At 69.2% G+C, this 56,858-nt stretch carries 54 protein-coding genes (1 of these 54 cut by a window edge); 23 read left to right on the top strand and 31 right to left on the bottom strand.

All coding sequences use genetic code 11. The features are described from left to right. From gltB to FB390_RS05630, 3 genes are all read left to right on the top strand, one after another. Positions 1-3,819, top strand: partial view of a glutamate synthase large subunit gene (gltB, locus tag FB390_RS05640; protein WP_141807997.1) — the 3' portion only. It extends 828 nt beyond the left edge of the window; 3,819 of the gene's 4,647 nt are visible here — the last part of the coding sequence; its start codon lies off the left edge, out of view; the stop codon is at positions 3,817-3,819. Then, positions 3,812-5,281, top strand: a complete 1,470-nt coding sequence (locus FB390_RS05635; RefSeq protein WP_141807996.1) for a glutamate synthase subunit beta — start codon at positions 3,812-3,814, stop codon at positions 5,279-5,281. Before gltB ends, FB390_RS05635 begins: the two co-directional genes overlap by 8 nt. 316 nt (positions 5,282-5,597) lie before the next feature. After that, complete coding sequence (locus FB390_RS05630; RefSeq protein ID WP_141807995.1) at positions 5,598-6,497, top strand: cutinase family protein; 900 nt, start codon at positions 5,598-5,600, stop codon at positions 6,495-6,497. Between the two features lie 65 nt (positions 6,498-6,562). Here FB390_RS05630 and FB390_RS05625 read toward each other — a convergent pair whose 3' ends face one another. The 3 genes from FB390_RS05625 to FB390_RS05615 all read right to left on the bottom strand — a co-directional run bounded on the left by FB390_RS05625 (position 6,563) and on the right by FB390_RS05615 (position 8,306). Beyond that, positions 6,563-6,901, bottom strand: a complete 339-nt coding sequence (locus tag FB390_RS05625; RefSeq protein ID WP_141807994.1) for a hypothetical protein — start codon at positions 6,899-6,901, stop codon at positions 6,563-6,565. Between the two features lie 329 nt (positions 6,902-7,230). Next, positions 7,231-7,569, bottom strand: coding sequence for a hypothetical protein (locus FB390_RS05620; protein WP_141807993.1), 339 nt, complete (start codon positions 7,567-7,569; stop codon positions 7,231-7,233). Between the two features lie 125 nt (positions 7,570-7,694). Next, positions 7,695-8,306 carry a histidine phosphatase family protein gene (locus tag FB390_RS05615; RefSeq protein ID WP_141807992.1) on the bottom strand — a complete coding sequence of 204 codons (612 nt, stop codon included), beginning with the start codon at positions 8,304-8,306 and terminating at the stop codon, positions 7,695-7,697. A gap of 172 nt (positions 8,307-8,478) precedes the next feature. Here FB390_RS05615 and FB390_RS05610 point away from each other — a divergent pair, with 172 nt between their 5' ends. Continuing rightward, a complete protein-coding gene (locus tag FB390_RS05610) occupies positions 8,479-9,057 on the top strand; it encodes a Uma2 family endonuclease (protein ID WP_141807991.1) in 579 nt (192 codons plus the stop codon). Positions 9,058-9,166: 109 nt separating this feature from the next. Here the strand turns inward: FB390_RS05610 and FB390_RS05605 are convergent, their stop codons facing one another. Together FB390_RS05605 and lysX are read right to left on the bottom strand one after the other, a co-directional pair. Beyond that, positions 9,167-9,454 (bottom strand): hypothetical protein, encoded by a 288-nt coding sequence (locus tag FB390_RS05605; RefSeq protein WP_141807990.1) that lies wholly within the window; start codon positions 9,452-9,454, stop codon positions 9,167-9,169. 161 nt (positions 9,455-9,615) lie between these two features. Beyond that, positions 9,616-12,942, bottom strand: coding sequence for a bifunctional lysylphosphatidylglycerol synthetase/lysine--tRNA ligase LysX (gene lysX, locus FB390_RS05600; protein ID WP_425465845.1), 3,327 nt, complete (start codon positions 12,940-12,942; stop codon positions 9,616-9,618). A gap of 113 nt (positions 12,943-13,055) precedes the next feature. On the opposite strand from lysX, the gene FB390_RS05595 reads away from it, so the two are divergent. Continuing rightward, positions 13,056-13,277 (top strand): RNA-binding S4 domain-containing protein, encoded by a 222-nt coding sequence (locus FB390_RS05595; RefSeq protein WP_141807988.1) that lies wholly within the window; start codon positions 13,056-13,058, stop codon positions 13,275-13,277. Positions 13,278-13,285: 8 nt separating this feature from the next. On the opposite strand, the gene rraA is transcribed toward FB390_RS05595, so the two are convergent. From rraA to FB390_RS05550, 9 genes are all read right to left on the bottom strand, one after another. Continuing rightward, positions 13,286-13,771 (bottom strand): ribonuclease E activity regulator RraA, encoded by a 486-nt coding sequence (rraA, locus tag FB390_RS05590; protein ID WP_067786464.1) that lies wholly within the window; start codon positions 13,769-13,771, stop codon positions 13,286-13,288. Positions 13,772-13,861: 90 nt separating this feature from the next. Beyond that, positions 13,862-14,239, bottom strand: a complete 378-nt coding sequence (locus FB390_RS05585) for a DUF5313 family protein (RefSeq protein ID WP_141807987.1) — start codon at positions 14,237-14,239, stop codon at positions 13,862-13,864. An 82-nt stretch (positions 14,240-14,321) separates the two neighbouring features. Continuing rightward, a complete protein-coding gene (locus FB390_RS05580) occupies positions 14,322-14,702 on the bottom strand; it encodes a DUF5313 family protein (protein ID WP_141807986.1) in 381 nt (126 codons plus the stop codon). Positions 14,703-14,747: 45 nt separating this feature from the next. Then, the gene (locus FB390_RS05575; protein ID WP_141807985.1) at positions 14,748-15,203 is read right to left on the bottom strand and encodes an SRPBCC family protein; all 456 of its coding nucleotides are present in this window, start codon (positions 15,201-15,203) and stop codon (positions 14,748-14,750) included. A gap of 37 nt (positions 15,204-15,240) precedes the next feature. Beyond that, positions 15,241-16,170: a copper resistance D family protein gene (locus FB390_RS05570; RefSeq protein ID WP_141807984.1), complete on the bottom strand. Its 930-nt coding sequence runs from the start codon at positions 16,168-16,170 to the stop codon at positions 15,241-15,243. A 7-nt stretch (positions 16,171-16,177) separates the two neighbouring features. Next, a complete protein-coding gene (locus tag FB390_RS05565; RefSeq protein ID WP_141807983.1) occupies positions 16,178-16,747 on the bottom strand; it encodes a copper resistance CopC family protein in 570 nt (189 codons plus the stop codon). Continuing rightward, complete coding sequence (locus FB390_RS05560; protein ID WP_141807982.1) at positions 16,744-17,394, bottom strand: YcnI family copper-binding membrane protein; 651 nt, start codon at positions 17,392-17,394, stop codon at positions 16,744-16,746. The genes FB390_RS05565 and FB390_RS05560 overlap by 4 nt, the downstream gene beginning before the upstream one ends. 37 nt (positions 17,395-17,431) lie before the next feature. Then, positions 17,432-18,124 carry a hypothetical protein gene (locus FB390_RS05555; protein WP_141807981.1) on the bottom strand — a complete coding sequence of 231 codons (693 nt, stop codon included), beginning with the start codon at positions 18,122-18,124 and terminating at the stop codon, positions 17,432-17,434. Positions 18,125-18,138: 14 nt separating this feature from the next. Then, positions 18,139-18,771: a DUF6474 family protein gene (locus FB390_RS05550; protein WP_141807980.1), complete on the bottom strand. Its 633-nt coding sequence runs from the start codon at positions 18,769-18,771 to the stop codon at positions 18,139-18,141. A gap of 156 nt (positions 18,772-18,927) precedes the next feature. Here FB390_RS05550 and FB390_RS05545 point away from each other — a divergent pair, with 156 nt between their 5' ends. From FB390_RS05545 to FB390_RS05535, 3 genes are all read left to right on the top strand, one after another. Further along, positions 18,928-20,862 (top strand): TM0106 family RecB-like putative nuclease, encoded by a 1,935-nt coding sequence (locus FB390_RS05545; RefSeq protein ID WP_425465844.1) that lies wholly within the window; start codon positions 18,928-18,930, stop codon positions 20,860-20,862. Between the two features lie 46 nt (positions 20,863-20,908). Beyond that, positions 20,909-22,867 (top strand): molecular chaperone HtpG, encoded by a 1,959-nt coding sequence (gene htpG, locus FB390_RS05540; protein WP_067786478.1) that lies wholly within the window; start codon positions 20,909-20,911, stop codon positions 22,865-22,867. Between the two features lie 425 nt (positions 22,868-23,292). Continuing rightward, the gene (locus FB390_RS05535; RefSeq protein WP_141807979.1) at positions 23,293-24,012 is read left to right on the top strand and encodes a TMEM165/GDT1 family protein; all 720 of its coding nucleotides are present in this window, start codon (positions 23,293-23,295) and stop codon (positions 24,010-24,012) included. A 198-nt stretch (positions 24,013-24,210) separates the two neighbouring features. Here the strand turns inward: FB390_RS05535 and FB390_RS05530 are convergent, their stop codons facing one another. Next, a complete protein-coding gene (locus FB390_RS05530) occupies positions 24,211-24,882 on the bottom strand; it encodes a TetR/AcrR family transcriptional regulator (protein WP_141807978.1) in 672 nt (223 codons plus the stop codon). A gap of 67 nt (positions 24,883-24,949) precedes the next feature. Next, positions 24,950-25,828 carry an SDR family NAD(P)-dependent oxidoreductase gene (locus FB390_RS05525; RefSeq protein WP_141807977.1) on the bottom strand — a complete coding sequence of 293 codons (879 nt, stop codon included), beginning with the start codon at positions 25,826-25,828 and terminating at the stop codon, positions 24,950-24,952. Between the two features lie 219 nt (positions 25,829-26,047). Between FB390_RS05525 and FB390_RS05520 the strand changes: the two genes are divergently transcribed. After that, positions 26,048-26,815, top strand: a complete 768-nt coding sequence (locus FB390_RS05520) for an SDR family NAD(P)-dependent oxidoreductase (protein WP_141807976.1) — start codon at positions 26,048-26,050, stop codon at positions 26,813-26,815. A gap of 53 nt (positions 26,816-26,868) precedes the next feature. Here FB390_RS05520 and FB390_RS05515 read toward each other — a convergent pair whose 3' ends face one another. The 3 genes from FB390_RS05515 to FB390_RS05505 all read right to left on the bottom strand — a co-directional run bounded on the left by FB390_RS05515 (position 26,869) and on the right by FB390_RS05505 (position 29,388). Continuing rightward, on the bottom strand, positions 26,869-27,687 hold the full coding sequence (locus FB390_RS05515) for a class I SAM-dependent methyltransferase (protein ID WP_141807975.1): 819 nt from the start codon (positions 27,685-27,687) through the stop codon (positions 26,869-26,871). A 210-nt stretch (positions 27,688-27,897) separates the two neighbouring features. Further along, positions 27,898-28,425 (bottom strand): peptidase, encoded by a 528-nt coding sequence (locus tag FB390_RS05510; protein ID WP_141807974.1) that lies wholly within the window; start codon positions 28,423-28,425, stop codon positions 27,898-27,900. Between the two features lie 339 nt (positions 28,426-28,764). After that, a complete protein-coding gene (locus FB390_RS05505; protein ID WP_067786488.1) occupies positions 28,765-29,388 on the bottom strand; it encodes a superoxide dismutase in 624 nt (207 codons plus the stop codon). A 193-nt stretch (positions 29,389-29,581) separates the two neighbouring features. On the opposite strand from FB390_RS05505, the gene msrA reads away from it, so the two are divergent. Beyond that, positions 29,582-30,289, top strand: a complete 708-nt coding sequence (gene msrA / locus FB390_RS05500) for a peptide-methionine (S)-S-oxide reductase MsrA (RefSeq protein ID WP_141807973.1) — start codon at positions 29,582-29,584, stop codon at positions 30,287-30,289. A gap of 160 nt (positions 30,290-30,449) precedes the next feature. On the opposite strand, the gene FB390_RS05495 is transcribed toward msrA, so the two are convergent. After that, positions 30,450-31,061: a hypothetical protein gene (locus FB390_RS05495; RefSeq protein ID WP_141807972.1), complete on the bottom strand. Its 612-nt coding sequence runs from the start codon at positions 31,059-31,061 to the stop codon at positions 30,450-30,452. A gap of 452 nt (positions 31,062-31,513) precedes the next feature. Here FB390_RS05495 and FB390_RS05490 point away from each other — a divergent pair, with 452 nt between their 5' ends. From FB390_RS05490 to FB390_RS05475, 4 genes are all read left to right on the top strand, one after another. Continuing rightward, on the top strand, positions 31,514-31,879 hold the full coding sequence (locus tag FB390_RS05490) for a rhodanese-like domain-containing protein (protein WP_141807971.1): 366 nt from the start codon (positions 31,514-31,516) through the stop codon (positions 31,877-31,879). 88 nt (positions 31,880-31,967) lie between these two features. Continuing rightward, a complete protein-coding gene (locus FB390_RS05485; protein WP_246124238.1) occupies positions 31,968-33,017 on the top strand; it encodes a DUF4328 domain-containing protein in 1,050 nt (349 codons plus the stop codon). Beyond that, entirely contained in the window at positions 33,014-33,781 is a 768-nt protein-coding gene (locus FB390_RS05480) for a glycerophosphodiester phosphodiesterase (protein WP_141807970.1), read from the top strand. Before FB390_RS05485 ends, FB390_RS05480 begins: the two co-directional genes overlap by 4 nt. An 87-nt stretch (positions 33,782-33,868) precedes the next feature. Next, a complete protein-coding gene (locus tag FB390_RS05475) occupies positions 33,869-34,789 on the top strand; it encodes a DUF5926 family protein (RefSeq protein ID WP_141807969.1) in 921 nt (306 codons plus the stop codon). 260 nt (positions 34,790-35,049) lie between these two features. Here FB390_RS05475 and FB390_RS05470 read toward each other — a convergent pair whose 3' ends face one another. From FB390_RS05470 to FB390_RS05450, 5 genes are all read right to left on the bottom strand, one after another. Further along, positions 35,050-35,598: a ferritin gene (locus tag FB390_RS05470; protein ID WP_141807968.1), complete on the bottom strand. Its 549-nt coding sequence runs from the start codon at positions 35,596-35,598 to the stop codon at positions 35,050-35,052. Between the two features lie 70 nt (positions 35,599-35,668). Continuing rightward, positions 35,669-36,214 carry a ferritin gene (locus FB390_RS05465; RefSeq protein ID WP_141807967.1) on the bottom strand — a complete coding sequence of 182 codons (546 nt, stop codon included), beginning with the start codon at positions 36,212-36,214 and terminating at the stop codon, positions 35,669-35,671. Between the two features lie 9 nt (positions 36,215-36,223). Further along, on the bottom strand, positions 36,224-37,420 hold the full coding sequence (locus tag FB390_RS05460) for an LCP family protein (protein WP_141811566.1): 1,197 nt from the start codon (positions 37,418-37,420) through the stop codon (positions 36,224-36,226). Positions 37,421-37,918: 498 nt separating this feature from the next. Further along, positions 37,919-38,707, bottom strand: coding sequence for a CPBP family intramembrane glutamic endopeptidase (locus FB390_RS05455; protein WP_141807966.1), 789 nt, complete (start codon positions 38,705-38,707; stop codon positions 37,919-37,921). A gap of 38 nt (positions 38,708-38,745) precedes the next feature. Further along, positions 38,746-39,507: a DUF2470 domain-containing protein gene (locus tag FB390_RS05450; RefSeq protein ID WP_141807965.1), complete on the bottom strand. Its 762-nt coding sequence runs from the start codon at positions 39,505-39,507 to the stop codon at positions 38,746-38,748. Positions 39,508-39,662: 155 nt separating this feature from the next. Between FB390_RS05450 and FB390_RS05445 the strand changes: the two genes are divergently transcribed. From FB390_RS05445 to FB390_RS05435, 3 genes are all read left to right on the top strand, one after another. Then, positions 39,663-40,055: a hypothetical protein gene (locus FB390_RS05445; protein ID WP_141807964.1), complete on the top strand. Its 393-nt coding sequence runs from the start codon at positions 39,663-39,665 to the stop codon at positions 40,053-40,055. A gap of 914 nt (positions 40,056-40,969) precedes the next feature. Further along, entirely contained in the window at positions 40,970-41,884 is a 915-nt protein-coding gene (gene pheA / locus FB390_RS05440; RefSeq protein ID WP_141807963.1) for a prephenate dehydratase, read from the top strand. A gap of 5 nt (positions 41,885-41,889) precedes the next feature. After that, on the top strand, positions 41,890-42,555 hold the full coding sequence (locus FB390_RS05435) for a histidine phosphatase family protein (protein ID WP_141811564.1): 666 nt from the start codon (positions 41,890-41,892) through the stop codon (positions 42,553-42,555). A gap of 8 nt (positions 42,556-42,563) precedes the next feature. Here FB390_RS05435 and FB390_RS05430 read toward each other — a convergent pair whose 3' ends face one another. The 6 genes from FB390_RS05430 to FB390_RS05405 all read right to left on the bottom strand — a co-directional run bounded on the left by FB390_RS05430 (position 42,564) and on the right by FB390_RS05405 (position 48,417). Further along, positions 42,564-43,391, bottom strand: coding sequence for an ESX secretion-associated protein EspG (locus tag FB390_RS05430; protein WP_185756948.1), 828 nt, complete (start codon positions 43,389-43,391; stop codon positions 42,564-42,566). Then, the gene (locus FB390_RS05425; protein WP_141807962.1) at positions 43,388-44,542 is read right to left on the bottom strand and encodes a PPE domain-containing protein; all 1,155 of its coding nucleotides are present in this window, start codon (positions 44,540-44,542) and stop codon (positions 43,388-43,390) included. Before FB390_RS05425 ends, FB390_RS05430 begins: the two co-directional genes overlap by 4 nt. Positions 44,543-44,576: 34 nt before the next feature. Then, complete coding sequence (locus FB390_RS05420) at positions 44,577-44,900, bottom strand: PE domain-containing protein (RefSeq protein WP_141807961.1); 324 nt, start codon at positions 44,898-44,900, stop codon at positions 44,577-44,579. Between the two features lie 191 nt (positions 44,901-45,091). Beyond that, positions 45,092-45,442: a metallopeptidase family protein gene (locus FB390_RS05415; protein ID WP_141807960.1), complete on the bottom strand. Its 351-nt coding sequence runs from the start codon at positions 45,440-45,442 to the stop codon at positions 45,092-45,094. A gap of 13 nt (positions 45,443-45,455) precedes the next feature. Next, positions 45,456-46,598 (bottom strand): septum formation family protein, encoded by a 1,143-nt coding sequence (locus FB390_RS05410; RefSeq protein WP_141807959.1) that lies wholly within the window; start codon positions 46,596-46,598, stop codon positions 45,456-45,458. Positions 46,599-46,668: 70 nt separating this feature from the next. Next, positions 46,669-48,417 carry an aldehyde dehydrogenase family protein gene (locus tag FB390_RS05405; protein ID WP_141807958.1) on the bottom strand — a complete coding sequence of 583 codons (1,749 nt, stop codon included), beginning with the start codon at positions 48,415-48,417 and terminating at the stop codon, positions 46,669-46,671. A gap of 147 nt (positions 48,418-48,564) precedes the next feature. Here FB390_RS05405 and serS point away from each other — a divergent pair, with 147 nt between their 5' ends. From serS to FB390_RS05375, 6 genes are all read left to right on the top strand, one after another. Beyond that, positions 48,565-49,827: a serine--tRNA ligase gene (gene serS / locus FB390_RS05400; RefSeq protein ID WP_141807957.1), complete on the top strand. Its 1,263-nt coding sequence runs from the start codon at positions 48,565-48,567 to the stop codon at positions 49,825-49,827. A gap of 84 nt (positions 49,828-49,911) precedes the next feature. Beyond that, a complete protein-coding gene (locus FB390_RS05395; RefSeq protein WP_246123869.1) occupies positions 49,912-51,762 on the top strand; it encodes a putative bifunctional diguanylate cyclase/phosphodiesterase in 1,851 nt (616 codons plus the stop codon). A gap of 145 nt (positions 51,763-51,907) precedes the next feature. Continuing rightward, positions 51,908-53,239 (top strand): MFS transporter, encoded by a 1,332-nt coding sequence (locus tag FB390_RS05390; protein ID WP_141807956.1) that lies wholly within the window; start codon positions 51,908-51,910, stop codon positions 53,237-53,239. Positions 53,240-53,342: 103 nt separating this feature from the next. After that, the gene (locus tag FB390_RS05385) at positions 53,343-54,602 is read left to right on the top strand and encodes an oxygenase MpaB family protein (RefSeq protein ID WP_141807955.1); all 1,260 of its coding nucleotides are present in this window, start codon (positions 53,343-53,345) and stop codon (positions 54,600-54,602) included. A 75-nt stretch (positions 54,603-54,677) separates the two neighbouring features. Beyond that, the gene (locus tag FB390_RS05380; RefSeq protein ID WP_141807954.1) at positions 54,678-55,676 is read left to right on the top strand and encodes a DMT family transporter; all 999 of its coding nucleotides are present in this window, start codon (positions 54,678-54,680) and stop codon (positions 55,674-55,676) included. Positions 55,677-55,775: 99 nt separating this feature from the next. Further along, the gene (locus FB390_RS05375; RefSeq protein ID WP_141807953.1) at positions 55,776-56,807 is read left to right on the top strand and encodes a TlpA family protein disulfide reductase; all 1,032 of its coding nucleotides are present in this window, start codon (positions 55,776-55,778) and stop codon (positions 56,805-56,807) included. Positions 56,808-56,858 lie beyond the last annotated feature (51 nt).

Genomic DNA, 56,858 nt, shown 5'->3' with positions numbered 1-56,858 from the left:
CGCGCCCGCGAGGCGCTGCTGAACAGCGACGTCTTCGGTATCGACTCCGCGGGCAAGAACCGCCTGGAGAAGATCTTCCCCGTCTGTACCCCGGGGGCGAGCGACACGGCCCGCTTCGACGAGGTGCTGGAACTGCTGCACCTGGGTGGCCGCAGCCTGCCCCACGCCGTGCTGATGATGATTCCCGAGGCCTGGGAACGCAACGAGAACATGGACCCGCAGCGGCGGGCGTTCTACGAGTACCACTCGATGCTGATGGAGCCGTGGGACGGCCCGGCGTCGGTGTGCTTCTCCGACGGCACCGTGATCGGCGCCGTGCTCGACCGCAACGGCCTGCGGCCGAGCCGTATCTGGGTCACCGAGGACGGCCTCGTCGTGATGGCCTCCGAGGTCGGCGTGCTCGACATCGACCAGTCCAAGGTCGTCAAGAAGGCGCGCCTGCAGCCGGGCCGCATGTTCCTGGTCGACACCTCCAAGGGCCGGATCATCTCCGACGACGAGATCAAGTCCGAGCTCGCCGCCGAGCACCCCTACCAGCAGTGGCTGGACGAGGGCGTCACCCGCCTCGCCGATCTGCCCGACCGCCCGCACGTGCACATGTCGCACGACCGCGTGCTGATCCGTCAGCAGATCTTCGGATACACCACCGAAGAGCTGAACCTGCTGATCTCGCCGATGGCCAAGACCGGCCTCGAGGCGCTCGGCTCGATGGGCACCGACACCCCGATCGCGGTGCTGTCCTCGCGCCCCCGCCTGCTGTTCGACTACTTCTCGCAGCTGTTCGCGCAGGTCACCAACCCGCCGCTGGACGCGATCCGCGAAGAGGTCGTCACCAGCCTCAAGCGCAACATCGGCCCCGAGGCCGATCTGATGCACCCCGGCCCCGAGTCGTGCAAGCAGATCGCCATCGAGCAGCCGATCCTGGACAACGACGAGCTGGCCAAGCTCGTGCACATCAACGACGACGGCTCGCGTCCCGAGCTGCGCTCGGTGGTCGTGCGCGGCCTGTACCCGGTGAAGAAGGGTGGCAAGGGCCTGCGCAAGGCGCTGGAGGCCATCAACACCCAGGTCTCGGCGGCCATCGACGGCGGGGCGCGGATCATCGTGCTCTCCGACCGCGAGTCCAACGAGAAGCTGGCGCCGATCCCGTCGCTGCTGCTGACCTCCTCGGTGCACCACCACCTGGTGCGCGAGCGCACCCGCACCAAGGTCGGCCTGATCGTGGAGGCCGGTGACGCCCGCGAGGTGCACCACATGGCCATGCTGGTCGGCTTCGGCGCGGCCGCGATCAACCCGTACATGGCCTTCGAGACCATCGAGGACATGCTGGAGCGCGGCGCGCTCGACCTCGGCACCGGCAGCCTGGAGACCGACTTCCGCAAGGCCGTCGCCAACTTCAACAAGGCGGCGGGCAAGGGCGTGCTGAAGGTGATGTCCAAGATGGGCATCTCCACCCTCGCCTCGTACAACGGCGCGCAGCTGTTCCAGGTGATCGGTCTGTCGCAGGACCTGGTGGACGAGTACTTCACCGGCCTGCGCTCGCACCTGGGCGGCATCGGCCTGGACGAGATCGCCGACGAGGTCGCGGCCCGGCACCGGGTCGCGTTCCTGGAGAACCGCAACGAGCGCGCGCACCGCGAGCTCGAGGTGGGCGGCGAGTACCAGTGGCGCCGCGAGGGCGAGTACCACCTGTTCAACCCGGACACCGTCTTCAAGCTGCAGCACGCGACCCGCTCGGGCCAGTACTCGATCTTCAAGGAGTACACCAAGCTGGTCGACGACCAGTCCGAGCGGCTGGCCTCGCTGCGCGGCCTGTTCAAGTTCAAGTCCGGTGAGCGCGCGCCGATCTCGATCGACGAGGTCGAGCCCGCCTCGGAGATCGTGAAGCGGTTCTCCACCGGCGCGATGAGCTACGGCTCCATCTCGGCCGAGGCGCACGAGACCCTCGCGATCGCGATGAACCGGCTCGGTGGCCGCTCGAACTCCGGTGAGGGCGGCGAGCACCCGGCCCGCTTCGAGGTCGAGGAGAACGGCGACTGGCGTCGTTCGGCGATCAAGCAGGTTGCCTCGGGTCGCTTCGGCGTGACCGCGCACTACCTGACCAACTGCACCGACATCCAGATCAAGATGGCCCAGGGCGCCAAGCCGGGCGAGGGCGGCCAGCTGCCCGCGCACAAGGTGTACCCGTGGGTCGCCGAGGTGCGGCACTCGACGCCGGGCGTCGGCCTGATCTCGCCGCCGCCGCACCACGACATCTACTCGATCGAGGACCTGGCGCAGCTGATCCACGACCTGAAGAACGCGAACCCGCAGGCGCGGATTCACGTGAAACTCGTCGCGGAGCCCGGCGTCGGCACCGTCGCCGCGGGTGTGTCGAAGGCGCACGCGGACGTCGTGCTGATCTCCGGCCACGACGGCGGCACCGGCGCGTCCCCGCTGACCTCGCTCAAGCACGCGGGCGGTCCCTGGGAGCTCGGCCTCGCCGAGACCCAGCAGACGCTGCTGCTCAACGGTCTGCGCGACCGCATCGTGGTGCAGGTCGACGGTCAGATGAAGACCGGCCGCGACGTCGTGATCGCCGCGCTGCTCGGCGCGGAGGAGTACGGCTTCGCGACCGCGCCGCTGGTGGTCTCGGGCTGCATCATGATGCGCGTCTGCCACCTCGACACCTGCCCCGTCGGCGTCGCGACGCAGAACCCCGTGCTGCGCGAACGCTTCACCGGCAAGCCGGAATTCGTCGAGAACTTCTTCCTGTTCATCGCCGAAGAGGTCCGCGAGCTGCTGGCGTCGCTGGGCTTCCGCACGCTGGACGAGGCCATCGGCCGGGTCGACCTGCTCGACACCTCCAAGGCCAAGCAGCACTGGAAGGCCAGCAAGCTGGACCTTTCGCCGATCCTGGACGACGTCGAGACGGCGTTCATGTACCAGGACCGCCGCTGCACCAAGTCGCAGGACCACGGCCTGGACAAGGCGCTGGACCAGCAGCTGATCACGCAGAGCCGGGACGCGCTGGAGCGCGGCAAGCCGGTGAAGTTCGAGACCAAGATCACGAACGTGAACCGCACGGTCGGCACCATGCTCGGCCACGAGGTGACCAAGCTGTACGGCGGCACCGGCCTGCCCGACGACACCATCGACATCACGTTCACCGGTTCCGCGGGCAACAGCTTCGGCGCCTTCGTTCCGGCGGGCATCACGCTGCGCGTGCAGGGTGACGCGAACGACTATGTCGGCAAGGGTCTTTCGGGTGGTCACATCGTCGTGCGCCCGTCGCAGAACGCGCCCGCCGATTTCGTCGCGGACCAGAACATCATCGCGGGCAACGTGATCCTGTTCGGCGCGACCAGCGGCAAGGCGTTCATCAGCGGCGTGGTCGGCGAGCGGTTCGCCGTGCGCAACTCGGGCGCCACCGCGGTGGTCGAGGGCGTGGGCGACCACGGCTGCGAGTACATGACCGGCGGCCGGGTGGTCATCCTCGGCGAGACCGGGCGCAACTTCGGCGCCGGTATGTCCGGCGGTGTGGCGTTCGTCTACGACCCCGACGGCACGTTCGCCGCGCGGGTCAACCCCGAACAGAGCGACGCGATCGAGCAGCTCGCCGGTGACGACTTCACCTGGCTGCACGAGATCGTCACCGAGCACCGTGACCAGACGGGTTCGGCTGTCGCCGATCGCATCCTGAGCGATTGGTCGCAGCAGGTGAACCACTTCGTCAAGGTCATGCCGCGCGAATACAAGAAGGTTTTGCTCGCCATCTCCGAAGCTGAGAAGAGCGGCAAGGACGTGGACGAGGCGATCATGGAGGCCGCACGTGGCTGACCCACAGGGATTTCTGAAGCACACCTCGCGGGAACTGCCCAAGCGGCGTCCGGTTCCGCTGCGCCTGATGGACTGGAAAGAGGTCTACGAGGACAAGTTCTCGCACGACACTCTGCAGACCCAGGCCAGCCGGTGCATGGACTGCGGTATCCCGTTCTGTCACAACGGCTGTCCGCTGGGGAACCTGATTCCCGAGTGGAACGACCTGGTGTACAAGGACCGCTGGCGCGACGGCATCGACCGCCTGCACGCGACCAACAACTTCCCGGAGTTCACCGGCCGGCTGTGCCCGGCGCCGTGTGAGGCGTCCTGCGTCCTCGGCATCAACCAGGACCCGGTGACGATCAAGCAGGTCGAGGTCGAGCTCATCGAGAACGCCTTCGACGAGGGCTGGGTGACCCCGGTCTACCCGACCCGCATCACCGGCAAGAAGGTCGCCGTCGTCGGTTCCGGCCCGGCCGGTCTGGCCGCCGCCCAGCAGCTGACCCGCGCCGGTCACACCGTGACCGTGTTCGAGCGCGCCGACCGCATCGGCGGCCTGCTGCGCTACGGCATCCCGGAATTCAAGATGGAGAAGCGCTTCATCGACCGCCGTCTGGCGCAGATGGAGGCCGAGGGCACCATCTTCAAGACCGGCGTGAACGTGGGCGTCGACATCACCGCCGAGCAGCTGCGCGAGCAGTTCGACGCGGTCGTGCTCGCCGGTGGCGCCACCCTGGCCCGCGACCTGCCGATCCCGGGTCGTGAGCTGGACGGCATCCACCAGGCGATGGAGTTCCTGCCCTGGGCCAACCGGGTGCAGCTCGGCGACGACGTCACCGACGCCGATGGTCTGCCGCCGATCCACGCCAAGGGCAAGAAGGTCGTCATCATCGGTGGCGGCGACACCGGCGCGGACTGCCTCGGCACCTCGCACCGCCAGGGCGCGGCGTCGGTGCACCAGTTCGAGATCATGCCGCGTCCGCCGGAGGAGCGCGCCGCGTCCACTCCGTGGCCGACCTACCCGCTGATGTACCGGGTCTCCTCGGCGCACGAGGAGGGCGGCGAGCGGGTGTTCTCCGTGAACACCGAGCGTTTCGTCGGCAAGGACGGCAAGGTGACCGGCCTGGAGGCGCACGAGGTCAAGATGGTCAACGGCCGCTTCGAGAAGGTCGACGGCACCGACTTCACCCTCGAGGCGGATCTGGTGCTGCTGGCCATGGGCTTCGTCGGACCCGAGAAGCCGGGCCTGCTCACCGATCTCGGTATCGGCTACGACCAGCGCGGCAACGTCCAGCGCGACAAGAACTGGGCCACCAACATTCCCGGCGTCTTCGTCGCCGGTGACATGGGCCGCGGTCAGTCGCTGATCGTCTGGGCCATCGCCGAGGGCCGCGCCGCGGCCGCCGCGGTCGACCAGTTCCTCGAGGGCGAGACGGCGCTGCCCGCGCCGGTGACGCCGACGATGGTCGCCCAGCGCTGATCGACCCGGTTCGAACCGAATAGCGCGAACGCGAGGCGCCCGTGGACAACTCGTCCACGGGCGCCTTCGCGCGTTTGCTCGCTGAAATCGGACATCGGCGTGGCCCGAATGGCATATGGGGCGCGCGGGCCCTATTGTGATCTTCGGCGTGCGGCGGGGCCTGCGGGATCCGGGGGTCGTCGTGCACGTCGTAAACGGCCGGTAGCTCGAGTTAACCCGCCGTGCACTGGAACGACATTCGTGAAGTCCAGCATGTGAGCGGCAACTCGACGGGGACGCCCCACACAACCGGGGCCAGGGTGTGAACTGGAGCAGTATGCAGTTGAAGAAGCTTGTCGCGGCCCTCGGCGCGTCCGCGGTGATTGCGTCCGGCTTGGTGATGGGCAGCAGTGGGACCGCCGCGGCGGACAACTGCCCCACCCTCTATGTGGTGGCCATCCCCGGCACGTGGGAGACCGGTCACGACAAGACGCCGCAGCCCGGCATGCTCGCCGGCGTCACCCGTAATCTGCCGCGCTCGGTCGACGTCGACTACGTGACCTACGCCGCGACCGCCTTCCCTTGGGAGGGTGAGGTTTACGGCAACTCGAAGAAGGAAGCGGTCAGCGCCGCGCGCGGGTTGATCGGCGACATGGCCAAGCGTTGCGGTGCGACGGAGTTCGCGCTCGTCGGGTACAGCCAGGGCGCGGACGCCGCCGGTGATCTCGCGGCCGAGATCGGTACCGGCCTCGGCGTGGTCCTGCCCAATCGTGTCGCGGGCGTCGGCCTGATCTCCGACCCGCGCCGCTCGCCGACCGACATCCAGGTCGGCCCGGTCGCGCAGGGCGCGGGCGCCGGTGGCCCCCGGGTCGGCGGCTTCGGCTGGCTGAGCGATCGCACCCGCACCATCTGCGCCGTCGACGACCTGTACTGCGCGACCGCGACCGACGACTTCGTCACCCGGTTCGCGGGCTTCCTCGCCCAGAGCTCGGATGCCAACCCCGCCAACATCTGGCGGTACCAGCTGGAGGCGGGCGCGATCATCAACGACCTGATGGCGTTCGGCGGCGTGCCCCTGTTGCAGTCGCAGCTCACCGAGTCGGCGAACCAGCAGCGCGCCAAGGACTTGGAGCGCTTCTACCGTTCTCAGGCGCACACCGTGTACGGCAGCTACTCGGTCGGTGGCGGGCAGACCGCGATCTCCTGGATGCACAACTGGATCGCGGGCATGGCTTGATCGGTCCGTAAGCCACTACGAAGGCCACCATTCCGCTCCGGATGGTGGCCTTCGTCGTCGCCGGCTCAGCCGCTGTCGCCTGACGTGGCCGGCGGGATCCCTTGCCGGTCGGTGTGGGACCCCGCGCCGGGAGAAGTGGAGTAGACGGAGTAGCCCGATCCGTGCGAATCCATGTCGTGGTGGCCCGGCCGACCTGGGAACCCGTGATCTCCCGGATGAAGCGGATAGCTGACGTCCGTGGGCTCCAGCGCTGGACTCTCCGTCGCCTGCCGAACCCGTGCGGCGTCGGCCTCGGGCGCGTGCGCACCGGCTGTCGCCGCCACCGCGGCGAGCGGAATCGTCACCATCGCGCCCGCGACGGCCACCCGGACCACGACTCGGCGCATGTTCGATGTGAAAAGCATTCGGAACTCCTTCTCTCAGAGTGCGAGTCGCGCTGACTCACGAACTCCCATCGAAGGCCGCGGTGCTATGACCCGAATAGGACGAGTCTGGTATTCGGCTGTGAGGCGAGGGTCGTTCCTTCGAACCTCCGGCCGTTGTTAACGGTGGCGCGCTGACCTGCGATAACGCGGGCGATATTGCGGGGCAACGAGTTCGGCTCGATCTGTCGCCGGCGTTAACGGAGGTGGGCCGCCTTGCGATTCCGCGGGCGGGCGAGAGTTCCGCACGATCCAACGGCGAAGGCCACGTTCCCCGCGCGGGACGTGGCCTCCGTCGTGACGGTCCGTGGCTAGCTGCTGCCGAACGAGCCGGTCGGCGGGAGCGTCCGGTGGTGGATGCGCGGGCCGGGGCCCGGGAAGTCGTGGCCCGGGAAGTCGTGCTCGGGACCGCGGAACTCGACCCGCGGCCCACCGGGGCCGGGCCTGCCGGGGAACCCGTCGCCCGGATGCGGACGGCTGACATCGGCGCCCTCGAGCACGATGCCCTCCGACACCTGCTGCACCTGGGTGGCGTCGGCGGGCGCTTCCGCGCTCGCGGTGGCGGCCACGGCGGCGAGCGGAATCGTCACCAGGGCGCCCGCCACGGCGACTCGGATCGCTCCCCGGCGCATGTTCGTCTTGGAAAGCACTCGGAATTCCCTTCTCTCGGAGCGTGAGTCGCGGTGACTCACGACTCCTATCGAAGGCGGCGGCGCTGTGACCGCGGTGCGACGAGACTGGTAGTCGGCTGTGAACGGCGGGGTGTTCCTGTGAATCAGCGGCCGATGTTGCGAGGCAACAGGTCCCACACGTGCCCGTTCTCGTTCACCGTGGCGGCGGTGCGGCGGCCGGTGCGGGAGAACAGGATTCGGGTGATCGAGCAGTAGTCGATCGGGAAGGTCAGCGGCCGCGGCAGGCCGAGCACCTCTTGGAGCAGCACGTTGATCACGCCGCCGTGCGCGAAGGCGAGCACGGTGTCGGCCGGGTCGGTGTTCGCGGCGATCTCGGTCGCGACCTCGCGCACCCGGTGCACGAACGCGGGACCGTCGATCTGCTCGGGCAGGTACCCGGCCTTGATCCGGTCGTAGGTGTCGCGGAACTCCAGCTTGGCGTCCTCGATCGGAATGTAGGCGGGTAGGTCGCGGTCGTATTCGGCGAGACCGTCCACGATCTCGACCGGCAGCCCCAGCTTGGCGGCCGTCGGCGCCGCCGTCTCCCGCGCCCGCCGCTGCGGACTGCTCAGCACCCGCGCGATCCGATGCTGGCTCAACGCCCCCGGCACCCGCTCCGCCTGCTCCCGCCCCACCTCCGACAACTCCGGATCGGCGGGCCCGGCCGCATTCGACACCCGAACCGGCTGAGCATGGCGAACGAGAATCAACTGCACCACCCCACTCTGCCGCACGCTCCCGCGGCGCTCCGGATCAGGTGGCGCTGTCGGCGGCCGGAGAGCCTGAGCGGCCGCTACGAACCCAGGCTTTCGCCCTTGCGGCTCTGGCGTGCAATGCGGTGAATGCCATTGCATACAGTGCATCGAATCCGGTGACATACTCGTAGCCATGACCGTCGAACCGTTCCCGCAATGGCTGCGTCCGCCGCCCGGCGGGTTCGTGGCCGAGGATTTGGATCGCCTGCCCGACCTGCCCCCGCACACCGAGTTGATCGACGGGAGTCTTGTCTTCGTGAGCCCGCAGGCAGAGTTCCACATGCTGGTCATCTCGTTGCTCGAATCGGTGCTGCGGCGCCTGGCGCCCGCCGATATGCGGGTTCGGCGTGAGATGACGGTGACGCTTGGTCGAGACCAGCGCCCGGAGCCGGATGTTCTGGTGGTTCGCCCGAACATCGGCGGCGACACCAAGCGGACGACCTTTCGCCCCGAGGAAGTCGTGCTGGCCGTCGAGGTTGTGTCGGTCGAATCGCGATTTCGGGATCGAGAGCGCAAGCCGCATCTGTACGCGAAAGCCGGAATCATGCATTTCTGGCGCGTCGAGGACATCGACGGCCGTCCGGTCGTCTACGCGTACGAACTCGACCCGGCGACAAGGACATACGCGCTGACCGGCATCCACCACGACAAGTTGCGACTGAGCGTCCCGTTCGATATCGACATCGACCTGACCGAGATCGCCCGGATGTAGCTGGGCGAATCGGTTCGGTCGCTGACCCAGTGCGACCGAACCGATTCCACGCCGCACACGAAAGCCCGGGCTGCTTACGCGGCCCGGGCTTTTCGAATGGCGGAGCCGATCAGTGTTGGCCGTAAGGCGGCTGACCCCCCGGCTGGCCGTAGGGCGGCTGGCCCGGGGCGCCGTAGGGCGGCTGGCCGGTCGGGGGCTGCTGGTCGTTCTTCTTGCGCTTGTTGAGCAGGAGGTAGATGCCCACCGCGATGGCGATGACGACGAGCAGGCAGCAGATACCGCCGAAGATCAGGCCGTTGTTGCTCTTCTTCTTTTTCTTGGCCGCGTATTCCATCGTCGTTGTCCAGGTGTCCGGGCTCGCCCACACGGACGGATCCAGCAGGCTGGCATTGGTCAACAGGTCAACGTACATATGTCCCATCCCGATCGTCGTAGGTATCGGCCTCCTCCTCCCGAGGCCGAATCTCAAAGGTTATCTTCCCGACTCGGCCGCCGTTAACCCTTCGCCATCGCAATCCCTCATCGTGAGACATTCGCGCCGACGGGATTTCGACATCCTCAGCGCGGCTTCACCAACGGGAACGGCAGCGTCTCGCGGATGCTGCGGCCGGTTATCAGCATGACGATCCGGTCGACGCCCATGCCGAGACCGCCGGTGGGCGGCATGGCGTGTTCGAGCGCCTGCAGGAAGTCCTCGTCCAGCTCCATCGCCTCCGGATCGCCGTTGGCCGCGAGCATGGACTGCTCGGTCAGCCTGCGCCGCTGTTCGATTGGATCGGTGAGTTCGCTGTAGGCCGTGCCGAGTTCGACGCCCCACGCCACCAGGTCCCAGCGCTCGGTGACGCCGGGAATGCTGCGGTGCGCGCGGGTCAGCGGCGACACGGAGGTGGGGAAGTCGATGTAGAAGGTGGGCTCCTGGGTTTGCGATTCCACCAGGTGCTCATACATTTCCAGCACGACCTGCCCCGCGTCCCAGGCGTGCTGGTACGGGATGGCGGCCGCGTCGCACAGCTCGCGCAGGTCCGCCACCGAGGTCTCCGGCGTGATGGTGGACCCGATGGCCTCCGACACCGCGCCGTGCACCGTCTTCACCGGCCACTCACCGGAGATGTCGACCGCCTCGAACGAGCCGTCGGCCGACGGCCGCATCGCGACCATGGCGCCGTTGGCGGCCAGCGCGGCGTTCTGGATCAGGTGGCGGCAGGTGTGCATCATGCGCTCGTAGTCGCTGTGCGCCTCGTACGCCTCGAGGATGGTGAACTCGGGATTGTGGCTGAAGTCGACGCCCTCGTTGCGGAAGGTGCGGCCGAGCTCGAACACCTTCTCCATGCCGCCGACGCACAGCCGCTTCAGGTAGAGCTCGGGAGCGATGCGCAGGTAGAGGTCCAGATCGTAGGCGTTGATGTGGGTGACGAACGGCGTCGCGTTGGCGCCGCCGTGCACCTGCTGCAGGATCGGCGTCTCGACTTCGAGATAGCCCCAGGAGTTCAGCGAGTCGCGCAGCGAGCGCACCACCGCGCTGCGCTTGGCGAGCACGTCGCGGGACTCCTGACTGATGGCCATGTCGACGTAGCGCTGGCGCACCTTGGCCTCGGGATCGGCCAGGCCCTTCCACTTGTCCGGCAGCGGGTGCAGGCATTTGCCGTTCATCCGCCAGTCGGCCGCGAGCAGCGAGAGCTCGCCGCGCCTGCTGCGCCCGATCTGCCCGCTCACCTCGATCAGGTCGCCCAGGTCGAAGTACTCGCCGAACTCCGCGCTGCGCTCGGCGCCGACCCGGTCGCGGTCGATCACCAGCTGGATGTCGTCGGTCCAGTCGCGCAGCACCGCGAAGATCACCCCGCCGTAGTCGCGGATGCGCAGCAGCCTGCCGCACACCCGGACCGTGGTGCCGCGCGGCGAGCGCCGGGCGGCCGCCACGGTGTGCGTCGGGGGATAGGCGACGGGATAGGGGTCGATGCCCGCCGCGATCAACCGGTCCAGTTTGTCCATCCGCACCCGCACCTGCTCGGGGCGGCGCGGGAATTGTTCGGCGACATCGGTTTCCGGAGCTTCCGGGGCGCTGCCGTCGGCGTGCAGTCCGGTGACGGTGTCCGGCACCGCGCTGTGCAGACCGGTGTGCACAGCGGTCTCGGGGTCTTTGCCGATGCGCGGCAGGAATCCTTCCGCCAGGCCGCTCGCCATCGCGACCCTCGGCAGCTGCCTGCGCTCCTCGAACAGGAAGAACCGCGGCACCCAGTGCGGCTGATACTTCACATTGGAGCGGTACAGCGCCTCCAGCTGCCACCAGCGCGAGAAGAACAGCAGCACCCCGCGCCAGAGCCGGAGCACCGGGCCCGCGCCGATCCGTCCGCCCTCCTCGAACACCGAGCGGAACACCGCGAAGTTCAGCGACACCTTGGTGATGCCGTGCTGCTCCGAGGTCAGCGCCAGCTGCGAGATCATCAGCTCCATCACGCCGTTGGGGCTCTGCGGGTCGCGGCGCATCAGCTCCAGCGAGGCGCCGGTGCGGCCCCACGGCACCAGCGACAGCATGCCGAGCACCCGGTCCTGCGGGTTCACCGCCTCGACGAGCAGGCAGTCGCCGTCCAGGGGGTCGCCCAGTCGTCCGAGCGCCATGGAGAAGCCGCGCTCGGTCTCGGTGTCGCGCCAGGCGTCGGCTCGGGCGACGATCTGCGCGAACTCCTCGGCGGGGATGTCCGAATGACGGCGGATGCGCACCGAGATGCCGTGCTTGCGTAGTCGATTCGCGGCTTGGCGGACCTGCTTGAGCTCCGGGCCCGCCAGCGAGAAGTTCCTGGTGTCGAGTATGGCTTCGTCGCCGAGGCGCAGTGCCGAGAGCCCGGCCCTGCGGTAGGCGGTGGCTCCGAGTTCGCTGGCGCCCATGACGGCGGGCGCCCAGCCGAATCGGTCGGCCAGCTTCAGCCAGGCGTCGATCGCCTGCGGCCAGGCCTCTCTGACGCCGATCGGGTCACCGCTGGCCAAGCAGACGCCCAGCTCCACCCGGTAGGTGACGGCGGCCTTTCCGCTGGGCGCGAAAACCACCGCCTTGTCGCGGCGGGTGGCGAAGTAGCCGAGCGAATCGTCCACGTCGGAGCGGTCGAGCAGGCCGCGGATAGCGGACTCGTCCAGGCCGGTCATGGCGTTCTCGGCGCGCTGCGAGCGCAGCAGGGTGATCACCGCGGCGAGCAACGCGAGCGCGCCGAACAGGCCGAGCAGGAAGTTGACGAACGGACGCGGATGACCGTCGAAGTGCTCGTTGTCCACCAGGATCGCCGCGGTCACCCGGTACACCGCCCAGCCGGGCCGCTGCCAGCCCGCGGGCAATGTGCCGGGGAACAGCTCGACGAGAGCCCAGCCGAGCAGGCAGCCCACGGCCAGCCCACCGAGCAGTACGCCGAGCGCCTTCCAGCCCGCGCCGCGGCGGACCCTGGTGTAGAACTCCCGCCACGAGGCGATCAGCACACCGATCACGCCGAGCTGCACGATCATCGCGACGAGCGCGTCGATATTGCCCTCGGCGGCGAATTCCAGTGCGTTGGTCGCCGCGAAGAGCGCGAGATAGCCGACGAGCAGCCACCAGGCGATCCGTTTCCGGCTGGCGATCGCGCCGGCGAGCAGGCCGACGATCAGCGCCCACATGAGGTTGGTGTCGGGCGCGTCGAAGTAGTAGTCGTCGATGTAGCGACGCGGCACGTGGGTCAGGAAGCGCAGGGCGGGTGAGAGGCTCCACAGGAAGCACAGCACCGCGAAGACGCCGAGCACGGTGCCCGCGATATGCGGGACCTGAGCGAACCGACCGTGCCCGCGGTGCGGAACCGGTGGTGTCGGTCTGTCCGCCGGTAGTTCGATCTCGGTGCGCGGACCGGCTTGCGTGGAAGTCACCAACCCAGTCTCTACTTTGCCGCGCCCGATGGCAGCGCCTTCGGCGCCGCGTGTTCGCGGCCCCGTTGCGGAAGGCGGTTTGGCGATCCGGGGTTCCTGGCGCGAGGATGTACGCCATGTCGGATCCAGTCGATGTGCCGATTGATGACGACGTCATTCGGCTCGGCCAGTTCCTGAAACTGGCGAACCTGATCGAGTCCGGTTCGGAGGCCAAGACGGTGATCGCCGCGGGCCTGGTCCGGGTGAACGACGAGGTCGAACTACGCCGCGGACGTCAGTTGCACGTCGGCGATGTGGTCGCCCTCGCCGGTCACAAGGCGCGGGTCGCTCCGGACTAGCGAGCAGGTCAGGATTCGGCGCGCACCACGATGCCGTCGTGGTCGCTGTAGAGCATTTCGCCGGGCACGAAGGTGACGCCGCCGAACTCGACGGTCACGTCGCGCTCACCGCTGCCGGTCTGGGTGCTCTTGCGGGGGTTGGTGCCCAGCGCCTTGATGCCGATGTCGAGGGTGCGCAGGATCGCCGAGTCACGCACCGCGCCGTTGACGATCACGCCCGCCCAGCCGTTGTCCACACCGCGGCCCGCGATGATGTCGCCGACCAGGGCGGTGTGCACGCTGGCGCCGCCGTCGACGACGAGCACCGCGCCGTTGCCCGGCTCGCTCAGCGTCTGCTTGACCAGCAGGTTGTCCTGGAAGCAGCGGATGGTGGTGATGCGCCCGGAGAACACCTCGCGGCCGCCGAATTGGATGAACTGCGTGTCGCAGCTACGGATCTCGGGGCCGATCTCGTCGGCCAGATCGGCGGTGGCAATGTTCACTGATTCGGTCACGGGTGCCAGCTTAGGGGTGGCGGGCCGAACGGTGGCCGCGGCCGGTTGCTCGATGTGAGCTCGGTCGCTACTCGCGCCGGTTCGGTGCGGTTATGTCTGGCCCTCGCGATGGCGATAGCGCAGTTCGTACCGCTCGCGCTCACGGTCGGAGATCCTGCCGTGATCCAGCAGATCCGGACTCAGGCCGTGCTGGATGAGCCGGAAGCGGCGCCACACGTAGCTCAACGCCACCGTGAAAATGACCAGCGGGACGATCATCATCACGATCATGCCGATCTTGAGCGGCATCGGCCCTGGGAACAGCAGCACCAGCGCGAAGAACGGGATGATCGGCACGATGAACCGGACCAGGTACCGCTCCATGGCCCCGTGCCCGACGAGGTCGTGGACCACCCACTCGTGCAGCTCCTCCGGGAGCTCGCGGCCCAGATCGTAGGCGATTCGTTGCCCGAATGTGGGTTTGTTCATGCATCCAGGCTATGCCTGTGGTATAAGTCACCGCCACCGTCGGATGTCGACGAATTCGCCCGCGGCCAGGCGTTTTCCAGTCTCAGGCGCGGCCGTGCTTGCGTTCGTAGGCCAGTCGATCCGCGGCGCTCCGTTCCCGGGCGTCGGCGTCGGCGAGCGCCGGATCGAGTCCATGCTTGATCAGCCGGTGGCGCCGATACACGTACATCAGCGCCACCGTGAAGTAGATCAGCGGCAGATAGAGCAGCGCCATCATCGCCAAGCCCATCCACAGCGGGCCGGGCATCAGGAGAAACAGGCTCAGTACCGGGATGATCGGGACCAGGATGCGCACCAGGTAGCGGCGGGTGGCGCCGGGACCGGTCAGGTCCGCGCGCACCCACTCCGACATCGACGCGGGCAGCGTGCGGCCCCAGATGTAGCCGATTCGCTGGGCGAAGGTCGGAGTACTGCGCTCGCTCATGTTCTCAGCATCCCACCGGCCGTGCGGCTTTCGCGCTCCCGGGCGTCAGGCGCGGCTGGCGTGGTACGCGGCGATCTCCTTCACGAGATTGTCGGTGGTGTGCTTGACCGCGATCTTGACGAACGGCTCGATGGTCTTGCCGAGCGCCTTGCCCGCGAGTCCGCCGGGCACGCGGTAATCGATGATGGCGTCCACGGTGCACAGCGCGTCGCCCTTGGGGTGGAACAGGAAGGTCGACACGATCTCGAAGCCCTTGATCGACTTGATGCCGATGGCGTAGTTCTCCTCCCACCGGATCACCTCGACGCGCGAGTGCAGGGAAGCGGGGCCGAGTTTCATGTGCCCGTCGAAGACGGCGCCGACGCCCTCGGTCTGCTCGCCGACCGGAGTGAAGGACTGGATGCCATGCAGGAAGCTCGGCAGGTTCCGGTAATCGTTGACGTACAGGAACGCTGATTCGGCCGACGCGGCACAGTCTTCCACGATCTTCACTTCGGTCATGCGGGCAACTGTAACGGGTTTCCGAAGGGGCAGCCGATCACGCCGTGACGGCCAGGGTCGCCGCCAAACCGAAGGCCACGGCCATGACGGTCACCTCGAGCACCGCGCGGCGCAGCGAACTCGCCGCGTCCATCCGGTGGTCGGCGGCCAAGCGGACCCAGCCGCGCCGCCACCACCAGCCGAGCACGAACAGACCGGCGAGCACCGCGGTCTTCGCCAGAAGGATGCGGCCGTACCCGGTGCTCAGCAGCGGTCCGAGGCCGCCGAGGCGGACGATGCCGTTCACCACGCCGGTCGCCGCCACCACTCCGATCAGCGGCAGCGCCAGCGCCGAATACCTCGGCAGCGTCGCCGCCCACTCGCCGCGCGTGCGAACCACCAGCGCGAGCGCCACCAGCACGCCGAACCAGGCCGCGGCCGCCAGCGCGTGCACGGCGGCGAGAACCGAGCCGAACGGTTGCTGCGACATGTGCCCGGTGATCGGCCGCAGCGCGAGCGCCACCGCGGCGAAGACCAACACCAGATCGGTGGAAGCCGTATCGGAACCGCGGAAGGCCAGCGCCGAATAGCCGGCCACGGCGGCGGTCGCGATCAGGATCGCGATGCCGACCTGACCGCCGCTGATCTCGGTGAGAAAGGTGCCGAACCGATCGGCGGACAGCCGCCGCACCGGAACCCCGACCACCTCGGCCGCCTCGAAGACGAGCACGGCGAACTCGGTCACGCACCAGGCCCCGGCCAGCGCGGCGAGCATGCGCCACGGCGGCGTGAGCCGTTCGTGCAAGCGGGGCAGCGCGGCGAGTCCGAGCACTGTCGCGCCCAGGCCGTCCGCGACCACCCGAACGGCGCCCTCGGCGGGCGCCGTTCCCGCGGTGAGCAGCCAGGCCAACCCGACCCCCAGTAGCCCGGCCGGGACGATCAGCAGCAGTGCCCCCGCGTCCCGGCCGCCGGTCGCCCCGCGGCTCACCGTCTGCTCACCGCCGCTGCCCGCCGCGGAAGCCGATCAACGCGACGGCCAGACCGCCGCCGAACAGCACGACCGCGCCGAGCACGAAGATCCACACCGGGATGCCGTCGGAGCCGTCGTCCTCGGTGGCCCTGCCCTTGGCGTCGGCGCGCGGGCCCGCTGTGCCCTTACCCGGCTGGCTGAGCGTGAAGGTCCGCTTGCCGGTGACCGGATGACCGTCCGCGGAGGTCACCCGGTAGGCGATGATGTATTCGCCGGCCGGGCCGAGTTCGCCCACCTCGACGCTCACCGTCTTGCCGTCGACGACCGGTTCGCCCTTCGACCACAGGTTTCCGTCCGGGCCGGTCAGCGTCAGCGATGGGAAGTTCGGCTGCAACTCTTCGTTGAAGGTGACGCTGATCCGGCCAGGGCTCGTAGCCACCGTCGAACCGTCCTCCGGCACGCTGCCGACCGCCGCGGAATGCGCGGCGGCGACGCCCGCGGTGGCCAGCCCGAAGCCGAACAGCAGCAGCACGGCGGCGAGCGCCGCGCCGAGACGGCGAATCGCCTTGGCGGACGGTCGAATCGCGGTACTCATGAGCGCCTCCTGATCATGCTGCCGAGGCCGAGCGAGATACCGACCAGGCCGAGGGCCAAGCCGATGCCTGCCAGCCAGCGGGCGGTGTCGTCGGTGTCGTCGTCCTGCTCCGCGGCGCCGCTGTCCACGCGGTGGCCGTCGGAATGATCGTCCCCGCCCGCCGCGAGGGTCAGGGTGGGCGCGGGGTACTCCGGCTCCGCGCCGTCGGGGCCGACGGGCTGGTTCCAGTCGACGACCTTGCCGTCGCTGTAGGTCTGCTTTGCCGGGAAGCTGACCGTCTCCGCGGTGGGCAGCGGGCCGAGCGAGACGACGAATCGCTGGAACTGGCCGGGGCCGACGCCGGGCGCGCCGGGGTCGGCGGTCCAGGTGACCGCGACGGCCTCGGCTTTGTCGTTGCGCTCGACCCGGGCCGTCCAGCCCGGCATGGGCTCGGTGCGGGCGCTGCGCACGTTGGGCAGCGTCACGGTGAGCGCGGTGGTGGACGCGGTGTCCGATTCCGTCGGCACCCGGAAGGTGACGACGGAGTACTTGCCCTGCTGCGCGCCGGGCGCGTCGACGGTCACGTGCGCGGCGGCGACACCGCCGGCGAGCAGCACGAAACCCGCGGTCGCCACGGCGCCGCAGGCGCGCGAAAGTGAACTTCGCATGGGAGAGGCTTTCTGTCCGAAGGGGTTTGAATGCGGATCAGGCGAGCGCCGGTGGCGCGCGCGGCCCGATGGGCCCCTGCGGGGGAAAGCGATAGGTCGGAGTCGGCGGATCGGACCAGCGGCCGGCCTGCGCGACCGGGACGTTTCGCGGTGCGTCCAGGGCGGCGCGGACAGCGCGGGTGACGATGCCGTAGAGGCGCTCGGCGGCCAGAATCGAGACCGCGCAGACGACGGTCGCGAGCACGTGCGCGCCCAGCATCCAGCCGGTCGGAACGAAACCCGCCAACGGGGCATCGCCGCGTGCGATGTGCGATGCGCGTTCCCCGTGTGTGTGCCCGAGTAGCCCGGTCAACACCGCATGCCCGCCGAGCTGTCCGATGGCCAATGCGGCGAGTAACCGTCCGGCCCCATTTCCGCTGCTGTGCGCGGCGAGTTGTCCGGCCGCGACCAACCGCCCGCTCCCACGTCCGTAGCGGTGCTCGAAGCGATGTCCGTCCCACGGCCGCCTGCGCTCGGGCGTGCGGGCGGCTGACGCCGGACGCGGTGCGCCGTTCCGTGCGAATCCGGTCGCCGCGCACCCCGCCGCGACCGAAATCGTCAGCAGCAGGGCGAATTCCGGCGAATCCGGGTAACCCCCGCCGGCGACGCCGTGCGCGGCGACGCTGAGCAAGCCGACCAGTGCGCCGACCGAGCCGCCGCGCGGCAGGCCGGTGCTCGGGCCGGGATGCATGACGGGGACGGCGTTCAGTTCACACCGAGGCGGGCGAGCACGTCGGCCTCGATGCCGGACAGCTCGTGCGAGATCGAGGTGTGCACCGCGCGCCTACGCGAGGCGGGCATCTGCTCGGCGGTGCGGACCGCGGCGCCGAGGCTGTCGAGCCGGGCGCGGGTCGCGGTGACGAACTTCTGCGTCTCGCCGCCCTTGTCGTCGATCTTGCCGAGCGCCGCCTCGGTGTTGGCGAGGCGGGCCTGCAGCTTCGCGCCGTGCCCGGTGTAGTCGCCGAGCTGGTCGACGCCGATGCCGAGCTGCTGCGCGCGCCGGGTGTCGAGCCGGCCGCGGAGGAAGGTCGCGCCACGGTAGGCCAGCGGCGCGAGCACCGGGACGAGCACCCGTGCCACGCCGAGGTACTTGCGCACCTGGCCCGGGCTGAACACGTCACGCTCGGCCTTCGCGGCCATCTTCAGCGCGGCCTTCTCCTCGGCCTGCAGCGTGGCGATCTGCTGCTTGGCGACCTTGGCCTGGGTGCGTGCCTCGGCGCGCTTGGCCTTGCGATCGTTCTTGGCGAACAGCTTGGCCTCCATCGCGGCCTTGTGCTTGAGGGCTTTGGCCTCGGCCCGGCGACTCGGACGCCGCTTGCGCTTCGTGAACAACCCCATCGGAAGGCCCTCCGTCAATGCTGTGTGCCAGGGCAGCGCTCTCGGCGCGAGGCCGTCTGCCGTCTACCACGCGGTTTGCGCCCACCTTATCGGGTCGACGGCGGCGGCAGCGAGGGCACACCGTGTCCTGTCAGGGGTCTGGACCATACTGCATACGTGTATTCGGGCAGCGGTGACCGCGAGGGTCGCAAGGAGGACGGCTCGGCCGCGAGCCGGTCGGGCGAGTTCACCACCCCTGCTCCGGCCGAGACCGATTCGATGGCGGCCGATCCGATCACCATCGGTCCGATGGACGACGCGCCGATCGAGTCCGATCCGACCGAGACCGATCCGAGCGAGCTCGATCCGATCGAGGCCGCGTCGTTGGCGACCGACCCGATCGAGTCCACACCGATGGGCACGGTTCCCGTCGAGTCCGCGCCGGTCGCGTTCATCGACGCGCGGGCGTTGATCGGATGCAGGCACCGCCTGCACTTGGACGCGGCCCATCCGCAGCTGCTCACCAACGTCGCGGAGGATCCCGGCGTGCGCCAGCGCCGCGAGGCCGCCACAGCGCACCGCAACCGGGTGCGCGACGCGCTCGTCGCCGCCGATCCGGACAGCTGGGTGATCATCGACCCCACGGCGCGCGCGTCGGATCGCGCTGCGGCCACCATGAGCGCGTGCGCCGCTGGGGCGCAACACATCTGGGGCGCGCTGCTGCCGCAGGAACCGGACACCGGACGACGCGGCGGTTCGGAGATCCTGCTCCGCGACCGCGAGCGCGGCGGCTACATCCCGATCATCGTGGTCAACCACAAGGTCACCGACCCGCGCAAACCGGAACCGGCCGACTTCCACCCGACCACCTCGGACCCGTATCGCTGGGATCCGCGTCCCGATCCGTCCCGCAAGCTGCGCCAGCAGCCGCGCGATCAGCAGCGCCTCGCCCACCTCTACCGGATGTTGCAGCGCCACGGGCTGGCCAGCCCCGCGCTGGTCGGCGGCGTCATCGGCTACCACTTCGACCGCATCCTGGTGCACGATCTCGGCCCGCTGCTCGACGATTACGACCGCCGCTACGCCGACCGCATCGCGGTGGTGCGCGGCGAGCTGCCCACGGTGCCGTCCAAGGTGCCCGAGTGCAGGCAATGCCCTTGGTGGACGAGGGGAGTCGAGGGACCGAGCTGCGAGGGCTGGCTCGTCGAACAGCGCGACGTCAGCCTGGTCGCACCGGGCTCGCGGGCCGACGTGCTGCGCGGGCACGGGGTGGAGACCATCGACGACCTGGCCGCCTGGACCGGCGAGGATCCGGAGGACTGGCAGCACGGCCCGTTCGACGAGGCCGTCGTCACCGCGCGCGCCTGGCTGGCGGGCGCGCCGCTGGTCCGCCGCTTCGACCGGGTGCACGTGCGCCGCGCCGACGTCGAGGTGGACGTCGACCTGGAGAGTTTCCAGGAGCACGGCGCCTACCTGTGGGGCACGTTGCTGGACGGGCGCTACCGGCCGTTCGTCACCTGGGATCCGCTGCCCACCGAGGACGAGGGTCGCTCCTTCGGCGAATTCTGGACCTGGCTGATGACGGTGCGCGCCGAGGCCGCGACGGCTGGGAAAACCTTTGCCGCGTACTGCTATTCGCGCACCGCCGAGGACAAGTGGCTGTACGAGTCGGCACGCAGGTTCGCGGGCCGACCCGGGGTGCCGACGGTGGACCAGGTCCGCGCGTTCGTGGACGGGCCGGAGTGGGTGGACATGTTCCAGGCCGTCACCGACCAGTTCATCTGCCCGAACGGCAAGGGGCTCAAGAAGATCGCGCCGGTGGCGGGCTTCGCCTGGCGCGATCCGGAGGCGGGCGGCGAGGCGTCGATGAGCTGGTACCGCCAGGCCGTCGGCTACGACGGTGCGCCCGACCTGACCCAGCGCACCCGGTTGCTCGAGTACAACGAGGACGACGTGCGCGCCACCCAGGTGCTGCGCGAATGGATGATGCCGCGGGTGCCGAATCCGCACTGCGCCGAGCTGGAGGTGCCCGCGCTCGCCGACTTCGGGCGCGCGCCGGAGTTGCCCGCCGGCGGCCGTGGCGCGGCGCCCTCGCTCGGCCGCGGCGTCTGATCGGGTGTGCGGCCGCGCCGTCGCTCCGCGGCGGTAACATCGCGACGTGACTCAGCACGTCGAACAACTCGAGTTCCAGGCAGAAACCCATCAGCTGCTCGAGCTGATGATCCATTCCGTCTACTCCAACAAGGACACGTTCCTGCGGGAGCTGATCTCGAACGCGTCCGACGCGCTGGACAAGCTGCGGCTGGCGTCTTTTCAGGACAAGGACCTGCACGTCGACACGTCCGACCTGCACATCGAGCTGGAGGTCGACAAGGACAACCGGGTTCTCACCGTCCGGGACAACGGCATCGGCATGTCCCGCGCCGAGGTCGTCGACTTGATCGGCACCCTGGCCAAGTCGGGCACCGCGGAGCTGCGCAGGCAGCTGAAGGACGCGAAGACCGACGCCGCGGCAGAGGAGCTGATCGGCCAGTTCGGCATCGGCTTCTATTCGACCTTCATGGTGGCCGACAAGGTCACCCTGACCACCCGTAAGGCCGGTGAGACCGAGGGCACCCGCTGGGAGGCGGGCGCGGGTAGCTCGACCTACACCATCGAGGCCGTCGACGACGCGCCGCAGGGCACGTCGGTCGCGCTGCAGCTCAAGCCCGCCGACGAGGAGGACCACCTCTTCGACTACACCCTGGAGTGGAAGCTCAGGGAGATCGTCAAGAAGTACTCCGACTTCATCGCCTGGCCGATCCGCATGCAGGTGGAGCGGACCGTCACCGAGGGCGAGGGCGAGGACAAGCAGGAGAAGACGATCCTCGAGGAGCAGACCCTCAACTCGCAGAAGGCGCTGTGGACGCGCCCGAAGAGTGAGGTCTCCGAGGAGGAGTACAAGGAGTTCTACAAGCACGTCAGCCACGCGTGGGACGACCCGCTGGAGATCGTTCCGCTCAAGGCGGAGGGCACGTTCGAATACCAGGCGCTGCTGTTCATCCCGTCGCACGCGCCGTTCGACCTGTTCACTCGCGAGCACAAGCGCGGCGTGCAGCTCTACGTCAAGCGGGTGTTCATCATGGACAACTGCGAAGAGCTGATGCCGGAGTACCTGCGCTTCGTCAAGGGCGTGGTGGACGCGCAGGATCTCTCGCTCAACGTCTCCCGCGAGATCCTGCAGCAGGACCGCCAGATCCAGATGATCCGCAAGCGCCTGGTGAAGAAGGTGCTCTCGACGGTCAAGGACATGCAGGGCGCCGAGGACCAGGAGAAGTACCAGACCTTCTGGAAGGAGTTCGGCCGCGTCCTCAAGGAGGGCTTGCTGTCGGACTTCGACAACCGCGAGACCATCCTGCAGGTCTCCTCGTTCTCCTCGACGAACTCCGAGACCGAGCTGACCACGCTCGCGCAGTACGTCGAGCGGATGAAGGACGGCCAGGACGCGATCTACTACATGACGGGCGAGTCCCGTCAGCAGGTGGAGAGCTCCCCGCACATGGAGGCCTTCAAGGCCAAGGGTCTCGAGGTGCTGATCCTGACCGACCCGGTCGACGAGATGTGGGTCGGCTCGGTGCCGGAGTTCGACGGCAAGCGGTTCCAGTCCATCGCCAAGGGCGAGGTGGACCTGGAGACCGAGGAGGAGAAGAAGGAGTCCGAGGCGCTGCGCGAGCAGCAGGACAAGGACTTCGCCGAGCTGCTGACCTGGCTCGGCAAGACCCTGGAGGAGAGCGTCAAGGAGGTGCGCCTGACCAACCGGCTCACCACCTCGCCCGCCTGCCTGGTCGGCGACGTCTTCGACTTCACGCCGATGCTGGAGCGGATGTACCGGGCCTCGGGCCAGATCCTTCCGGAGACCAAGCGCATCCTCGAGCTCAACCCGACCCACCCGCTGGTCACCGGCCTGCGCGACGCGTACGACACGCGCAAGCAGGACGCGGACGAGGGCAAGGTCCCCGAGCTCACCGAGACGGCCGAACTGCTCTACGGCACCGCGGTGCTCGCCGAGGGCGGTGAACTGAAGGACCCGGCGCGCTTCGCGCACATCCTCACCGACCGCCTCACCCGCACGCTGTAACAGCTCGACAAAGAAGGCCCCCTTCCACTTCGGGAGGGGGCCTTCGTCGTCCCGCGGACGGGTGCCCGGATGGCCGTTGTCCATGGTCCCTGCCGCCGGTGATCAGGGTTTGCTGCCTGGCTCATAAGGGTTACCGAAACCCTCGCGCAGGTGCTCCAAACTTATTGCGCGCATTGCGATTTGGCTTACAGCGGGTTGGCGTCTACGAGATTGCTGGGGTAGGGTCGGTGGCAGCGAAGGGGAGTAGCCCCCAATCATGCAGTCGACATACTGACCCGCCGCCTCCCCGAGGCTCGGGTCCGGTTGTGTGAACCGGGTTTTCATCCGGTGGGCGAGACCTTCGGCCTGAACAACCATTCGTTGTCGGCCGGAGGCGTACCCAGATCTCCGGCAGGCAGGCCGGAGACCCGGGAGTACGTCACACAATGATCGCCACCATCCTGCTGAGCATCGGCATCGTCTTCCTTGCCGAACTCGGAGACAAGTCCCAGCTCATGGCGCTGACGTTCGCGCTGCGCTATCGCTGGTGGGTGGTGCTCGGCGGCATCGCGACCGCGACCGCCGGCGTGCACCTGATCTCGGTCGCGGTCGGTTACTTCCTCGGCGCGGCCCTGCCCACCCGCGCCATCGCCTTGGTCGCCGCCCTCACCTTCCTCGCGGTCGGCCTGTGGACGTTGCGCGAACACGCCGGCGCTCCCGACGAAGACGACGAGCCGCGACCGCCCCGCTCCACCGCGGCGCCGTTCCTCGTCGTCCTCTCCGCCTTCCTGCTCGCCGAACTCGGCGACCGGACCATGTTCGCCACGGCCGCCCTCGCCACCGACAACAGCTGGTTCGGCGTGTGGCTCGGCTCCACCGTCGGCATGGTGGCCGCCGACGCGCTCGCCATCGCGGTGGGTATCGCGGTGGGCAAGCACCTGCCGGAGCGGCTCATCGGCATCTGCTCGGGGCTGTTGTTCCTCTACTTCGGTAGCACCACCCTGCTCGGCGCGGCGGTTCCGTCGCTGGGTATGTGGGCGAGCGCGGGAATCGCCGCGGTCGTGCCAGTGACGGTGGGCGCTGTGGTCCTGATGCGTCGCGTTCGAACGGCGTCGGTGGTCGAGGTCGAAGGGGTTGTCGCAGAAGGCGCTCAGCGCGGGCGCTGACCTCGACCGCTACCCCCGCCAGGCGCAGGGCCGGGAATCGACGGGAGTCCAGGGTGGCCGGTGCCGCGTCCAGAATGGTCGGCGCGTAACCGACCGAAGGCCCCCTTCATCCCGCCAGACCGACTGGATGTGACCTTCATTCACCCGACCCGAGTGCCCGATGGGCCGACCGAGGGTGACCTTTGGTTGGATTGTGTGTCAAGCGCGGACCTCGTCGGCGATCATCGCCGACCCGTAGAGGTCCCCGCTGCGCCGGACCATGTCGAGTAGCGGCGCGGACAAACCGCGCAGACCGTCCAGGTCGTCGGCCGCGATGCGGGCGGTGACCATCGCGCTGACCGCCGCCGCGAAAGTCTGGCAGGCGAAACGCTGTTGCTCGGTGTGTGCGTGCAGCACCTCGGCGATCAGGGCGACGAAGGAGTCCTGGAGCTGGGCGCGGCGGGCCAGGGCGTCGGAGCCGACCGCGTAGACCTCGACCAGGTAGAGCCGGGCGTAGGCCGGGTCTTCGATCAGGCCCTCGAAGTACGCGTCGAGCAGACGTTCCATGCGGTCGAGATCCGGTCCGCGCGTGACGTTCTCGTCCGCGGGGCCGGATGCCTCCGCGATGCGGGCGACCAACCGCTCCACGGCGCGCTCGTAGGCGGCCGCGAAACAGTCCTCCTTGGAACGGAATTGCTCGTAGAAGGTCTCACGGGAGACACCGGCCACCTTCAGCACGGCCGCGACGGAGGTGCCGACATAACCGGTGACCGCCATGGTCTCCGCCATCGCGTCCAGGATCCGGTCCCGCTGGGACGCGATCACCTGCTCCCGAGGTAAACCGTGCCTGCCCCTTGGGAGTTGGCGGGCGGTGCCTGCGGTGTCGGTCATGCGGTGGCTCCGGGTGTTCGGTGGGGGCAGGTGTTCGGCGGCGGGCGCTGTGACAGCACCGCGCCGATCAGGCGGGCCGCTCCATTCTGCGGGGTCGGGTGGGTTGGTCGGTGGTCAAGGGTGCGTCCTCGGTGCGGGCGATCTCCAGGGCCTCGGCGACTCCGCGGCGCAGCGCGGCGTCCACGACGCGTTGGGCGAGCGGGCGGAACGGCAGCACGACCGCCACCCACCAGGGCGAAACGACCTGGCGGCGGCGCCGGGCGATGGCCCGTTCGGTGGCATCGATGGCGGGGCCGAGCGGTGCGACGCCCGAGACGGTGGCGCGACCGAGAATGGCGCGCGCCGCGGCCGTACCGAAACCGCGGGTGGTCATGTCGGTGTCCAGCTCGGCGAAATAGGCGACGCCGACTTTGGCGCCGGTGTGTCTGATCTCGTTGCGCAGGGTGTGGCCGAGCGCCTCGACGCCCGCCTTCGACGCGCTGTAGGCGCCCGCCAGCGGGAGGTTCACGACACCGGCCAGCGACGAGACGATAAGCGCGTACCCCTGCGGATGACAGATGTGCGGACCGGCGGCGCGCAACGTGTAGTAGACGCCGAGCACGTTCACCGCGAGCGTCTCCTCCATCACCGAAGGATCGCCGCCGATCAGCGCGAGCTGCTTGGCCACTCCGGCATTGGCGACCACCACGTCCAGCCCGCCGAGCTCGCTCGCCAGCGTCCGCACCACCCGCTCCACCTGGGCGGGGTCGCCGATGTCGCAGTATCGCCACGGCGCGTCGCCGCATTCGCGCGCCACTTCGGCCAGCAGCTCGGGTTCCAGTCCGAGCAGCGCGACAGCGGCTCCGTGCGCGTGCAGTTGCCTGGCGAGCGCGGCCCCGATGCCCCGCGCCGCTCCGGTGATCAGCACCTTCCTACCGGCGACCGCTGGGCCGGAGAACAGCTTCATGCGGCGACGATACCACCGATGAACAGCGGTGTTCGCAAATATTTTGCTGCACGCCGGCCACGATCAGGGAGTCGTTCTGTACCCCTCCCGAGTTACACACCGGTCGCAGCTCCTTCTCGCTCCCGCCGTGAGAGGGAGTCGTGCTGTATCTCTCACGGCACACCTACTAGGGTGCAATTGACGAAGGGCCAACTGGCTGTCACGAACGAGAGGACCATCGTGGAGATTTCGGGTTCCGCCGCCATCATCACCGGAGGCGCATCCGGCCTCGGCGCCGCCACCGCCAAGCGTTTCGCCGAGCTGGGCGCCACTGTCTTCGGCCTGGACGTGCCGCAGTCGATCGAGCGCGCCGGTGACAACGTGCCCGCCGGAGTCACCCTCATTCCGGCCGATGTGACCAGCAACGACGAGGTCGCGGCCGCGGTCGCGAAGGTGGTCGAGTCGGGCGCGCCGCTGCGCATCGTGGTCAACTGCGCCGGTGTCGGCTGGGCCGGTCGCATCCTGTCCAAGAACGGCCCGCACGATCTGGAGCTGTTCCGCACCGTCATCACCGTGAACCTGCTCGGCACCTTCAACGTCATGCGCCTGGCCGCCGACGCCATCGCCAAGACCGACCCGGTCGACGAGCACGGCCAGCGCGGCGTCGTCATCAACACCGCCTCGGTCGCCGCTTTCGAGGGCCAGGTCGGCCAGATCGCCTATTCCGCCTCCAAGGGCGGCGTGCACGGCATGACCGTCCCGGCCGCGCGCGACCTGGCGCAGTTCGGCATCCGCGTGAACACCATCGCCCCCGGCATCATCGACACCCCGATGCTGGCCGGCGTCACCGAGGAGTACCGCAAGGGCCTCGAGGCGGGCGTGCCCTTCCCGTCGCGCCTCGGCCGCCCGGACGAGTACGCGCAGCTGTCGCAGTACATCGTCGAGCACGACTACCTGAACGGCGAGACCATCCGCATGGACGGCGCGCTGCGTATGGCGCCGCGGTAATCTCCGCACGAGAGGCCGCCTCCGATTCGGTTCGGGGGCGGCTTTTTTCGTGGTCACGGCAGTGGCTTGTGCCCGATGCCGAGGAACGCCGTGGTGGCCAGCGGTGTGTTCGGACGGTAGTTCTCGACGAGGTAGGCCCGCATCAGCTCGGAACGAGCGGCCCACTCGTCCTCGCCGATCGAGTGCCGCAGCACCGTCATCGGCGCGCTGCCGCGCGACATCTGCTCCCAGAGCCGATCCGCGTCGGGGTAGGACACCGTAGTGGTGTGGCGCTGGATGGACACACCGGCGAACCCCGCGCCGCGCATCTCGGTGGCGAACACCTCCGGATTCTCCAGGCTCAGGAAGTTGGGCTGCGGCTCCTGGACGTTCGGATCGCCCGCCGCCAACGCGCCGAACCGCATGCGCATCAAGGGGGATTCGGCGACCGGCGCCCAGCTCGACACCACCGCGACACCGCCGGGTTTCAGCACCCGGAACATCTCGGCGAAACCCTTGACCCGGTCGGGGAAGAACATCAGGCCGAACATCGAGAAGGCCGCGTCGAATCGATCGTCCTCGAACGGCAGCTGCTGACCGTCGCCGACGCGCACGTCGATGTTGGTCAGCCCGGCGGCCCGCGCGGCGTCGCTGAGCCGTTCGAGCATGTGTTCGGCGAAATCCACGGCCTGCACGCGGCGGACCCGGGCGGCGGCGGGCAGGCTCAGCGTTCCCGGCCCCGCCGCGACGTCGATGATGTGCGCGTCGGCGGGCAGGTCGGCCAGTTCGAGGGCGCGGTCGGAGAAGGGCGCCATGATCGCGAGCGCGGATTCGGCGTAGCCGTCGGCGACCAGATCCCACGGTTCGGCGGCGGCGAGGGGATTACCGGACATGTCTTCCACGATCCTTTCGACCGTCACAGGCTAACTGTGTAGCCCCCTCGCAAACCACCGACTCGCGCGAATGTCGCTGTGCGCGTGTGTGTTCGCGCGCGGTTCAGCGGGAAGTGGCGCCGTCGGCATCCGCTGCGCAGCGCGCGTTCGGCCGAGGGCGATCGCAACCGTAATGGCGCCGCGGCCACTCACGCGGCGCCAACGGCGCGTTCAAGCGGCGAGCAGCATCGCGAGCACGGCGGTGTCCGGATCGCAGATCGGATCGAGGCCGACCCGGCTGACCAGCGAGGTGACGGTGCCGTCGGATTCCGCCTCGGCCCAGGCCGCGCGGTGTTCGAGGCCGAGGTGCGGCACGCCGGGCAGCAACACGCAGCCGGACGCCGCGCCCGCGCATTCCGGCAGCGACGGCCGGGTCTCCGAGGGCGGGTGCAGCATGAGCAGCGCGGGCGGCACATGGTCGGCGAACCGGCCCGGCTCCAGCGCCTCCTCGCCGAGCACCGTGCCCTCGGCCAGCACCAGCCCGACCGTGCCCGGCTCCGGATCGTCCGGCAGATCCTCGCGGACGCCGAAGACGGTCGAGGTGGCGAGCAGGCCAGGCAGGCTGGCCACCCGCACCGCGAGCACGAGTACCTGCGCCCACTCCTTGGTGGTGTCCGGCCAGCGGCCGGAGATGACGAACCCGCGCAGCGATCCGCGCGAGTGGAACGGCGTTACGCCGATCGGCCCGTTGGTCCGCATCGTGCCTCCCGAGATGGAACCGGGGGCGGCCTTGCCCGTCCTCGAACTATTGGATTCAGAGGATGACTCACGGATCATCTGGCACACAAGTACCAATGAGTGCTAATCGGACGCTGGACAGCGAAAAGCCCGCCGGGCGATCCATCTACCCGGCGGGCCAACTCTGGCTCCGGCTCGCCGCCCGCGCACTCCCAGGCACGCCGGGGCGAGTCTTACGAGCCCGTTCGGGGCCGTCTCGCTTCCGAGCGGTCGAAGCGCATGCGACGCAGTCGCGAGTCTCGACCGCTCGGAAGCGAGACATAAAGGCCCCGAACACGCGCGCGCCAGCGCGCCGACAACTCAGCCGAAGATCAGGCCTTTGCCCTGGCTGACGGCGCGGGCGAAGCGCTCCTGCACGTCCTCCCAGTTGACGACGTTCCAGAACGCGGTCACGTAGTCGGCCTTGACGTTCTTGTACTGCAGGTAGAAGGCGTGCTCCCACATGTCGACCTGCAGCAGCGGGATGATGCCCAGCGGGACGTTGGCCTGCTGGTCGTAGAGCTGGAAGGTGAGCAGCTTCTGGCCGAGGGTGTCGTAGCCGAGCACCGCCCAGCCGGAGCCCTGCAGGCCGTTGGCGGCCGCGGTGAACTGCGCGCGGAACTTGTCGAACGAACCGAACTGGTCGTCGATCGCGGCGGCCAGCTCGCCGACCGGCTTGTCGCCACCGTTCGGGGAAAGGTTCTTCCACCAGATGGAGTGGTTCACGTGGCCACCGAGGTGGAACGCGAGGTTCTTCTCGTAGAGGAAGATCGCGCCGTGATCGCCGGACTCACGAGCCGCCTCGAGCTTCTCGAGTGCGGTGTTCGCGCCCGCGACGTAGGCCGCGTGGTGCTTGGAATGATGCAGCTCGTTGATCTGCCCGGAGATGTGGGGCTCCAGGGCGCTGTAGTCGTAATCCAGATCTGGCAGCGTGTACTCAGCCACGATGTCCCTTTCTCAGTTGTCGGGCTGTGGCGCCCGGATCGAGCGCTTCCAACCATCATTCGTACACCCGCTCGGTTCCAACCGGGCCGTGTGCCCCCACATTCCATCGGAGATCGGACGATCACGCAGGGGTTGGTCTCGGTGTGAACGGAAGGGGAATTCGACCGCGAGCATTCGTGAGTAGCATCGAACCATGTCGTTCTTCGACGAACTGGTCGGACGGATCCGTCTCCCGGAGCCGGTGATGGTGGCGCCGGAACAGGCGCTCCCCGGCCGGGAGGAACCAATTCTGGTGCCGGATACCCACTTCGTGAACGGACATCCCATCCGTCCGCCCTTCCCGGAGGGCATGCGGGTGGCGGTCGTCGGTATGGGTTGTTTCTGGGGTGCGGAGAAGGGCTTCTGGGAACTCGACGGCGTCTACACGACCGCGGTCGGTTACGCCGGTGGCTTCACGCCGAACCCCACCTACGAGGAGGTGTGCAGCGGCCGCACCGGCCACACCGAGGCGGTGCTCGTCGTCTTCGATCCGGCGGTGCTCGGGTACGCGAACGTGTTGCGGCACTTCTGGGAAGAACACGATCCGACCCAGGGCATGCGCCAGGGCAACGATCGCGGAACGCAGTATCGGTCGGCGATCTTCACGCTGGACGACGAACAGGCCGAGCTGGCCAGGAGTACCGCGGAGAGCTACGGAAAGCGGCTGGCGGAGGCGGGATACGGGTCGATCACCACCGAGATCGCACCGCTGCCGACACCGCGCGCGGGTGGGCCGGGGCTGAATCTGTCCGGGTTCTACTACGCCGAGGGGTACCACCAGCAGTATCTGGCGAAGAATCCCGGCGGTTACTGTCCCGTGCACGCCACCGGGGTGAGCTGTCCCGTGGGGCTCGGGGCCTGAAAGTCCTTGCGCGGCGGAGCCTCCAGCCGCGCTCGGCGGACGCTCCAGCTGCGGCAGTTCCCTGTGGTGAAGCTCGGTGGTGGAGGGACCTTTGCGGACGTTTGCGCGTAAACGCCGCGCACCCGGTGTGATCGGATGCGCGGCGGCCGCGGAAGTCTCGTTACAGCGGCGGAACGATGCCGGGGCGGATGGTGCGCGGATCGCCCGCGTCGTGCGCCTTCCACCAGCGGACGCCGCCCGCGATGAAGTCGGCGGGCGCGATCTCCTTGCCCTTGGCGTCGTGCACCGTGAGGCTGTCGAACCACACCCGGACGTCGAGTTCGCGCGGGTCGATGCCCTCCTCCTGGGAGAACTCGAGCACGTGCGACGGGGTGTGGTCGTCGATCTTGGTGTCGAAGCTGAGCAGTTCGCGCCACAGCGTCCAACCGCTGTCGTCGACATCGATGAATTCCCAGCCGTGCAGGCGGCCGCCGCCGAAGCTGCGGATGGCCTCGTCGAGGCCGTCGAGCTGCAACGGAAGGATTTCCGCTTCGATGTCGTCCCAGCGCTGGACGCGCAGCGACGCCGCGACCCGGCTGACGCCGGTGAAGTTCAGGCGGACCTGATGATCCTGCGGCGCCGCCCCGTCGGCGGGCAGCGTCAGCACGGTCAGATCGAGTCGTAGCGTCGCCGCCTCGGTATCGACCTCGAGCCCGAGGCAGGCCGCCTCCGAGATCGCGGTGTTGAAACCGTTGGAGTCCAATCCGTCGAGTAGCCCCCTGCTCACGTTCATGGCCCCAGGCTACCCACAGCACCAGCTGGAACCCGGTATTTCATTTTTTCGCTAGTGTTCTCGTTTTTTCTGGAACCGAATCGTTCGCCGCGCCGTCCAAGTAAGTGTCGGGACCCGCTCGGCCGCGGTTCCGAGGCGGCGGCGAACGACCGCTCCGGGATGGACAAGGAGGGGAGTCCCGGATCGGGTGTTCGTGACGCGCTTCGCTGCGGATCAGCCGAACCGGGCCGCGTGGGTCCCGATCCCGTCTCGACAAGGTGAAACCGATTCGCGTGACGTTTGCCTATAGCCGCGGCCTGTGAGTGTCCCGGATGGCGATAGGTACCGCCTGTGGATCAGCTTGTGGATTATGTGGATAACTCCCGAGGCGAGGCCGAGTCCGTCCCGAACCCGCGTGTGACCGCGACGCGGGCGACGGCACGCACGTGCGCCGATCATGGCAGGATCGAGTCGTGACGAGCTCCGAGATCCCGTCGGTGCCGGTGGAAGACCTGCCCGGCGAATTCGACCACAGCGAGCGACCGGACCAGGTCCGGGCCATCCTGCTCGACGTGCGCGAGGACGACGAGTGGCAGCTCGGGCACGCCCCCGGCGCGATCCACATCCCGATGGTCGACGTGCCCGCCCGCATCGACGAGCTGGACTACGACGCCGACGTCTATGTCGTGTGCAGGCAGGGCGGCCGGTCGATCGAAGTGGCGAAATACCTGGCCTACGTCGGTTTCGAGGCCGTGCAAGTCAGCGGTGGCATGGTGGCCTGGCAGAAGTCGGGTCGCCCGCTGGTCGGCGAGAGCGACCAACCGGCGAAGATCTACTGACGAAAGAGCGAGGTGCCCAGGCAATGAGCGTCAGGAGCGGCTGCCCGCGCGACCACGCCGGGCGAGCGAAGGACACGCTGTGAGTACCATGCTGCAGCCCTGTGCGCGCTGCGGCGCGCGATGGGCCGTGCACGGGACCCCGATGCACTGGTGCCCGCGCTGCCACGGCGTGCTGCTCTCTCCGGGGCCCCTCGACGCTCCCGCCGAACGGCGCAATTACCGCTGGGTCGCGCGCCGCCCCGACCAGCGGAACGGCAGACCTGTCACGACGGCGGTTCGCAAGCCCGCCGCGCCGACCCCGCGCTATGCGCAGATTCCGCGCTGGGGGCTGCGCGACGAACCGGCGGTCGCGGCTGCCGCGACCCCGCGCCGGCGCACCGCCGTGCTGGCGGGCTGGGTCACGCCGCTGCTGCTCGTCACCGCGGGGATGTTCGCGCTCGCCGCGGTCGGCGAGCTGGTGCGCTACGTCGTCCTGCTGGTCAACCGGACCCGCCTCATCGACCCGTGGGCGCTGCGCTTCTCGGACTGGCTGGTCACGGGGGCATCGCTGCTCGCGCTGGCCTTCGCGCTCGGCAGCGGCGTCGCCCTGCTCGGCTGGCTCGTCGAGACCCGCCGCGCGGTGTTCGCGAAGGCGGGCCGCAGCGATCCCCGTTCCGCTCCGGCGCTCGTCCTCGGCTGCCTGATCCCGGTGGTGAATCTGGTCTGGCCGGGTGTGTTCCTCACCGAGATCGCGGCCGAACGCAGCGACCCCAGGGCCGTGCGCGCGATTCGGATCTGGTGGTGCGCTTGGGTTTTCGGCGGACTGATGGCCGCCGCCGCACTGTTCTGGCGGACCGCGGATTCGTTGCAGGTCAAGGCGGACGGCGTGCTGTTCACGGCGTGGACCGACGCGGTCGCCGCGGCGGTGACCGTGCTGACGCTCTGGATGCTGCGGCTGCTCGACGGCCGCGACCTGTTCGGGCGGCTCCGGTTGGCGCGCCGCTGGGTGGTCGCCGTCGATCCGCCGGTGCCGGTCATCGAGCCGGTGCACCCCGCCCGCGCCGAGGCGACGGCCCGGGATGCGGCCGACGCCGAGATCACCGAGGATCGGGATACCGACAGCGGTGCCGTTCAGCACGAGGAGGTCATGGCCAAGTGAGCCAGAGCAGTCGCGCACCGTTCGTCGTCGCGCACCGGGGCGCTTCGGCGGCGCGTCCCGAGCACACGCTCGCCGCGTACGAACTCGCGCTCCAGGAGGGCGCGGACGGCGTGGAGTGCGACGTCCGGCTGACCAGGGACGGACATCTGGTCTGCGTGCACGACCGCACGGTCGACCGCACCTCCTCGGGTTCCGGGCTGGTCAGCGAGATGACGCTGGACGAGTTGCGCTCGCTCGATTTCGGCGGCGACGGCCAGCCTGCCTCGGTGCTCACCCTCAGCGAACTCATCGAGCTGGTGCTCGACTGGCGCAGCAGGCCGACCAAGCTGTTCATCGAGACCAAGCACCCGGTCCGCTACGGCGCGTTGGTGGAGAACAAGCTGCTCGCCGAGCTCCAGCGTTTCGGCATCGCCACGCCCGCCTCGGCGGATCACTCGCGCGCGGTCGTCATGTCGTTCGCCGCGACCGCGGTGTGGCGGATCCGTCGCGCGGCGCCGCTGCTGCCCACGGTGCTGCTCGGCGAGTCCTCGCGTTACCTCGGCGGCGGCGCCGCGACCACCGTCGGCGCCACGGCCGTCGGGCCGTCGGTGAAGACGTTGCGCGAGCATCCGGATCTGGTGGACAGGGCCGCCGCGGCGGGTCGCGCCACCTACTGCTGGACCGTGGACGATCCCAAGGACGTGCGGCTGTGCGCCGACCTCGGCGTCAGCTGGGTCGCGACCAACCACCCCGGCCGGACCAAGACACTGCTCGCCGCCGCGTAACCCGCGGCGCACGGCTCCGCGATTCCTCGCGTTCCGCGCCGTGGCGCATTGCGGCGACGGTCACAGCACCCTGTAGTTTGAGCCCTCGTGGGTAAGAGCAAGCGCAACAGTCCGAAGCCCGGAGGGAACCGGGCGCAGCGTCTCGCCGAGCGCAAGGCGGCGCAGGAGCAGGCGGCCAATGCCGTCACCCGGCCGTTCGAAGGCTTGGCCGCGGAATGCGATCTGGTCGCACTGCGGGAGTTCGTGCCGTCGGCGACCGCGACGCTGAAGTTGTCGCCCGAGGTGGCCGCCGAGCGTTCGGTCGTGCTCGCCACGGTGCTGCCCGGCGCGGTGGCCGCGCTGGTCCGTGCCGGCGACGAGCCGACCGGTTACGTCGGCACCCAGGTGCAGTTCCAGGGCGCCGACCCGGCCGCCGATATCGCCGCCGCGATCCTGTGGACCCAGTCCGCCGAGCCCGGCGACTCGCTGACGTCCGTCGAGAGCGTCGCGGGCGGTCCGCGCCTGGCCGACGTCATCGATCCGGGCGCCGACCTGGAACTCACCGTGCACCAAGACTTCGACTGGTGGGTGCCGGAGGGCGTGACGCCCGATCCGCAGGTCGCCGCGACCATCGAGCAGGCCAAGCAGGCGATCATGCCGTCGGCGCGGCTGGAGCTCGGCGGCGATGCCGTCGGCGCGGCCTGGTGGGTCGACGCGGGCGAGAAGGCGCATGTGCGCTGGGTGCGCCCGGAGAACGAGGACGACCTGATGCTGGCGCTGGCCCGGCTGCACGCCTCGGGCGGGCTGCACATGGGCGAGGGCTCGCGCTTCGCGGGCTCGTTCCGCACGCATGGGCTGCTGGTGCCGGTGTTCGACCTGGACCCGGAGCGCCACCCGAGCGAGTGGACGGAGCCGGCCGCCGAGTTCGGCGTCCGCCTGCTCGATGCGCTGGCCGCGGACACGCCGCTGACCGCCGACGAGCGCCGCTCGCGCGATGGTCTGCGCTCACGTCAGGTGACCCTGCGCTGACTCCGGAAATTTCCCGGAGCAATTTTGTGAAAAACCCTTCTTTCAGACCTGTCGCGGGATAAGTTCTCACCATCACCGTTACTGGTGATGGTGCGAATTACCGCACCGCACTGATGAGGAAAGTAGGGAACACCATGGAAGCCATTCTTGCGCTGCTCACGACGCTGCTCAGCTCGTTGAGTGCCAGCTGAGGCAACCATCTCGGTCCGAACAGGCCCAGCTCGTCGCGAAGAGCTGGGCCTGTACGCCGAAAGACCTTTTTAGATGTGGCCGCCCGCTGTCGAGGGCGCGCCCGAAGCATCGGCAGGGGAACTCATCTCCCGCGCGATGAAATTCTCCAGGTCGAACAGGTTCGAGCCCGCGCGGTCGGCGATGTTGAGCAAGGTCGTCATATTCGCGACCTCCTCGACCTGTTCCTTCAGGAACCACTGCATGAACTGCTCGCCGAGGTAATCGCCCTCTTCGCGCGCCGTGCTCGCCAACCGGATGATCTGGTCGGTGACGGTCTTCTCCTGGTTGAGGGCCAGGGCGATCGGTTCACGAACATCATCGAAATGCGACTTCGCCGGATCGATGCCGGAAAGCTCGATGCTGATATCCCGGTCGAGGAAGTACTGCACGATCATCATCGCGTGATTGCGTTCTTCCACGGCCTGCGCGTAGAACCGCTTGGCCAGCTGCGGCAGATCCGCATTGTCGAACCACACCGCGATCGCGATGTATTGGTGTTCGGCATTGAATTCGTGCCGGATCTGGTCGTGGAGCAGGCTGTGGAATTTGCTGCGTGGGGATTCCGGATGGCTGGACATGACGCCACATTATCGCTGGTCAGGGCGCGTGTCATCCAAGTGCACCCTTATTGAGGCTAGTGTTGCCTAATTAAATGTTTGCTGCGCCAGCCATTTTCGGCGCCGAAATGTCCGCCTTTGCGGGAGCGCGTACCTCGCGCGCCACGAACTGCTCGACGTCGAACAGGTTGCCCTCCCGGTCGAGCACCGTCAGCAGCGTCGTCATCCGGGCGACGTTGTCCAGCTGCGCTTTCAGGAACCACTGGGTGAATCGCTCGCCGAGGTAGTCGCCGCTGTCTCGCGCTGCCTTCGCGAGCGCGGTGACCTGCGCGGTGCAGCCGCGCTCCGCCTCGAGCAGGAAAGCGATTGCGGCGCGCGGGGATTCGAAGTCGGAGCGGATCGAGTCCAGGCCACCGACCCGGATCTCCAGATCCCGGTCGAGCAGATGCTGCACCATGCGCAGCGCGTGCCCGCGGTGCTCCTCCGAGCGGGCATAGCAATGTCGGGCCAACTGCGGGAGCCGGTGCGCGTCGAAGTAGACCGCGCCGGCGAGATACTGCTGCGCGACGGTGAATCCGTGCCGGATCTGATCGCGCAGCAAGGCCGGAAAGGGCGGGGCGCCATCGGTGTCGGACATACTCCGACGCTACCGCGTGATCAGCTCCTCCGGGATCGATCTGTCGTCCGCGAGCGCCTCGAAGAACGCGCCCGCCTTCGTCTTGTCCCACAGCAGCACGTTGCCGATGCCGGAGACGTCGTCGAAACCGCCGACCGGCACCGTGGTCGCGACCGTCTCGCCGCGCATCGCCCAGCCGAGGCGGCCGAGGTCCCAGATGTGATCGCCCTCGTCGACCTTCAGCGAGCGCGCCGTGTCGCCCGCCAGCGGCCAGAGCTTGAACGGGTTGGCCAGTGTCGCGCCGCTGGTCGCCTTCTGCAGCAGCGCGGCCATGAAGAGGCGCTGGTTGTTCATCCGGTCGATGTCGGCCAGCGCGGTCGCCCTGGACCGCACGAAGCCGAGCGCGTCGGGTCCGTTCAGCTTCTGGCAGCCCGCCTCCAGGTCGATCCCGGCGAGCGGGTCGTCGATGGGCTTGGGCACGCAGACGTCGATGCCGCCCAGCGTGTCGACGATGCCCGCGAAACCGGCGAAGCCGATCTGGGCGTAGTGGTCGATGCGCAGGCCGGTCGCGATCTCCACGGTCTGCACGAGCAGCTGCGGCCCGCCGATCGCGAACGCGGCGTTGAGTTTGTCCTTGCCGTGGCCCGGGATGCCGACGTAGGAGTCGCGCGGCAGGCTGACCAGCGTGGCCGGGCCCGACTTCGGGATGTGCACCAGCATGATCGTGTCGGTGCGCTCCGGCCCGACCTCACCGCCGGTGGCCAGCTCCTGCTCCTGTTCGGGGGAGAGGCCGCCGCGACCGTCGGAGCCCACGAGCAGCCAGTTGGTGCCGGGGGTGTTGCCGACCCGGTCGGTGTATCCGGCCAAGGCATCGATGCGGGTCAGCTTGCCGTCCAGATTGATCAGCGCTGCGACCGAGCCGACGACCAACAGCAGCAGAAACACCAGGAACCAGCGGAACGGACGCCGCTTGCGGCGCGGGCGCGGGGCGCGACCGGCGCGCGGCGGCGCGGCAGGAGGGGGCGGTGGCGGGGTGCTGCGGCGTCCGCGCGGGCTCGGGGCGTGGGTGCGCGGCGGAACGGGGTCGTGGAACGGCTCCGGTTGTTGCGTCGGCGCGTACTCGGGTTCGGCTTTGCGCATTCGCGGGGGTGCTTCGTGCGATTCCTGGGGGACCTGGGAATAGGCGAGGGGCTGGGCGTTGGGGTCGGCGCCGTCGCGGCGGAGGATCTTGGTCGTCCGTTCGATTCGGCCTCGGCCGGGTCGACCGTGCGGAGGGCGACCGTGTTGGGCGGCCGGGTCGCCGTGCGGCGGGGCAGCGCCGTAGCCCGCGGCGGCCCGGCCCGAGCGCGGGACGTCGCCTCGACCATGCGGTGGCGGGACGGGGGTGCGGTCGTGCGGCGGTGCGGCGTGGCCGGGCCGTGCGGTGTGGCCCGGAGGGGGATTGCCACCCTGTGGCGGTTGTGCGGAGCGGCGCTGTGGCGGCGGAACGGCATCGCGCGGCGGGTTGGCACCCCGGCCGTGTTGCGGGGGCGGGACGGCGCCTCGGGGCGGGGGCGGTACGGCGGCGCCGCCCGGTTGGGGTGGTCGCGGCACGCCGGGGCGGCCCTGCGGCGGCGGCACCCGGCGCGTCCGCGCATCGCGGGGGTCGTCGCCGTTCATCACACTGACTCTACTGATCGGGGGCGGCACTGGTTTCTCCGATAATCACCCGGCAGCGTGATTCCGTTACGGCAGCCAGTAAACGCGTCCGCGCAGCGCCGTGTAGCCGATGTAGGCGACCGCGTCGATGGTCGCGTGCGCCAGGATCAGCGGCCACAGCCGGTTGGTGCGCTGCCAGTAGCGGCCGAAGATCAAGCCCATCACCAGGTTTCCGAGACCGCCGCCGAGCCCTTGGTAAAGGTGATAGCTGCCACGTAACAGCGCCGAGGCGACCAGCGCGGAATTCTCCGTCCAGCCGAGTCTGCGCAGCCGCGTGATGAGGTAAGCGACCACGAGGATCTCCTCGGCGAACGAATTCGCGAAGGCGGACAGGATCAGCACGGGCAGCCGCCACCAGTGCTCGTCCAGCGAACTCGGCACGATCGTCACGCTGAACCCCATCGCGTGCGCGACCAGATACAGCCCGAGCCCGGGCAGCCCGATGATCGCGGCCAGCACCAGCCCCGGCAACCCGTCCGCTTTCGGACGGAACCGCGCGAGCCCGATCAACCGCGGCCCGATCCCGCTGCGCCACAACAGATACAGACCCAGCGCCGCCCACCCGGCCAGCCGCAACACCCCGAGCAACTGGAACAGCAGATCGATCAGCGAGTGGTCGGAGCGCGAGGCGTTCAGCGCGACCGTCCGCCCGCCGACGCCGCCCGGTCCGAGCGCACTGTCCACCAGCGAGAGCGCCGCGCTGACCCCGCTCAACCCGAAGGTGACGGTCAGCACGATCGCGATCTCGATCCGGATCCCGAGACGCTCCCGGTCGGTCAACTCGGATTCGCCGGGGGCATCCGACTCAGCACGCATGCGTCGAATCTAGCGGCGGGTTCGCGCCGAGGCCGCGGTCACATGCGGCGGATGCCGTTGAGGAAGGGGCAACCCGCCAGGGTGCGGACGGCGCGGCTGAGGGATTCGACGTCGTTGGCCGGAGCGCTGAAGGGGAGGCGGAAGTCGTGGTCGCCGTCGTGACCTTCGATGCGCAGGGTGACGCCGTAGCGGTCGATGGCGAGCGGGTGCACGGTGCCGGTCTGCAGGCGCGGCGGCAGGTGGCGCGCGAGCTGGGCGATGACGTCGGCGTGGTCGGCGTCCATATGCTGCAACCAGGCCGACTCCATCGTGCAGAACGGGTCCGGCTGGGCGAGCCGCAGTTCCTCGACACAAACCGATTCGGCGCCGGTGGAGTCGGCCATGACGGCGCTGTTGATCACCAGCCGCAGCAGCGTCGAGGTGTGCCCGACGTCCAGCAGCGCGGGGTCCGGGTTGTCCTTGGCTACTTCGCCCGCCAGCACGCGCTGGGCCTGCGCGGGCACGGCGCGCACGGTACCGCGCAGCCACACCAGGGCGCGGACCGGCTCGCGCAGCGGCAGCGGCGCGTGATCGGTGAGTTCGAGCACCGCCGCCGCGCCGCCGGGCCCGGAGTTACCGGTCAGCACCGCGGCGAGCGAGCCGTTCGGCACCGCGACCACCACATCCCCGCACTGTCGCAGGTGATGCACCGACGTCGGGGTCGGATCGATACCCGGCAGCGCGAGAACCGCCTGCTCCGCGTGGGCGCACGCGCTGCGCACCCGCTCGGCGGTGGTAGGCGCGACGGTCGGATTCGGCATGCGGACCTCCGTGGTGATGGCGGCGGCGTCAATTAGGTAATCCTAAGCTAAGTGAGCCGCCCTCGATCCGCAAGCGTTACCTTCCAGCTGATTCCAGAATCTGGGCCCGCTACGGTGATGTCGTGGGAGATGCGACACCGACGGCAGGGAACGGCATGAGTGAACCGGTGCTGGTCACGCTGTCCACCCCTGCCCGCCGCAGCCTGGTCGACGGGCTCGTCCGCCCCGTTGGCTCCGTTCCCGATGCCCCGACCCTGGACGCCGACGCTCCCGACTCCGAGATCGCCGACTTCCTTGCTGCCATCGCGCACTCCGATACCGGATTCGTCGCGCGCACGGACGATGGTGAGCGCGCCGTCGCCATCGTTGCCGCGACCGCGGCGGCGTTGTGCGGTGAGGACATTCGGGATGCGCTGGTTCGGCCCGACATCGCGTTCTTGACGGGGTTGAAACCGCCTGCGGTGGAGGCGGTTCGAGAGGTTCTGCTCGCTGTGGAGACCGCTGAGCCGGAGCGGGTTCGTAATGCGTTGGGAGTGCTTGCTCCCTAAGTCGTTGCCCGCTTCGGGGCGTAGGTGTTCGGTGGGCTGTTTCCCAAGTTGGCTTCGAGATGCGCCTGGCTTTGTTTGGCGTTGGGTTCGGTTTGTTATGGGTGTTGCGTTGGGGTGACCGTTTCCGGTGTTGGGGGTGCCCAAGGGGGTGCGCCTACCAGTGTTTTCGTCCAATGTTGCGGGTTTTCGAAGGGTGTGCCTACCCAGGTTTTCCTCGGAGCAGTGCTGGGCGCGTCGGGTGCCGTACCCGGCTTACCTCCCGCAGTCAGGTGGGTGGGCTCGGCTTCCGGCGTGGTCATCTGGCTGTGGTTGCGTCTAGAGAGTTCATTCGAAGAGAGGTCTTGGCGGGTCGAGCTGAGGAGGGCTGTTGGCCTGTCAAGGGCCCAACCACCATTTGACTACCGTCGATAGAGAAATGGATCCGACGGTAGTCATATGGTGGCTGTTCAAGATCAACTAGCAACCATTTGACTACCGTCGATTTTCGGGGCTTTGCAGTGGGCTGCCCCGGACCGGCGAACCCGCGCCCAAAGCAACCCAACTACGAACTCGCACGTCCCCTCGAAAATCACCAGCTACTCACCACGAAGAACGCAACCACAGCCAGATGACCCCGCCGGGAGCTGTGCCTACGCCCCACGACTGCGGGAGGTAAGCCGGGTACGGCTCCCAACGTGCCCAGCACCGTTCGAGGAAAACCTGGGTAGGAGCGCGTGAACTCGCAGGTAAACCCTAGGAACAACGTCCACCAACGCACCCCACCCGCCGACTGGACGCCGAACCGCGAAACCAGCACCACGACCTGACGCCCGACAGCACCACAACCACTCCCCAGAATCCACCGACCAACCTGAGCAAGGACGCACCCCCACGAACCGGTTTGCTGTCTCCCCACCGCTTGTAATGTCGTAGGGGTGCCGCGCATCGCGTATTTCGGACCGTCCGGAACCTTCACCGAGATGGCCCTCGCCAAGCTCGAGTCCTCGGCGGTCTTCGACGGACCCGTCGAGCGAGTCGCCGCGCCCAGCCAGGGCGCCGCACTCGATCTGATCCGGTCCGGCGACGTCGATGGCGCGGTCGTGCCGATCGAGAGTTCCGTGGAGGGTTCGATCTCGGCGACGCTGGATTCGCTGGCCATCGGGCCGCGCTTGCAGATTGTCGCGGAGACGGAGCTGGAGGTCAGCTTCACCATCCTGGCCAGGCCGGGCACCGAGTTGTCCGACGTGCGGACGCTGGCCGCGTACCCGGTGGCCGCCGCTCAGGTGCGGATGTGGATCGCGCGACGCTTGGCCGACGCGGAGATCTACACCTCGGCTTCCAATGCCGCCGCCGCCGAGGACGTCGCGGCCGGGCGCGCCGACGCGGCCGTCTCCACCGCGCTGGCGGGGGAGCGGCTCGGGCTGATCGCACTGGCTTCCGGGGTGGCCGACAACGAGCAGGCGATCACCCGCTTCGTGCTGGTCACCAGGCCGCGGGTGGCCCCGGCGCCGACCGGCGCCGACCGCACCTCGATCGTGCTGGAGCTGGCGAACGAGCCCGGCTCGCTGATGCGCGCGTTCGCCGAGTTCGCGACGCGCGGCATCGACCTGACGAGGATCGAATCCCGGCCCACCCGAACGGGAATGGGCACCTACCGGTTCTATCTCGACTGCGTCGGGCATATCGATGACACCGCGGTGGCCGAGGCGCTCAAGGCGCTGCACCGCACGGCCCGGATCCGCTTCCTCGGTTCCTGGCCCGCGACTTCGGCGACCGGGACGCCGCCGCCGTCCGACGAGGCGGCCGCGGAGTGGCTGACTCAGTTACGAAAGGGGGTGGCGGACTTATGAACGAGATCGCGGGCAAGCTGATCCTGGTCCGGCACGGGGAGACCGAAGGCAACGTCGCCAAGATTCTCGACACCAGGGTGCCCGGGCTGCCGTTGACCGAACGCGGTGCGGCCCAAGCGAAAACGTTCGGTTCGAACCTGCTCGCGCCGCCGCGCGCACTGCTCTCCTCGGCCGCGTTGCGCGCCAGGCAGACGGCGAGCTACATCGAAGCGGCGACCGGCGTCGCGGCTGACATCCTCGACGACGTGCACGAGGTCCAGGTCGGCGAACTGGAAGGGCTGAACGATCCCGACGCGCACCGGACCTTCCAGCGCATCTACCGCGCCTGGCACGAGGGTGATCTGACCGAGCGGGTGCCCGGCGGCGAATCCGGCGAGGACGTCCTCGCGCGATTCCTCCCGGTCGTCGAAACCCTGCGCACGTCCTTCCTGCTGCCGGAGGCGGGCGGCGGTGACGTGCTGCTGGTCAACCACGGCGCGGCGATGCGACTGGTCGCGCGCACGCTCAGCGGAGTGGCGCCGCCGTTCACCACCAACAACCACCTCGACAACACCGAGACCATCGAGCTGGTCCCGCGCCCCGACGGCGGCTGGGACTGCATCCGCTGGGGCCGCTTCGTCCCGCCCTTCGACTACGAGGTCTCACCCACCGCCGACGACCCGATGGGCTGAGCTCACCGCTACTTCGCCGCCCGCTGCGGGAAATCCTCCCGCTCCGGCAGCGAATTCATCAGATCCAGCAACGCCGTCCGCAGCCGCGCCGTCGTACCGGAACTGATCGACGACCACTTCGTCCCGTCGTCGGCGACGCTGGCCGTGATCAGGAACCGTCCGTTGCGCGTGTTGAAGATCGCGATGTGGTTGTCCGAGATGTCCCTGGTCCCGTCGCCGTACGCCACACCGGAAATCTGCGCGTGCGAATGGATTTCGACCAGCGCCGAGGCCAGCGTCTGCGCGTCGCGGTTCGGGTTGCACACCTTCGCCAACCGGTTGGCCGTCGCCGCGGCGTCGCCGGTCTCGTTGAAGATCGGTGCGAGCAGCTCGGTCTCGGCGTTCATGCTCTCCAGCTCGAGCGGCTCGGCCGGGCCGAGCGCCGCGACGATCGGTCCCGGCAGATCCTCTTCCACCTCGTCGATGACGTAGGACTCCGGCCCGCGGAGGGCGACGACCACCATGTCGTCACCCTTCGCGAGACACAACCGGCTGACCTGCCCCTCGACGTTCCACCGCAGCGCGAGCACCCAGTGCGGCCGGTACAGCGTCCGCAATCGGTCCTCGAGTTCCCGGTGGACGATCCCGTCGATCAGGAAGTCCCGCTCCGTGAGCGACTGGGCGGCCACGTCCATCGCGGCGTCGTGGTCGGTCTGGTTGTCGTAGCGACCCATCGCTTGCAGCACGACGGGAAGCTCGTCGAACTCCAGTTTCTCCAGGAGGAACTGCATTTCGTCGAGCGACAACGTGACGCCCCCGAGCATCGACGGGCCGCGGCCCGCACCCAGAATCGTCACTTAGCCGTCCCGGCAGGGTCGGCGCCGATGACGCCATCGGCGGAGAAACGACCGTCGGTGAAGTGATCGCCACGCAGGTAGTCGGCGCCCTTGTGCTCGGACTCGTCGTCCTCGGCGCTGCGCGTGCTCCCGAGCAGCGGGCTGCCCGCCGGGTTGGTGGCGGCCGGACGGACCGGCGCGGCATCGACCCGGGCGACGACCTCGGCCACCGGAGCCGCGGCGGGCGCGTTGGTCGGCAGACCCGAACCCCAGCCCTCCGGAAGCTTCAGCGAGCCGTTGTTCAGGTTGACGCTCGGTCCGAAGGTCGCCGAGCGGGTCGAGGCGGTGGTCGCCGCGGCGCCCGCCATGCCGCCCGCCATCATCGTCATCGGCGCGGCCGGCGCGACGCTCGGCGCGCCCGCGCTGGTGACCGCCGCGATCGCGTTGGCGCCGATGTTGCCGACGGTGCTCACGCCACCGGTGGCGACGGTGCCCGCCACGTTGGCCACCTGGGTCGCGGCACTGGCCACCGCCGGGTTGTTCACCACCGAGACGGCGGTCGCGATGGCCGACTGCACCGGGTCACCCTGGAAGGTGGCCTCGGCCGAGCCGGGGTCCGCGGTGCCCGCGCCGTTGGCGATCGGCGGCGGGTTGTAGAACTCGCCGGGGGTGGTGACGGTCGCCGTGGTCGCCGCCTCGTAGGTCTCCATGACCAGCGCGGCGCGGATGTCCATCGCGTGCTTGGCCAGTTCGGCCGCCTCCCACGCGCCCGACACCGCGCCCGCGGGGTTCGCGGAGACGAAGACGGCGGTGTTGGTGGCGACGATCTCGGGCGGGCTCGGCATCGTCAGTGCCGCGACGGTGTAGGCGGTGGCGTTCGCCGCGGCCTTCGCTCCCATCGAGGCGGCCATCACGCCCTGCTGCTCCGCCCAGCCGGTGAATCCGACCAGCCGGGACAGCGCGGCGATGCCGTTGACACCCTGCATGCCGACGCCCAGCTCGGCCATCACGCGGGTGACGGTCGCGGTCGCGTCCACCCAGGCCGCGGTGAGCCCGCCCCACGCCGTGGCGGCGGCCGAGATCGGTACGGCGTGCGCGCCCGAGTGGAGCAGCGCGGAATTCACTTCGGCCATGCGGGGCAGCCAGAACACCCCGGTGATACCTGCGGTCATGCTTGTTTCTCCCCTTGTGTTTCGATGTCCGCGATCAGGCGCCGATGGTGCCCGCGACGCCGTGCATCACGCCCGCCTTGACGACGTCCTCGGCGACGTGGGTGGCGAGTTGCATGCGCAGGACGGCGGCGGCATGGTGCAGCTCGAGGATGCCCTGGGCGACGGAGCCGTCGTGCGTCGCGGCGGCCTTGTTGAAGTGGTGGGCGGCGAGCAGCGAGACCTCGTCGGCGCCGGACGGGAGGACGTGCGTCGCCGGGGCGGTGACCGCCGCGGCGGCGGCCAATCGTTCGGCCAGCAAGTCCAGCTCGGCAGCGGCGGCGAGGATGATCTCGGGCGAGATCGAAACGTGGCCAACCATTACTCGACTCCTTCTAGTGGCGGCTATGGGGCGGAACCACGAGAATTCCCCCTACGAGTGATAGGACGCGACAGCCACGCGATCGGTTCCATCGAATCCCCTACTTCTTTGCGATCTTGCCAGCCGTCCGCGCTCCCCTGCGCACCGTGTCCGTCCGAATGACGCGGCTCGCACCGACGACTTGGTAAAGACTAGCCCCATCCCAGCTGATGCAGGCGGTCTTCGTCAATGCCGAAATAGTGTGCGATCTCGTGGATCACAGTGATCGCGACTTCTTCGACGACCTCTTCCTCGTCGGCGCAGATCTCCAGAATCGCGTCGCGATAGATGGTCACCGTGTCGGGCAGCGCGCCGCCGTACTGACTGTCCCGCTCCGTCAACGCGATTCCGTGATAGAGCCCGAGCAAATGCGGGTCTTCCATATTGCGCGGTTCGATCAGCACGACCACATTGTCGATGGCGCGCGCGAGCTCGGCCGGGATCAGATCCAGTGCGTCGGAGACCAGTTCCTCGAACCGGTCCTCGGACATGAAGACCGCCATGCGTGTACGCGCCCTACCGCGGCCGTGGCTGCGGGGGCAGCGGCGCGGCGCCGGGCAGCGGCGCGGGCGTGGAGCGACCCGAATTCGGCGGCGGCACAGGGGCTTGGCCGTTGATCAGGATCTCGCCCTTGGCCGAACCGGTGATGGGCGCGAAACCCTCGCGGTCGGTGCCCTTGCCGATCATGCAGTCCAGTTTGCGGCTGCCCGCGAGCCAACTGCGCGCGTCGACGTAGTCGAAGAACAGCGTCAGCGTCTTGTCGCGAATCGCCTCGGGGGAGCCGAGGTAATCGGTGGCCGCGTTGGCGCACTGCTCCTCGACGTACTTGTCCTGCTCCTCCTTGGCGGGCGGACCGCCGGTGAAATGCGCGCCCAGATCGACGGTCGCGACGATCTCCACCGCGTGCGCCTGCGCGCAGTCCACCGGATCGGTCGGCAGATTCTGATTGATGCCGAGGCAGGTGCCCGCCTGGAAGACCCTGGACTGGTCGTGTTCCACCGCGCTGCCCTGCGACGGCAGCGGCGTTCCGGTGCTGCCGGAGAACTGAAGACCGCAGCGCAGGGTGCGGTCGCCGTTCCTCCAGCCCTCCGGGCTCGGGTACATCAGGCCGACGACGTAGCGACCGCGCGGGTCGAATTTCCCGTTCATGTACTGCTGTACCGCGGGCACGCAGTGCTCTTCCTTGAGCTCGGTGAGCCGCAGCGAGTCCGGGAAGCGCGAGCCGGGCCCGAATTCCACGCCCGGGTATCTGCTCATGTCGATGTCGGCGGCGACCTCGAACAGATGCCTGCTGCCGCAGGACACCTTCACCAGGTCGCTGCGGTCGGGTTTGGTCCAGCTCAGGCAGTCGCCCTTGGCCGCGGTGCCGAACTCCTTGTCCAGCACGGTGTGCCCCGGCGCGCCGGGGTTGTGCGCTTCCAGGCCTGTCTCGTTCTCGAAGCCGGTCACGAACAGCGTGACCAAGGCCGCGGTGACGGCGCCCGCCGCGACGGCGAGCAGGCCCCAGCGCAGCGTCGGCGCCGACAGGTGCAGCCCGCCGCCGTCGGTCAGCGCTCGGCGCGCGGACGCCAGGGATCGAGGGAACGAACCCGAGCGCGCCGATACACCCGCCGGCGACTTCTCGGGCTGCGGAGTCTGGGACACATCATCGGAGGACATCGCGGTCCATCATGGCAGCGTCTGCCCTCGGGTGCCACGACCTGGCCGAATCCGCGCGCCTTGGTCATGTCTAGCCGCGGAACGCGGAAAGGAACAATCCGGGCAGCCGCGCCGGATTCCGGTCGGTGTAGAACTCGGTGAGCTTGCGGCCGGTCGTGGCGGCGGTGCTGTTGTCGACGAACCACGGCGGTTTGGGCGAGAGCGCGAGTTCGCCGCCGAGCAGCGAGCGCGGCGCGGGCCGGAACGGTCCGCGCACCACGGTGCGTTCGACGTCGTCGAGCAGGAAAGCGTTGTGCACCACGCCGATTCCGCTCTGCACGTCGTCGACGGTGTGGCCGGGGAAGGCGCCCCAGCTCGCGCGCGGCGACAGGAAGGCGAGGCCGGTCCACGCGTTCACCGCGACGGTCCCGTAGCGAAGACGTTCCACCGCGCGGTCGAAGGCGATGCCGAGCCTGCCGATCGTCCCCGGATCGGCGAGCACGTTGGCGCCGAGCGTTCCGGTCAGCTCGGCGTTGGCGAAATCGACCGCGGCCTGGAGGAATTCGCCGCCGCGCCCGGGCAGTTCGACCACGCCGAGCACCGGCGAGAAGTACTCGGTGCGCAGCAGGGGCGTTTCGGCCGACGGCAGGCCGTCGATCAGCACCCGGCCCTGGCCGAGCCGCTCCGCCGTCGGATAGGAGGCGAGCGCGTCGGCGACGCGGGTGTCGCTGCCGGGGTAGTAGGCCGTCCGCTGCGGCGCCAGTTCGAGCGCCATGCGCAGTTCGTCGAGGAAGCGATCCTTCTGCGGCCAGTCCGCGCCGAGCACGACCGCCTGCGCCGCCACGCAGTTGTAGCCGCCGTTGTGCAGCCGCTGGGTCGCGATGTGCTGGGCCTGGTAGCTCAGGTCGGCGTCGGACCAGTCGCCGGGGACCACGATGGTCGGGGAGACGCCGCCGAGCTCGCTGGTGATCGGCTTGTTCAGCAGTGGTGTGCCCGCGCGCCGGTTCGCCTCGCCCTCGGCTCCGCGTCCCCAGACGATCGCGTCGTGGGTGTCGGCGCTTCCGGTCATGTGCACGTGCGCGACATCGGGATGGCGTACCAGGTAGCCGCCCGCCTCCGCGCCGCCGACCAGGATCCGCAGCACGCCGAGCTCGATGAGCGGCGCGAAGATCATCTCGAACACCGTGAACAGCGGATCGGTGATCGGGTTGAGCTTGAGCGCCACGACGCGGTTGTGCGCGTACAGCTCGTAGAGCGTGTCCAGCGGCGGGATCGAGGTGATGTTGCCCGCGCCGAGCACCGCGCCGACGCCGCCAGTCGCGGCGGGATCGAGCTGACCGAGTCCGGCCTGACGGCGGGCCGTCGCGGCGTCCACCCCCGGTCGCAGCCAGACCTCGCCGCGGAAGCCGCTGAGCAGCAGCCGGTCGTAGAAATCGAGGGGCAGGATCGGCACCGCGACCCGGTCGCCGGGCGCGGTGGTCAGCCGGACGCCGTCCAGCGGACTGCGCCCGGCCTCCAGTTTCGCCAGGGTGGCCGAGAGGGCGGCGGTGGCCTGCAAGAGCGTCAGGGGGCCGGACATCCACTCCTCGCCCACCAGCGGCGAGTCCGCGTCCAGGTCCTTGACGGTGCGAGCGGCCCGCACCCAGTCGCCGGCGAAGCGGCCGGTGCGTTTGTGGATCTCGTCGAGCAGTTCCCTGCGCTTGCGCAGCGGGGTGGCCGCCCATGTCTTCTCGCCCGCGGCCAGGTCGGCGAGGGCGTTGTCGATGGTCGTCTCGTCGAAAGTCGTGCCCACAAGCCAACTATGCGCGCGCCGCGCCCCGAGCGGCCCGGAACAGGACATATCGGCGCAAACAGGTCGATCGAGCGCGCCGGTCGGAGTCCATCGGCGGTCGGAGCGGAAGGCCGGGCTACGCCGATCGGACCCGCTGAACCCACAGACCGATATCGGGGTGAAGCGCCCGGGGTCCGCCGACTAGGCTGATAGCCCATGATCGACCTCCGACTCCTGCGGGAAGACCCCGACGTGGTGCGCGCCTCGCAGCGCGCCCGCGGCGAAGACCCCGCCCTCGTCGACGCCCTCCTGGAGGCGGACGCCGCGCGCCGCGCCGCGGTCGCCACCGCCGACAACCTGCGCGCCGAGCACAAGGCGATGGGCAAGCTGGTCGGCAAGGCGTCCAAGGAAGAGCGCCCCACCCTGCTGTCGCAGGCGCAGGAGATGTCGGTGAAGGTCAAGGAGGCCGAGGCGGCCCAGCACGCCGCCGACGCCGACCTGGACGCCGCGCACCGCGCGATCTCGAACGTCGTGCAGGACGGCGCGCCCGCGGGCGGCGAGGACGACTACATCGTCCTCGAAACCGTCGGCACGCCGCGCGAATTCGATTTCGAGCCGAAGGACCACCTGGAGCTCGGCGAGTCGCTCGGCCTGATCGACATGGAGCGCGGCGCCAAGGTGTCGGGCGCCCGGTTCTACTTCCTCACCGGTTACGGCGCGCTGCTGCAACTGGGCCTGCTCCAGCTAGCCGCGCAGAAGGCCGTCGCCAACGGCTTCAGCATGATGATCCCCCCGGTGCTGGTGCGCCCGGAGATCATGGCGGGCACCGGCTTCCTCGGCCAGCATTCGGCCGAGGTCTACCACCTGGCCGACGACGACCTGTACCTGGTCGGCACCTCCGAAGTGCCGCTGGCCGGCTACCACTCGGGCGAGATCCTCGATCTGAGCGGCGGCCCCAAGCGGTACGCGGGCTGGTCGTCGTGCTTCCGCCGCGAGGCGGGCAGCTACGGCAAGGACACCCGCGGCATCATCCGGGTGCACCAGTTCGACAAGGTCGAGATGTTCGTCTACACCACGCCGGATCAGGCCGACGCCGAGCACCGCCGCCTGCTGGACTGGGAGCGCGAGATGCTCGCCGCCATCGAGGTGCCCTACCGCATCATCGATGTCGCCGCGGGCGATCTCGGCAGCTCGGCCGCGCGCAAGTTCGACTGCGAGGGCTGGGTGCCCAGCCAGCGGACCTACCGCGAGCTCACCTCGACCTCCAACTGCACCACCTTCCAGGCCCGTCGCCTCGCCGTGCGCTACCGCGACGAGAACGGAAAGCCGCAGATCGCAGCCACTTTGAACGGAACGCTGGCGACCACGCGCTGGATCGTCGCGATGCTGGAGAACCACCAGCAGGCCGACGGTTCGGTCCGGGTGCCCGAGGCGCTGGTGCCGTTCGTCGGTACCGAGGTGCTGCGCCCGGCGGGCTGACCACGGGCAATAGCCACTGGTTCGCCATACCGGATTCCGGGGATGTGGCAACCAGTGAGATGCGTTGTGTCTAGGCTGTTCCCCGTGCGAGGAATCGGGGCGCGCGGCGATACCCGAACCCGGGTGCGGGCGGCATCGGCGCTGGCGACGGCAATGGTCATGGCTCGAACCACCGGGGCGTTCTACGTCATGGGTGGTGTGCTTGGCCTGGTGATCACGGCCATCGCACCGGGCGATGAGGGTAATCGGCCACTGGTCGGGACGGCGGCGGCGATCGCGCTGGTGCTGGGTCTGACGCTGCTCGCGTGGGGTCCGCGCCTGCCGCATTCCATTCACCACGGCTATGTGGCCATCGCGACCGTGCTCGTGACGATCGCGGTGCACTCGTTCCCGAACACGGTCGGCGGCATCAGCCTCGCCTCGTTCTACGTCTTCGTCGCGTGCGACGCGGCCTTGTTCTTCCGTTGGCCGCAGGCCGCGGCGCACATCGCCTTCGCCATGGCGCTGTGCCTGTGGGCGCTGCCCGCGCGCGATCTGCCCTGGTGGTCGGGCCTCATTCCGGCGGGCGTGACGTTCGGCGTCGGCGTCGTCGTCGGCATTCTGACCAGGATGGCCTCGGAAGCCGATATCGACGTGCTCACCGGCCTGCTGAACCGCCGCGGCTTCGACCGCGCGCTGAACACCGCCATCGCGCAGGCCACCCGCAACGGGCAGGGTCTTTCGCTGGTGCTCGTCGATCTCGACCGCTTCCAGAAGATCAACGATCACCTCGGCCACCGCGCGGGCGACGCGGTCTTGCAGCGCGTGGCCGACACCTGGTCCAAGCTGCTGTCCGAGGAACAGCGGCTGGCCCGCTACGGCGGCGACGCCTTCGCGCTGCTGCTGCCGAATACCACCGAGCAGGCCGCGATCCTGCTCACCGAGCAGTTGCGGGCGGCCGTCACCACCGGCTGCTCGGCGGGTGTCACGTCGTGGCAGCCCGGCGAGTCCGGCTCGCTGCTGGTGAGCCGGGCCGACGTCGGTCTGTACCGCGCCAAGCAGGCCGGTCGAAACCGGACCGTGCTGGAGTCCTCGAGGCAGCTGCCGCTGGCGGTCGAACTGCGCGAGGCCATCGACCGCGGCGCGCTGGACGTGCACTACCAGCCGATCGTCAGCTTGACCGAGGGCGGCGGCAAGGCGGTCGGCGTCGAGGCGCTGCTGCGCTGGTCGTCGAGCGCGCAGCCGGACGTGACCACCGAGGGACTGATCCGGGTCGCCGAGGAATACGACCTCATCTCCGATCTGGACGAACTCGTGCTGCGGCGCGCCTGCGCCGACGCGGCCCGCTTGCAGGAGACCTTCGCGCAGCTGGATCTGACGCTCAACGTCAACGTCAGCGGACTCGAATTGGCCGAAACGGGTTACGCCGACCGGGTTTCCAACATTCTCGCGAGCACCGGATGGCCCGCCGACCAACTGGTGCTCGAGGTGACCGAGAGCGAGCTGGCCGCCGAATCCCAGACCGCGATCGCGAACCTGCACACCCTGCGGGAACGGGGCGTGCGCATCGCCATCGATGACTTCGGCACCGGCTACTCCTCGCTCAGCCGCCTCGCCACCCTGCCGAGCGACATCATCAAGGTGGACCAGTCCTTCGTGGCGGCCATCCGCTCGGATTCCCCGGCCCCGCCGCTGCTCGGCGTCATCGCCGCGCTCAGCAGCGCGCTCGACCTCCAGGTCATCGCCGAGGGCGTGGAGACCGAGTATCAGGCCGCGGTGCTGACCGAGCTCGGTTTCGCGCTGGCTCAGGGGTACCACTACAGCGATTCGCATCCGGTATCGGAGCTGATCAACGACCTGAACGAGGGGCAGGGCCGGGTCGGCTCCGGATTCGCCGATCGGGAAATCGGTGACGATCCGATGCCCGCGGCGAACGGCTGGCTGCCGCTGGGCTGAGTCCCGGAAAATCGCTTGACGCGAACGTGGACCGGCGTCGAAGCTGAAGGACATGCGCTTGATCATCAACGGCTATTGAGCTTCCCGCGCACCCGCCACGCGTCGGGGTCGTGATCACGGTGTCCGTGGTCTCACCGCGCGTGCGGTGCTGTTCAAGGGATCACGCGATCTCATCCCGCTCTACGCGCTGTACGCGCTGCTGTTCGCCGAACACGGCCTGAACACCGCGCAGATCTCCTCGCTGCTCGCACTCTGGTCGATCACCGCGTTCGTCCTCGAGGTGCCCTCGGGCGCCTGGGCCGACACGGTGTCCCGGCGCGGCCTGCTGATCCTCAGCGGCGTGCTGGTGCTCGGCGCGTTCACGCTGTGGACCGTCGCGCCGTCCTATCCGGGCTTCGCGATCGGCTTCGTGTTGTGGGGTGTGTCCAGCGCCCTGGAGTCGGGCACGTTCGAGGCGCTGATCTACGACGACCTGGTCGCCAGGGGCGAATCCGGCGTCTACCCGCGCATCATGGGCTACGCCCGCGCGGCGGCGGAAGGCGCGGTGGTCGTGGCGATCCTCGCCGCGACGCCGCTGTACGCGTTGGGCGGATACGCGCTGGTCGGCTGGTCCAGCGTGGCGATCGCGGCGTCGCACGTGCTCGTCGCGGTATCGCTGCCGAGCGCGCCGAAGGCGGCATCGGTCGACGACCTCGACGACGACGCGGCCGACACGGTCGCGACCCGTGTCGGCGTAGCGGCCCCGGGTGTGGTCGCCGCGGTGCCGGGTCATCCCGTCGTGCCGGTCGACGGACGCGCCGCGGCCCGCGCGGGTGGCAGCCGCGGTGTCCTCACCCGCTATCTGACGATGCTGCGCACCGGCGTCGGCGAGGCGATCCGGGTGCGCCGGGTACGCAATGGCGTGCTGCTCGGTGCGCTGCTGTTCGGCATCACCGCCTACGACGAATACTTCGCGCTGCTCGCCCAGTCCGCGGGCGCGCCGACCGTGGTGGTGCCGCTGTTGGTCGGACTGACGGTGGCCGGTTCGCTCACCGGCTCGCTGCTCGCGGGTCGCACGGCGCGCTTGTCCGCACGCACCATCGCGCTCGCTGTCGGGGTGGGCGGCATGCTGTTCATCGGCGGCTCCCTCGTCTCGGGACTCGCCACCGATCGCCCCGATGCCGTGTACCTGCTGACCGGCATCGGTTTCACCGCGATCGGCATCGGCTACGGCGTGGTCCTCAACGCCGAGGTGGTCGCCGAATCGCGGTTGCAGGATGCGATCGAGGGTCCGGCTCGCGCGACCGTGACGTCGGTGTCGGGCCTGCTCTCGGAGGTGGTCTCGCTGGTGATCTTCGGGTTCGTCGCGCTGGCGACGATCCGGCTGTCGATGGCGACGACCCTCGCGCTGCTCGGCCTGGTCATGTTGGCGATCGCCGCGCTCACCCCGGCTTGGTTGCCGCGAGCGAATGTGCGAGCCGTCGCGGAACAGCGGTGACCAATTCTGGCAGAGCATATTGCCAGATATGGAGATTTGTGGGACGGTCTACTCAGAACGCGCTGCGATCTGGCGCGAACCTCGAAGTGATGGGTGCAATGCAATGGCGCATGACAACCGGACGTTCCTGCCGACTCCGAAGCTGTTCACCGAGTTCCCGTTCAAGTACGCGGTGCCGGTGCTCGCGCCGGGCGATCTGCGCTGCACCGCGACACAGCGGGACTCCTTCCGCCGATTCGCCCAGGTCGGGGACCCACTAGCGGACGACGTGGTGGCGATGATCCAGCGGCTGCCGGTCGGCGAGGGCCGCCGGATGTTCGAGACGGCCGTGGTGCGCGGCATCGCCGCGGTACCCGACGCCCCGCGCGAGCTGCGCGCGTTCTTCGAGCAGGTGGAGGCCGAGCCGTACTGGCTGGACCGGACCAAGATCGAGCGTGGGGCCCGGGTCGTCGGCCGGACAAGCGTCTGGGGTGGCATCGCGATGGGGATGTTCGCGCTGATGGGCGGCTACCTCGCGTCCCGCGCGGACAAGACGCTGGTCGGCACCGGCGATCTGGACGCGATGGCGCCGCGCAGGCTCGCCGAGACCACCCAGTGGTGGCTCGACGTCACGACGCCCGGCTCGCTGGAACGCAACGGGATCGGTTATCAGAGCGTGCTGCGGGTGCGGCTGATGCACGCGCTCGTGCGCTCGGGCATGAACCGCCGTCCCGACTGGGATTACGCGGCCTGGGATCAGCCGGTCAACCAGGTGCTCACCGTCGGCACCCTCGGCCTGTTCTCGATGGCGAACCTGGTCGGCGCGCAGGCGCTCGGTCTGCGGTTCTCCGCTCGCGAGAAGGACGCCGTCTTCCAGCTGTGGCGCTACATCGGCTTCCTGCTGGGCATCGATCCGCAGATCCTGCCGACCTGCGAGACCGACACCTGGCGCTCCTTCTGGATTTTGGCCGACACCGAGTTCATCCCCGACGAGGACTCCCAGCGCCTCGCCCAGGCGCTGATCCCCGCCGCGGGCGGACTGTTCGTCGGCGACCGGACCCCCGCGCAACGCGCGATCCGCCACCTGCTCACCCAGTACATGGTCGCCTACAGCCGAATCGTGCTCGGCCGCACCAACGCCGACTTCCTCGGCCTGCCCGACAGCCGCTTCTTCCAGTCCGCCGTACTGGCCACGGCCGTGCTCAACGGCGCGCTGGAAGTCTCGCGCCGCGTCATCCCCGGCGCCACCCGGCTGCACGAGAACGTCGGCGCTCGCGTGCGCACCCGCCTCGTCCGCGGCTCGATCGCCCGCAACGGCGGCGACCGCACCTACGCCAGGCACGACCGCTTCGCCGCCGATCGCGAGGCACTGCGCGCGGGTTAGCGCGTGGGCGCGGTCCGCGCATCGGTCCTGTGCGCCTCGCGACGACTCGTGGCCGGGCGCGGGTACGGTGCGGAAATGAGCGGGCGGACGAGGCTGGGGTTGGGGTGCGGGTTCTGCATCGGGGCGGGTGTCGCGGTGCAGGCGCGGGTCAACGGCGCGCTCGGGGTTCGGTTGCAGGATGGGATCGCCGCCGCCACGGTCAGTTTCGGTACCGGGTTGCTGCTGCTCGCCGTCGCGTTCCTGCTCAGTGCCCGGCTGCGCGCGGGGCTCGGGGCGGTGCGGGCGGCGCTGGGCGATCGGACGTTGCGCTGGTGGCAGCTGCTCGGCGGGTTGTTCGGCGCGTTCTTCGTCGCGTGCCAGGGTCTGACCGTGGCGGCGATCGGCGTCACCGCGTTCACCGTCGCCGTCGTCGCCGGGCAGCTGTCGAGCAGTCTGGTCGTCGACCGGCTCGGTCTGGCGCCCAGCGGCGCGACGCCGGTCACCGCGCTGCGAGTCGGCGGCGCGGCGCTCGCAGTCGGCGCGGTCTTCGTGGCCGTCGCCGATCGCTCGGGCGCGACGCCGGGCGCCCTCGCCCTCCCCGAATCGCTGCGCGCGGTCCCGTCCGCGCTGCTCATCGCGTTGCCCGCGCTGGCAGGCATCGGCCTGGCCTGGCAGCAGGCCGTGAACGGACGGATCGGCGCGGTCGGCGGATCGTTCTCGGCCGCACTGGTGAACTTCGCCGTCGGTCTGCTCGCCCTGCTGGTCATCGAGTCCGCCCTGCTGATCGGGATCAGCGGACTCGGCGAATTCCCCACCGAACCGTGGCTCTACCTCGGCGGCGCGATCGGCGTCGCCTTCATCGCCCTCGCCGCGCTCACCGTCCGCTGGATCGGCGTGCTGCTGCTCGGCCTCACCTCGGTCGCGGGCCAGCTCGCCGCCGCCATCGCCCTCGACCTGCTCACTCCGACCGGCCCGGCCCTGTCGCCGTGGTCGATCCTCGGCTGCCTGCTCACGTTCGTGGCGGTCGCTCTCGCCGCCAAGCAGCGGCCCGGTGAAGTTCCCGTCTCGGCCGAAACCGAGTTCACGGACCGATGAGCCGCCGACCGGCGGCCACCGACCGTCCTCCGCAACACCTCGAATACGCTTCCGGCGATTCCGTTTTCGAATAACCGCTGATGTGGGAGGGTGCGGCCCATGCTGATCGAATACGGGGTGTGGGTTACGCGGTTGGCGCTCGCCGTGGTGTTCGGGTTGTCGGCCTGGGGAAAACTGGCCGACCGCGCCGGGACGCGGCAGGCGGTGGGGGACTTCGGGGTGCCGGTGCGGTGGGTGCCTGCCGTGGCGTGGGGACTGCCGGTCGTCGAGGCGGTGCTCGCGGTGGGCGTCGTCCTGCCGTGGACGGCCGCGGCGGCGGCGATCGGCGCGCTGCTCCTGCTGACGGTGTTCACCGCGGTGATGGTCCGGCTGTTGCGGCTCGGGAAACGTCCCGCGTGCTCGTGCTTCGGTGCGGCGAGCGCGAAGCCGATCGGCGCGCGCAGCATCGCGCGCAACGGTGTGCTCATGCTGCTCGCGGCGCTGGCGCTGTGGGGCGGGTTGGCCCATCCGTCGGTGCCCGCCGGGCTGCCCGCCGATGCCGCGACCGGGCTCGCGCTCGTCGCGGCGCTGTGCGGCGCCATCGCGTGGCTTGTCGGCCAGGTCGGAACGCTGCGCCGTCGGCTGGACGAGCAGGCGCTGTCCACGCTGGGCGCCGAGGGCCTTCCGGTCGGCTCGGTCGCGCCGGAGTTCGAGTTGCTCGACGTAGCGGGCGACCGCACGAATCTCGCGGACCTGCTCGCGGCGGGGCGGCCGGTCCTGCTGGTCTTCGTGCATCCCGGCTGCGAGCTGTGCGCCGCGCTGGCCCGCGAGCTGCCGCGCTGGCAGGCGCGTACCGCGCTGACCATCGTGGTCGTCGGGAACGGTGATGCTGTCGAGCAGGCCGCATGGGGCGTCGAGCAGGGGCTCGGCGACATCCCCTCGCTGGTGCAGCAGGGCAACGAGGCGGCGCTGCGGTACCGCGTCCGCGGTACACCGTCGGCCGTGCTGATCGACGCCGACGGACGGGTCGCCGCGCCCGTCGCGCGGGGCGCTATCGCGACCCGCGAGCTGATTCTCGCCAGGAAATCCGTCCGGACTCAGCTTTCCTCTCGAAGCAACGGCCAGCGCGCCGCCGCCGGTGGCCGGACCTGATCCGTCCGGCAGGTTTCCCTCGAAGGAAACCAACCTCCGGTCCAAATCGAT

The sequence above is a fragment of the Nocardia bhagyanarayanae genome, assembly GCF_006716565.1.
In the GTDB taxonomy this organism is placed as follows: domain Bacteria; phylum Actinomycetota; class Actinomycetes; order Mycobacteriales; family Mycobacteriaceae; genus Nocardia; species Nocardia bhagyanarayanae.
Note: the sequence above shows the minus strand (reverse complement) of the source record. Positions and strands in the feature narration are given on the sequence as shown.

Excerpts from the sequence above, each read along its gene's own strand:
- FB390_RS05630 (WP_141807995.1), top strand. The coding sequence starts at position 5,598 with ATGCAGTTGAAGAAGCTTGTCGCGGCCCTCGGCGCGTCCGCGGTGATT.
- FB390_RS05625 (WP_141807994.1), bottom strand. The coding sequence starts at position 6,901 with ATGCTTTTCACATCGAACATGCGCCGAGTCGTGGTCCGGGTGGCCGTC.
- FB390_RS05610 (WP_141807991.1), top strand. The coding sequence starts at position 8,479 with ATGACCGTCGAACCGTTCCCGCAATGGCTGCGTCCGCCGCCCGGCGGG.
- FB390_RS05595 (WP_141807988.1), top strand. The coding sequence starts at position 13,056 with ATGTCGGATCCAGTCGATGTGCCGATTGATGACGACGTCATTCGGCTC.
- FB390_RS05585 (WP_141807987.1), bottom strand. The coding sequence starts at position 14,239 with ATGAACAAACCCACATTCGGGCAACGAATCGCCTACGATCTGGGCCGC.
- FB390_RS05580 (WP_141807986.1), bottom strand. The coding sequence starts at position 14,702 with ATGAGCGAGCGCAGTACTCCGACCTTCGCCCAGCGAATCGGCTACATC.
- FB390_RS05575 (WP_141807985.1), bottom strand. The coding sequence starts at position 15,203 with ATGACCGAAGTGAAGATCGTGGAAGACTGTGCCGCGTCGGCCGAATCA.
- FB390_RS05565 (WP_141807983.1), bottom strand. The coding sequence starts at position 16,747 with ATGAGTACCGCGATTCGACCGTCCGCCAAGGCGATTCGCCGTCTCGGC.
- FB390_RS05560 (WP_141807982.1), bottom strand. The coding sequence starts at position 17,394 with ATGCGAAGTTCACTTTCGCGCGCCTGCGGCGCCGTGGCGACCGCGGGT.
- FB390_RS05555 (WP_141807981.1), bottom strand. The coding sequence starts at position 18,124 with ATGCATCCCGGCCCGAGCACCGGCCTGCCGCGCGGCGGCTCGGTCGGC.
- FB390_RS05550 (WP_141807980.1), bottom strand. The coding sequence starts at position 18,771 with ATGGGGTTGTTCACGAAGCGCAAGCGGCGTCCGAGTCGCCGGGCCGAG.
- FB390_RS05535 (WP_141807979.1), top strand. The coding sequence starts at position 23,293 with ATGATCGCCACCATCCTGCTGAGCATCGGCATCGTCTTCCTTGCCGAA.
- FB390_RS05530 (WP_141807978.1), bottom strand. The coding sequence starts at position 24,882 with ATGACCGACACCGCAGGCACCGCCCGCCAACTCCCAAGGGGCAGGCAC.
- FB390_RS05525 (WP_141807977.1), bottom strand. The coding sequence starts at position 25,828 with ATGAAGCTGTTCTCCGGCCCAGCGGTCGCCGGTAGGAAGGTGCTGATC.
- FB390_RS05515 (WP_141807975.1), bottom strand. The coding sequence starts at position 27,687 with ATGTCCGGTAATCCCCTCGCCGCCGCCGAACCGTGGGATCTGGTCGCC.
- FB390_RS05510 (WP_141807974.1), bottom strand. The coding sequence starts at position 28,425 with ATGCGGACCAACGGGCCGATCGGCGTAACGCCGTTCCACTCGCGCGGA.
- msrA (WP_141807973.1), top strand. The coding sequence starts at position 29,582 with ATGTCGTTCTTCGACGAACTGGTCGGACGGATCCGTCTCCCGGAGCCG.
- FB390_RS05495 (WP_141807972.1), bottom strand. The coding sequence starts at position 31,061 with ATGAACGTGAGCAGGGGGCTACTCGACGGATTGGACTCCAACGGTTTC.
- FB390_RS05485 (WP_246124238.1), top strand. The coding sequence starts at position 31,968 with ATGCTGCAGCCCTGTGCGCGCTGCGGCGCGCGATGGGCCGTGCACGGG.
- FB390_RS05470 (WP_141807968.1), bottom strand. The coding sequence starts at position 35,598 with ATGTCCAGCCATCCGGAATCCCCACGCAGCAAATTCCACAGCCTGCTC.
- FB390_RS05465 (WP_141807967.1), bottom strand. The coding sequence starts at position 36,214 with ATGTCCGACACCGATGGCGCCCCGCCCTTTCCGGCCTTGCTGCGCGAT.
- FB390_RS05455 (WP_141807966.1), bottom strand. The coding sequence starts at position 38,707 with ATGCGTGCTGAGTCGGATGCCCCCGGCGAATCCGAGTTGACCGACCGG.
- FB390_RS05450 (WP_141807965.1), bottom strand. The coding sequence starts at position 39,507 with ATGCCGAATCCGACCGTCGCGCCTACCACCGCCGAGCGGGTGCGCAGC.
- FB390_RS05445 (WP_141807964.1), top strand. The coding sequence starts at position 39,663 with ATGAGTGAACCGGTGCTGGTCACGCTGTCCACCCCTGCCCGCCGCAGC.
- FB390_RS05425 (WP_141807962.1), bottom strand. The coding sequence starts at position 44,542 with ATGACCGCAGGTATCACCGGGGTGTTCTGGCTGCCCCGCATGGCCGAA.
- FB390_RS05420 (WP_141807961.1), bottom strand. The coding sequence starts at position 44,900 with ATGGTTGGCCACGTTTCGATCTCGCCCGAGATCATCCTCGCCGCCGCT.
- FB390_RS05415 (WP_141807960.1), bottom strand. The coding sequence starts at position 45,442 with ATGGCGGTCTTCATGTCCGAGGACCGGTTCGAGGAACTGGTCTCCGAC.
- FB390_RS05410 (WP_141807959.1), bottom strand. The coding sequence starts at position 46,598 with ATGTCCTCCGATGATGTGTCCCAGACTCCGCAGCCCGAGAAGTCGCCG.
- FB390_RS05405 (WP_141807958.1), bottom strand. The coding sequence starts at position 48,417 with ATGTCCTGTTCCGGGCCGCTCGGGGCGCGGCGCGCGCATAGTTGGCTT.
- serS (WP_141807957.1), top strand. The coding sequence starts at position 48,565 with ATGATCGACCTCCGACTCCTGCGGGAAGACCCCGACGTGGTGCGCGCC.
- FB390_RS05385 (WP_141807955.1), top strand. The coding sequence starts at position 53,343 with ATGGCGCATGACAACCGGACGTTCCTGCCGACTCCGAAGCTGTTCACC.
- FB390_RS05380 (WP_141807954.1), top strand. The coding sequence starts at position 54,678 with ATGAGCGGGCGGACGAGGCTGGGGTTGGGGTGCGGGTTCTGCATCGGG.
- FB390_RS05375 (WP_141807953.1), top strand. The coding sequence starts at position 55,776 with ATGCTGATCGAATACGGGGTGTGGGTTACGCGGTTGGCGCTCGCCGTG.